Source organism: Halomonas sp. A020, from assembly GCF_027943625.1.
Taxonomy (GTDB): domain Bacteria; phylum Pseudomonadota; class Gammaproteobacteria; order Pseudomonadales; family Halomonadaceae; genus Vreelandella; species Vreelandella piezotolerans.
In genome coordinates this window covers 1,545,041-1,602,711 of record NZ_AP022850.1, presented here as the reverse complement: position 1 = coordinate 1,602,711, position 57,671 = coordinate 1,545,041, and the positions used below count along the sequence as shown (strand labels likewise).

50 protein-coding genes, 1 tRNA gene and 1 pseudogene (2 of these 52 running past the window's edge) are annotated in these 57,671 nt (G+C 59.2%); 17 read left to right on the top strand and 35 right to left on the bottom strand.

All coding sequences use genetic code 11. The annotated features are described in order from the left end of the window. Nucleotides 1–337 carry the 3' end of a hypothetical protein gene (locus FRH_RS07465; protein ID WP_281998021.1) on the top strand. It extends 650 nt beyond the left edge of the window, so 337 of the gene's 987 nt are visible here — the last part of the coding sequence; the start codon falls outside the window, past its left edge; the stop codon is at nt 335–337. A gap of 900 nt (nt 338–1,237) precedes the next feature. Here FRH_RS07465 and FRH_RS07460 read toward each other — a convergent pair. Continuing rightward, a complete protein-coding gene (locus tag FRH_RS07460) occupies nt 1,238–2,179 on the bottom strand; it encodes a sodium-dependent bicarbonate transport family permease (RefSeq protein WP_153843168.1) in 942 nt (313 codons plus the stop codon). A gap of 316 nt (nt 2,180–2,495) precedes the next feature. Here FRH_RS07460 and FRH_RS07455 point away from each other — a divergent pair, with 316 nt between their 5' ends. Further along, a complete protein-coding gene (locus FRH_RS07455) occupies nt 2,496–3,452 on the top strand; it encodes a calcium/sodium antiporter (protein WP_219862504.1) in 957 nt (318 codons plus the stop codon). On the opposite strand, the gene FRH_RS07450 is transcribed toward FRH_RS07455, so the two are convergent. After that, nucleotides 3,449–4,426 (bottom strand): TAXI family TRAP transporter solute-binding subunit, encoded by a 978-nt coding sequence (locus tag FRH_RS07450; protein ID WP_219862501.1) that lies wholly within the window; start codon nt 4,424–4,426, stop codon nt 3,449–3,451. The genes FRH_RS07455 and FRH_RS07450 overlap by 4 nt on opposite strands. A 303-nt stretch (nt 4,427–4,729) precedes the next feature. On the opposite strand from FRH_RS07450, the gene FRH_RS07445 reads away from it, so the two are divergent. The 6 genes from FRH_RS07445 (at nt 4,730) to nhaD (ending at nt 12,390) form a co-directional block, all read left to right on the top strand. Continuing rightward, nucleotides 4,730–5,515 (top strand): HAD family phosphatase, encoded by a 786-nt coding sequence (locus FRH_RS07445; protein ID WP_281998020.1) that lies wholly within the window; start codon nt 4,730–4,732, stop codon nt 5,513–5,515. Nucleotides 5,516–5,536: 21 nt separating this feature from the next. Further along, on the top strand, nt 5,537–7,165 hold the full coding sequence (locus FRH_RS07440; RefSeq protein ID WP_231125598.1) for an ABC transporter substrate-binding protein: 1,629 nt from the start codon (nt 5,537–5,539) through the stop codon (nt 7,163–7,165). Between the two features lie 13 nt (nt 7,166–7,178). After that, the gene (locus FRH_RS07435) at nt 7,179–8,138 is read left to right on the top strand and encodes an ABC transporter permease (RefSeq protein WP_139527944.1); all 960 of its coding nucleotides are present in this window, start codon (nt 7,179–7,181) and stop codon (nt 8,136–8,138) included. Between the two features lie 37 nt (nt 8,139–8,175). Further along, nucleotides 8,176–9,015 carry an ABC transporter permease gene (locus FRH_RS07430; RefSeq protein WP_153843172.1) on the top strand — a complete coding sequence of 280 codons (840 nt, stop codon included), beginning with the start codon at nt 8,176–8,178 and terminating at the stop codon, nt 9,013–9,015. Continuing rightward, nucleotides 9,008–10,627 carry an ABC transporter ATP-binding protein gene (locus FRH_RS07425; RefSeq protein WP_281998019.1) on the top strand — a complete coding sequence of 540 codons (1,620 nt, stop codon included), beginning with the start codon at nt 9,008–9,010 and terminating at the stop codon, nt 10,625–10,627. The genes FRH_RS07430 and FRH_RS07425 overlap by 8 nt, the downstream gene beginning before the upstream one ends. A gap of 284 nt (nt 10,628–10,911) precedes the next feature. Beyond that, nucleotides 10,912–12,390 (top strand): sodium:proton antiporter NhaD, encoded by a 1,479-nt coding sequence (gene nhaD, locus FRH_RS07420; RefSeq protein ID WP_139527941.1) that lies wholly within the window; start codon nt 10,912–10,914, stop codon nt 12,388–12,390. A 90-nt stretch (nt 12,391–12,480) separates the two neighbouring features. Here nhaD and FRH_RS07415 read toward each other — a convergent pair. The 5 genes and pseudogenes from FRH_RS07415 to FRH_RS07395 all read right to left on the bottom strand — a co-directional run bounded on the left by FRH_RS07415 (nt 12,481) and on the right by FRH_RS07395 (nt 17,318). Beyond that, a pseudogene (locus FRH_RS07415) lies at nt 12,481–15,000 on the bottom strand (EAL domain-containing protein). A 92-nt stretch (nt 15,001–15,092) separates the two neighbouring features. Further along, the gene (locus tag FRH_RS07410) at nt 15,093–15,764 is read right to left on the bottom strand and encodes a glutathione S-transferase (protein ID WP_153843174.1); all 672 of its coding nucleotides are present in this window, start codon (nt 15,762–15,764) and stop codon (nt 15,093–15,095) included. Nucleotides 15,765–16,004: 240 nt separating this feature from the next. Continuing rightward, complete coding sequence (locus tag FRH_RS07405; protein ID WP_281998018.1) at nt 16,005–16,583, bottom strand: antibiotic biosynthesis monooxygenase; 579 nt, start codon at nt 16,581–16,583, stop codon at nt 16,005–16,007. Nucleotides 16,584–16,697: 114 nt separating this feature from the next. Further along, nucleotides 16,698–17,081 carry a hypothetical protein gene (locus FRH_RS07400; protein WP_239286477.1) on the bottom strand — a complete coding sequence of 128 codons (384 nt, stop codon included), beginning with the start codon at nt 17,079–17,081 and terminating at the stop codon, nt 16,698–16,700. A 9-nt stretch (nt 17,082–17,090) separates the two neighbouring features. Beyond that, a complete protein-coding gene (locus tag FRH_RS07395) occupies nt 17,091–17,318 on the bottom strand; it encodes a DUF2835 family protein (protein ID WP_139527937.1) in 228 nt (75 codons plus the stop codon). A 73-nt stretch (nt 17,319–17,391) separates the two neighbouring features. Between FRH_RS07395 and FRH_RS07390 the strand changes: the two genes are divergently transcribed. Continuing rightward, nucleotides 17,392–18,027 carry a putative metalloprotease CJM1_0395 family protein gene (locus FRH_RS07390; RefSeq protein ID WP_239296779.1) on the top strand — a complete coding sequence of 212 codons (636 nt, stop codon included), beginning with the start codon at nt 17,392–17,394 and terminating at the stop codon, nt 18,025–18,027. Nucleotides 18,028–18,039: 12 nt separating this feature from the next. On the opposite strand, the gene FRH_RS07385 is transcribed toward FRH_RS07390, so the two are convergent. From FRH_RS07385 to FRH_RS07325, 13 genes are all read right to left on the bottom strand, one after another. Further along, nucleotides 18,040–19,842: a GGDEF domain-containing phosphodiesterase gene (locus FRH_RS07385; RefSeq protein WP_281998017.1), complete on the bottom strand. Its 1,803-nt coding sequence runs from the start codon at nt 19,840–19,842 to the stop codon at nt 18,040–18,042. 191 nt (nt 19,843–20,033) lie between these two features. After that, the gene (locus FRH_RS07380; RefSeq protein WP_239286480.1) at nt 20,034–20,486 is read right to left on the bottom strand and encodes a methyl-accepting chemotaxis protein; all 453 of its coding nucleotides are present in this window, start codon (nt 20,484–20,486) and stop codon (nt 20,034–20,036) included. 111 nt (nt 20,487–20,597) lie between these two features. Beyond that, complete coding sequence (locus FRH_RS07375; RefSeq protein ID WP_139527934.1) at nt 20,598–21,077, bottom strand: C40 family peptidase; 480 nt, start codon at nt 21,075–21,077, stop codon at nt 20,598–20,600. Nucleotides 21,078–21,150: 73 nt separating this feature from the next. Beyond that, nucleotides 21,151–21,780 carry a histidine phosphatase family protein gene (locus tag FRH_RS07370; protein WP_281998016.1) on the bottom strand — a complete coding sequence of 210 codons (630 nt, stop codon included), beginning with the start codon at nt 21,778–21,780 and terminating at the stop codon, nt 21,151–21,153. 24 nt (nt 21,781–21,804) lie between these two features. Beyond that, entirely contained in the window at nt 21,805–22,620 is an 816-nt protein-coding gene (gene phnE, locus FRH_RS07365; RefSeq protein ID WP_281998015.1) for a phosphonate ABC transporter, permease protein PhnE, read from the bottom strand. 60 nt (nt 22,621–22,680) lie between these two features. Then, on the bottom strand, nt 22,681–23,508 hold the full coding sequence (gene phnE / locus FRH_RS07360; RefSeq protein WP_139527931.1) for a phosphonate ABC transporter, permease protein PhnE: 828 nt from the start codon (nt 23,506–23,508) through the stop codon (nt 22,681–22,683). Continuing rightward, nucleotides 23,505–24,380, bottom strand: a complete 876-nt coding sequence (gene phnC, locus FRH_RS07355) for a phosphonate ABC transporter ATP-binding protein (RefSeq protein WP_239286481.1) — start codon at nt 24,378–24,380, stop codon at nt 23,505–23,507. The genes phnE (FRH_RS07360) and phnC overlap by 4 nt, the downstream gene beginning before the upstream one ends. 125 nt (nt 24,381–24,505) lie before the next feature. Further along, entirely contained in the window at nt 24,506–25,471 is a 966-nt protein-coding gene (phnD, locus tag FRH_RS07350; RefSeq protein WP_239286502.1) for a phosphate/phosphite/phosphonate ABC transporter substrate-binding protein, read from the bottom strand. Between the two features lie 109 nt (nt 25,472–25,580). After that, nucleotides 25,581–27,335, bottom strand: coding sequence for a bifunctional diguanylate cyclase/phosphodiesterase (locus tag FRH_RS07345; protein ID WP_239286482.1), 1,755 nt, complete (start codon nt 27,333–27,335; stop codon nt 25,581–25,583). A 119-nt stretch (nt 27,336–27,454) separates the two neighbouring features. Then, complete coding sequence (locus FRH_RS07340) at nt 27,455–29,377, bottom strand: alkaline phosphatase D family protein (protein ID WP_239286483.1); 1,923 nt, start codon at nt 29,375–29,377, stop codon at nt 27,455–27,457. 47 nt (nt 29,378–29,424) lie between these two features. Further along, entirely contained in the window at nt 29,425–30,789 is a 1,365-nt protein-coding gene (locus tag FRH_RS07335) for a HAMP domain-containing sensor histidine kinase (protein ID WP_239286484.1), read from the bottom strand. Then, on the bottom strand, nt 30,786–31,460 hold the full coding sequence (locus tag FRH_RS07330) for a response regulator transcription factor (protein WP_239286485.1): 675 nt from the start codon (nt 31,458–31,460) through the stop codon (nt 30,786–30,788). Before FRH_RS07330 ends, FRH_RS07335 begins: the two co-directional genes overlap by 4 nt. Before the next feature lie 26 nt (nt 31,461–31,486). Further along, nucleotides 31,487–31,813: a hypothetical protein gene (locus FRH_RS07325; RefSeq protein ID WP_231125601.1), complete on the bottom strand. Its 327-nt coding sequence runs from the start codon at nt 31,811–31,813 to the stop codon at nt 31,487–31,489. A gap of 195 nt (nt 31,814–32,008) precedes the next feature. Between FRH_RS07325 and FRH_RS07320 the strand changes: the two genes are divergently transcribed. Then, a complete protein-coding gene (locus FRH_RS07320; protein WP_239286486.1) occupies nt 32,009–32,485 on the top strand; it encodes a PepSY domain-containing protein in 477 nt (158 codons plus the stop codon). Nucleotides 32,486–32,588: 103 nt separating this feature from the next. Here FRH_RS07320 and FRH_RS07315 read toward each other — a convergent pair whose 3' ends face one another. Next, nucleotides 32,589–33,938: a Glu/Leu/Phe/Val dehydrogenase gene (locus FRH_RS07315; RefSeq protein ID WP_239286487.1), complete on the bottom strand. Its 1,350-nt coding sequence runs from the start codon at nt 33,936–33,938 to the stop codon at nt 32,589–32,591. Nucleotides 33,939–34,051: 113 nt separating this feature from the next. Between FRH_RS07315 and FRH_RS07310 the strand changes: the two genes are divergently transcribed. After that, nucleotides 34,052–35,047: a DUF1853 family protein gene (locus FRH_RS07310; protein ID WP_343218338.1), complete on the top strand. Its 996-nt coding sequence runs from the start codon at nt 34,052–34,054 to the stop codon at nt 35,045–35,047. A gap of 7 nt (nt 35,048–35,054) precedes the next feature. Here FRH_RS07310 and proB read toward each other — a convergent pair whose 3' ends face one another. The 4 genes from proB to rplU all read right to left on the bottom strand — a co-directional run bounded on the left by proB (nt 35,055) and on the right by rplU (nt 38,219). After that, nucleotides 35,055–36,215 carry a glutamate 5-kinase gene (gene proB, locus FRH_RS07305; RefSeq protein WP_231125607.1) on the bottom strand — a complete coding sequence of 387 codons (1,161 nt, stop codon included), beginning with the start codon at nt 36,213–36,215 and terminating at the stop codon, nt 35,055–35,057. 39 nt (nt 36,216–36,254) lie between these two features. After that, nucleotides 36,255–37,445 carry an Obg family GTPase CgtA gene (gene cgtA / locus FRH_RS07300; RefSeq protein ID WP_239286488.1) on the bottom strand — a complete coding sequence of 397 codons (1,191 nt, stop codon included), beginning with the start codon at nt 37,443–37,445 and terminating at the stop codon, nt 36,255–36,257. Between the two features lie 174 nt (nt 37,446–37,619). Continuing rightward, nucleotides 37,620–37,877, bottom strand: a complete 258-nt coding sequence (gene rpmA / locus FRH_RS07295; protein ID WP_139527922.1) for a 50S ribosomal protein L27 — start codon at nt 37,875–37,877, stop codon at nt 37,620–37,622. Nucleotides 37,878–37,907: 30 nt separating this feature from the next. Further along, nucleotides 37,908–38,219, bottom strand: coding sequence for a 50S ribosomal protein L21 (gene rplU, locus FRH_RS07290; RefSeq protein WP_139527921.1), 312 nt, complete (start codon nt 38,217–38,219; stop codon nt 37,908–37,910). 284 nt (nt 38,220–38,503) lie between these two features. On the opposite strand from rplU, the gene ispB reads away from it, so the two are divergent. Both ispB and FRH_RS07280 read left to right on the top strand, forming a co-directional pair. Then, the gene (gene ispB / locus FRH_RS07285; RefSeq protein WP_239286489.1) at nt 38,504–39,508 is read left to right on the top strand and encodes an octaprenyl diphosphate synthase; all 1,005 of its coding nucleotides are present in this window, start codon (nt 38,504–38,506) and stop codon (nt 39,506–39,508) included. Nucleotides 39,509–39,612: 104 nt separating this feature from the next. After that, a tRNA-Pro gene (locus FRH_RS07280) sits at nt 39,613–39,689 on the top strand. Nucleotides 39,690–39,788: 99 nt separating this feature from the next. Here FRH_RS07280 and FRH_RS07275 read toward each other — a convergent pair. From FRH_RS07275 to FRH_RS07235, 9 genes are all read right to left on the bottom strand, one after another. Then, nucleotides 39,789–41,462 carry a methyl-accepting chemotaxis protein gene (locus tag FRH_RS07275; RefSeq protein ID WP_281998014.1) on the bottom strand — a complete coding sequence of 558 codons (1,674 nt, stop codon included), beginning with the start codon at nt 41,460–41,462 and terminating at the stop codon, nt 39,789–39,791. A gap of 298 nt (nt 41,463–41,760) precedes the next feature. Beyond that, the gene (locus FRH_RS07270) at nt 41,761–44,022 is read right to left on the bottom strand and encodes an ATP-dependent DNA helicase (RefSeq protein ID WP_281998013.1); all 2,262 of its coding nucleotides are present in this window, start codon (nt 44,020–44,022) and stop codon (nt 41,761–41,763) included. Next, nucleotides 44,019–45,698 (bottom strand): VRR-NUC domain-containing protein, encoded by a 1,680-nt coding sequence (locus FRH_RS07265; RefSeq protein WP_281998012.1) that lies wholly within the window; start codon nt 45,696–45,698, stop codon nt 44,019–44,021. Before FRH_RS07265 ends, FRH_RS07270 begins: the two co-directional genes overlap by 4 nt. 32 nt (nt 45,699–45,730) lie before the next feature. Continuing rightward, on the bottom strand, nt 45,731–46,087 hold the full coding sequence (locus FRH_RS07260) for a hypothetical protein (protein ID WP_153843210.1): 357 nt from the start codon (nt 46,085–46,087) through the stop codon (nt 45,731–45,733). Nucleotides 46,088–46,197: 110 nt separating this feature from the next. Continuing rightward, nucleotides 46,198–47,241: a histone deacetylase family protein gene (locus FRH_RS07255; RefSeq protein WP_239286492.1), complete on the bottom strand. Its 1,044-nt coding sequence runs from the start codon at nt 47,239–47,241 to the stop codon at nt 46,198–46,200. A 9-nt stretch (nt 47,242–47,250) separates the two neighbouring features. After that, entirely contained in the window at nt 47,251–47,529 is a 279-nt protein-coding gene (locus FRH_RS07250; RefSeq protein WP_139527915.1) for a GIY-YIG nuclease family protein, read from the bottom strand. Between the two features lie 6 nt (nt 47,530–47,535). Next, the gene (locus FRH_RS07245) at nt 47,536–51,027 is read right to left on the bottom strand and encodes an EAL domain-containing protein (protein WP_281998011.1); all 3,492 of its coding nucleotides are present in this window, start codon (nt 51,025–51,027) and stop codon (nt 47,536–47,538) included. A 33-nt stretch (nt 51,028–51,060) separates the two neighbouring features. Beyond that, the gene (locus FRH_RS07240) at nt 51,061–52,044 is read right to left on the bottom strand and encodes a tripartite tricarboxylate transporter substrate binding protein (RefSeq protein ID WP_139527913.1); all 984 of its coding nucleotides are present in this window, start codon (nt 52,042–52,044) and stop codon (nt 51,061–51,063) included. Between the two features lie 85 nt (nt 52,045–52,129). Further along, entirely contained in the window at nt 52,130–52,591 is a 462-nt protein-coding gene (locus tag FRH_RS07235) for a YchJ family protein (RefSeq protein ID WP_139527912.1), read from the bottom strand. A 156-nt stretch (nt 52,592–52,747) separates the two neighbouring features. On the opposite strand from FRH_RS07235, the gene FRH_RS07230 reads away from it, so the two are divergent. Next, the gene (locus FRH_RS07230) at nt 52,748–53,059 is read left to right on the top strand and encodes a hypothetical protein (protein WP_139527911.1); all 312 of its coding nucleotides are present in this window, start codon (nt 52,748–52,750) and stop codon (nt 53,057–53,059) included. Nucleotides 53,060–53,141: 82 nt separating this feature from the next. Here the strand turns inward: FRH_RS07230 and argE are convergent, their stop codons facing one another. Further along, complete coding sequence (gene argE, locus FRH_RS07225) at nt 53,142–54,311, bottom strand: acetylornithine deacetylase (protein WP_281998010.1); 1,170 nt, start codon at nt 54,309–54,311, stop codon at nt 53,142–53,144. 202 nt (nt 54,312–54,513) lie between these two features. Between argE and ugpB the strand changes: the two genes are divergently transcribed. The 3 genes from ugpB to ugpE all read left to right on the top strand — a co-directional run. Beyond that, the gene (gene ugpB / locus FRH_RS07220; protein ID WP_139527909.1) at nt 54,514–55,839 is read left to right on the top strand and encodes a sn-glycerol-3-phosphate ABC transporter substrate-binding protein UgpB; all 1,326 of its coding nucleotides are present in this window, start codon (nt 54,514–54,516) and stop codon (nt 55,837–55,839) included. 84 nt (nt 55,840–55,923) lie between these two features. Further along, the gene (gene ugpA / locus FRH_RS07215) at nt 55,924–56,808 is read left to right on the top strand and encodes a sn-glycerol-3-phosphate ABC transporter permease UgpA (protein WP_139527908.1); all 885 of its coding nucleotides are present in this window, start codon (nt 55,924–55,926) and stop codon (nt 56,806–56,808) included. Between the two features lie 27 nt (nt 56,809–56,835). Further along, nucleotides 56,836–57,671 carry the 5' portion of a sn-glycerol-3-phosphate ABC transporter permease UgpE gene (gene ugpE / locus FRH_RS07210; RefSeq protein WP_139527907.1) on the top strand. 7 nt of this gene lie beyond the right edge of the window, so the window shows 836 of its 843 coding nt (coding positions 1–836); its start codon is at nt 56,836–56,838; the stop codon falls past the right edge of the window.

Below are 57,671 nucleotides of genomic sequence, written 5' to 3'. Positions count from 1 at the left end.
TGCCGAGAAAGCAGCCGAACAGGCAGATAAGCAAGCCGCCGCCCGCCGTGGGTTGAATAAAATGCGTGACGATCTTCAAGCCGATCTGAGCAAGCTGGAAAGCCTGCACCGTGGCGTAGGTTATGAAGTTGGCAAGGCCGCTATGGCTAAAGCAGAACGTGACCTGTTGGACGCTATCGAGGCAGCAGGCTTGCAAGATCGTCTGACCGCTCTAAACGCCGCCCGCGATCAAGCAAGCTTCTACGCACCGGAGGGCACCGGGTACAGCAGCGCTCATATTGAGATGAAGTTGTCTCATTTTTACATGGTGGCCGCACCTGAGCGCCTGGAATACTAACCCTTAAGTTAATGACCGAAGCCGTGAGGGGCTAACCCTTCACGGCTTTTTCATGCCCCGCGCTGGCGCTCGCACTCGCCAGAAAATTAAAAGGTACTCCCCCACCCACCCCCGCCAGTACGGGGGCAAACAGTCGCGGAATTTGCCTATGCACGGCAAATTTTCAGGGGTTGGTTGTTGTTTCTTTATCACACCATCATGCCGCCTATGGCTCTATGCTCTGCATACCGTGGCCGCCGTTTCATAAATGCCACATTAAAAGCACTATCACGCTGATTTAACGGGTCTTTAGGCGAGCTGGCGCGAAGCCGAAAAGGTGCCCGCTTTCCGTTATGCTAGCCGTCAAACTCCCCCCACCGTAGGCACGCGATACAACAACCCAAAGCAACCCGGCGGCATGGCCTGGGGCGCTCCGGGCTGGCGCTTGGTATTCGTGTGATTTTGTCACGATATGGGTTAGGCAAAGGCAGCTAGCTAGGCACCCGGCCAATGGGGTATGGGGCGAAGCCCCATGCAGCGTAGCGGTAACGACAAGGCAGGATAAGCGAGGCGGCTTATTGGTCAACCGTCCACCACCCAGCCGCAAGCACCACCGCGCCTTTCATTGCCAAACAAGGGGTTAAAATGCACCTAAAGAGGTGGCATCCTATAAAATTATTTTGCCCCTAACAGCAGTACGCGGGTTCAAAGCACGGGTTAAGAGGTTTAGCACGTCACAAGCGGGGGCATAATTGGGGGCATATTTAAAAACACACCCAGTTAATATAAAATAAAAACAATAGCTTAAATTAATTTTAAGCGGGACGCCGCCTCCACCAGACACCCCACAAAAAAAGCACCTTCGGGTGCTTTTTTTGTGGCTCATCGTCAAGTGACGACGAACACTTAGCATGCGCTGGCTTACACCAGCAGCCAGTCGATCAGCTGGTGGTACAGTGGGATGCCGATCATGACGTTCAGCGGGAACGTCACCCCCAGGGATGCCAGCATCGCTAGGCCGATGTTGGCTTCCGGTATGGCCGCGCGCATGGCCGCAGGCGCGGCAATGTAGGAGGCACTGGCCGCGAGCGCTGCGAGAATCACCACCGAGCCCAGGGGCAGGCCCACCAGCGCGCCGACCAGTATCCCCAGCAGCGATAGGCAAAGCGGTGTCACGAGAGCGAAGGTGACGAGCCGCCAATGATGCCAAGGCATGGGGCGCAGCGTTTGCGCGGCGGTCAACCCCATTTCTAGTAGGAAGAGCGCCAGCACGCCTTTGAACGCCCCGGTAAAGAGCGCGGTGACTTCCGCCCCTTGAACCGGCCCGTACAGCGCGCCAATGGCCACGCCACCGGCGAGGAGAATCACCCCCCGGTTGGTCAGCGTTTCATGCCACAGCTTGCTCGTGCTCTCTTTGACCGCCGCGCCCTGATGACGCCGAAACAGCGCGATGGCGATCATGATGGCCGGTAGCTCCATCGCCACCAAGTAGAGCGTGACTTCACTGCCCACCGCTAGCTGGCGCGCTTCGACGTAGGCAAGCGCCACGGCAAAGGTCCCCGCACTGACCGAGCCGTAGTGAGCGGCGATACTGGCACTATCGGCGGCGGAGAGGCGCACGAAACGGCGCAACAGAGGCATCAGCATCAAAGGAATCAGCGCAGAGAGCAGCGCGACGCCCAGCAGCTCGGGCACTAGCCCCCAGTGCAAATTGCCGTAGAGCGCCATCCCGCCTTTCAAGCCAATCGTCAGCATCAACAACAGGCTTAGCGTATCGTAAGTGGCCTTGGGCACTTGCAGGTCCGATTTCACCGCCCCCGCCAGCAGTCCCAGTAAGAAAAACATCACCACGATATCTGGCATTTTTCATGCTCCGTCATAGGTAAAAGAGTCAGCTCACTGAGCTTCGGGCGAGGCGCGCTCTGGCGACTGTACCGCGCGCATCATACGCTGCTCACGCATAATTCCCACCCTCGCATGGTTTGCTCGGCGCTCACTGCGGTGTCACTCCCCGTCACGCACTATGCTATCGAGTTGATTGGCAACCGCCTACCGTGCCTGCTGCGTTTAATTCTTTTATGATGCGTTGCCCACGGGGGCTTGCAGGCCTAACGAACTGAGCTAATGTCATAAGCCTAAGCTTGGCAAACGACCAAGCGTATCAAAAGGAAGATGACACATGCTGTATGGGTTGAGCTTACTGGCCGGTATCGTGCTGCTGTTCGGTGGAGGGGAAGCATTGATACGCGGCGCCGTCGCCGGTGCCAAGCGTATGGTGGTATCGCCGTTGCTGACGGGGCTGGTGGTCGTGGGGTTCGGTACTTCGGCCCCGGAACTGGTGGTCTCGATCGATGCCGCGATACGCGAGCAGCCCGATATCGCCGTGGGCAATATCGTCGGCAGCAATATCGGCAATATTTTACTGATTTTAGGGCTATGTGCCGCCATTTGCCCCATGACGGTTCAACCTCTGGCGCTAAGGCGAGATGGCGTCGTGGTCGTCGGCGCCAGCGTGCTATTCATCGTACTTGCCTGGAGCGGTGAACTGGCCCGCTGGGAGGCTGCACTGCTGCTGCTGGCCCTCGCCGCCTATTTGGTATGGGCTTACCGCACCGAGCGACAACAGCCGCTGCCCGAAGGCGAGATGCACGCCGCCGAAGCGGAGGAAGTCACGGCCATTCCTACGTCGACCGTCATGATCAGCGTCGCGCTGGTCGTGGGCCTTGGCATGTTGATTGGCGGTTCGCAGCTACTGCTCTATGGTGCGATTGGTCTCGCCCAGGCCATGGGCATTTCCGAGGCGGTCATCGGCTTGACCATCGTTGCGGTCGGCACGTCGCTGCCGGAGATGGCCGTCTCGGTGATTGCGGCCCTCCGCCGTCATGCCGATGTCGCCGTCGGGAATATCCTGGGCAGCAATATCTTCAACGTCCTGGGGATATTGGGGATCTCTGCCTGTTTGCAGCCACTGCCCATTGCCGAGCGAGTCAGCCAGTTCGATCAATGGGTCATGCTCGGCTCGGCCGCTCTTCTCCTGCTGTTTCTTTATACCGGCATGCGCCTGTCACGCTGGGAAGGCGCAGCGCTGCTGGGCGGCTATGCAGCCTATATTGCGCTGAGCTTTACGATTTTTTAACGCACATGGGCAGGCAGCTCCATACCCGCTTCTTCGTAGTAGCGTCGCGCGCCTGGGTGAAGCGGGGTCGTCAGGTGGGTGAGCAGATCCGGTGTGACGCTTCCCCACCAAGCGGACTGCTCTGCAAGCCAAGGCTGCTGCTCCCAGAAGAGCTTCGTGAGGCGGTAGGCCGTCTCTACATCCATCTGCTCGGTGGTGTAGGCAACTACCGGCATCGACGTCGTGTGCGTGGGCTGAGCGATGCCGGGGTAGGTGCCGCCGGGAATCACCTGAGGCACGGCGCCCGTCTGAGCGATTTGTTCAGCGGTAAAGCTCACCAGGGTAATGGGCACGAGCGAGGCCGTTTCGATGACATTCGGCGTGGGGTAGGAGCTGGCCGTGACGAACGCATCGATTCGGCCTTCCCGAAGCGCTTCAGGGCCATTGGTGATCGACGCATCCGCTAGGCGCACGCTGTCTTCCAAACCGAACAACCGGAAGTAGCGTGCGGCTTCACCTGCGCTGAAGGTGCCCCGCCCGATCAGCACGTGTTTGCCGCTCAGCGCATCGATCGAGGTCGTACCGTCATCGCCTGCCATCACGAAATGCATGGTCAACGATGGCACGGGAAACAGTCCGCGAATGGCACCGAACCGTTCGCTATCATGACTGGCAAAGACACCTTCGCCCGCCTGTGCTTGAGCGACGAGCGCAGGGGGCGCGGTAAACACATAGCGCTCCTGCCGATTCATCACTTCTTGAATGTTTTGTACCGAGCCCTGGCTCTCTTCATTGGTCAGCAAGAGCGTCTCGTTGCTTCCCTGTCGAATGGCCTGGGCAAGCTCGCTCCCCATTTGATGGTAGGCCGTCCCTGCGAGCGCCGACTTGTAAGTCATCCGTGTTTGCGCCTGGGCCACGGGCCCCAGGCTCGCCATCGTCAGCGCGAGCGCCAGTACACTACCAAGGCGAAAAAAAGAGCATATACGGGCACGCATTCAACGTCCTTTGCAATCATGGCCTTCTCGGCCTGATGGATCGACTCGTCACCCTTCGCGTGACACACAACACCGTTAGCATAGCGGCATATTCTCCCTTGCGTTAGTCGCCCTTAGCGCTAGATGGCGCTCGCCCAAATGGGCGTCTTTTGTGCGCTGTGCATCGGCTGTCATCAACTTGACATCAACGGTGGGATTACCCAGGCTAAATCACTTTTTCGATTGAACGTTCAAAAAAAATCTTGGCGATGGCTCAGTGCGCCCGCCACTAAAAGAGAAGGCGTTTCAACGTCATCAAACCACATGCCCCAACTCAACGTACAAGGTGTTACCTACCCCATCGATGCCATTTTATTCGATAAGGATGGCACGCTACTCAATTTTGGTGACCTCTGGATTGGCTGGTTCGATCAGCTCATCACCACGGTCAACCGCCGCCTCGCCACGTTTTCGTCACCGCCCCCGCCCCCGCCCCTCGCTTTTGCCGAGCTTTATCGTCGCGTGGGGATCTACCCCGACTCCCGGTTGTGGGATCCGACCGGGCCGCTCACCATTGGCTCGCTGGACGACATTGTCACCATCGTGGCGCTCAGCCTGTTCGAGGGCGGCTTGGCGTGGAACGACGCAACGGAAATCACTCACGACGCGCTCCAGTCGCTCGATGCATCGCTCGATTGGTCGCGCTGCGTCACCCCCGTGGCGGGACTTCTCGGCTTCGTCGCTCGCGCTCGCCATGCAGGCGTTCAATTGGCGGTGGTGACATCAGATGATCATCGCAACGCCCTGCGTCATCTCTCCCTTCTTTCGCTTGCGGACCACTTTTCCGTGGTGCTGGGGCACGACCAAGTGCCACGTGGCAAGCCCTTCCCCGACATGGCGCTCGCTGCCTGTCAGCAGCTTGGCGTCACACCCGAGCGTACGCTCATCATTGGCGACTCCAATGGCGATATGGCGATGGGAAAAGCCGCAGGCCTTCGGGCCGGTATCGGCATCTGTGCGGCGCCCCATTTGAGCGGCGAGCACCTGACACTCGCCGCTCACGTGATTCGCGATTACGACACACTGGCCTTTGGCACCTCGCTTCGTTAAACCAACCTAGGGAATCAACGCATGAAAAAAGAACACAACGCACCCACCCACATGCACCCATCGATGGCCGCTTTAGCTCGACAGGCCACCCAAGGCCAGCTGTCGCGACGTGACTTCATGCGCCGCGCCATGGCCCTTGGCATGGCCGCCCCCTTTGCCGCCTCGCTGCTGTCAGGCCAGGCGTTTGCCAACACCGGTACGCCTCAGCGCGGCGGCATTTTGAAGGCCGGTATGCAGGGCGGCGAATCGACCGATAGCCTCGACCCGGCGAGCTGGACCAGCCAAGTGCAGCACTCGTTTGGCCAATCGTGGGGCGAGGCCCTGACCAACGTTTCACCAGAGGGCGAGCTAACGCCCCGCCTTGCGGAAAGCGTCGAGTCCTCGCCGGATGCGCGTACCTGGGTCTTCAAACTGCGTCGCGGCGTGCAGTTCCACAACGGCCAGGAGATGACCTCTGCAGACGTCGTCGCCACGCTGCAGCGCCACTCGAACGAGGACTCGCAATCGGGTGCGCTCGGCATCATGCGGGGCATCGAATCGATCCAGGCCACCGACACCTATGAAGTCACGATCGTGACGCTCGAACCCAACGCCGACCTGCCGTTTCTGCTGTCTGACTACCACCTGATGATCCAGCCCGGTGGCGGCATCGACGACCCGGCAGCGGGTATCGGCACCGGCCCTTACAAGGTCGTGGAGTTCCAACCCGGCGTGCGCCAGATCGCCGAGCGCTTCGAGGGCTACTGGAACCCCGACGAGTACGGCTTTGCCGATCAGATCGAGATCACCGTCATCAACGACCCCACCGCGCGCATTTCTGCCCTGCAGAGTGGCCAGGTTCACATGATCAACCGCGTCGAGCCCCGCGTCGTGGAGATGGTGCAGCGCCTGCCCAACATCGTCATCAACAATACGTCGGGACGCGCGCAGTACGTGTTTCCGATGCACTGCGATACGGCACCGTTCGATAACAACGATCTCCGCCTGGCACTCAAGTATGCGATCAACCGTGACGACATGGTCGAGCGCATTCTGCGCGGCTATGGCAGCGTGGGGAACGACTTTCCGATCAATGCCGCCTACCCGCTCTTCCCCGATAGCATTCCTCAGCGCGAATTCGACCCCGAACGCGCCAACTATCACTACAAAAAATCGGGCCACAGTAGCCCCATCGTCCTGCGCACCTCGGACGTTGCCTTCCCTGGCGCCGTCGATGCGGCACAGCTGTTCCAGCAAAGCTGCGCCCAGGCAGGCATCAATATGGAGATTCGCCGCGAGCCCGGCGACGGTTACTGGTCAGAGGTGTGGAATAAACAGCCTTTCTGCGCCTCTTACTGGAGCGGCCGCCCCACCCAAGACCAGATGTACTCGACGGCGTATATCTCCAGCGCCGACTGGAACGATACGCGCTTCTTCCGCGATGACTTCGATGCCCTGGCGCGTGAAGCCCGCGGCGAGCTGGACACCACCCGCCGTGCCGAGCTTTACCACGACATGGCGATGATGGTGCGCGATGAAGGTGGCTTGATATTGCCGATGTTCAACGACTACATCGAAGCGACATTAAATAGCGTCGGGGGCTGGTCAGCGCACCCCATGGGCGAGATGATGGCGGGCTTTGCACTCTCGAAGTGCTGGTTGGCTTCCTAAACCGGACCTTGCTATGAACACCTTTGTCATCAAACTGATTGCCCAGCGCTTGGCGCTGGGCCTGTTACTGCTGCTGGCCGTATCGGTGCTAATCTTCGTCGGCACGCAGCTGCTGCCAGGCGACGTGGCACAGTCCATTCTCGGCCAGAGCGCCACACCCGAAGCCGTGGACAACCTGCGCCGCGAGCTGGGTCTCGACCAGCCCGCTTGGCTACGTTACCTCGACTGGCTCGGCGGCATACTGCAAGGCGACTTGGGCACGGCGCTCTCCAATCGTCAGGATATTGGCGAGTCGCTTTGGGGCCGTGCGGGCAATACGCTATTTCTGGCCTTTTGGACGGCGGTGGTCGCCGTGCCGCTGGCGATTTTGTTAGGGCTCGTGGCGGTGCGCTACCAAAACCGCTGGCCAGATCGGGTGATTTCAGGCACCACGCTGACGGCCATTTCGCTGCCGGAGTTTTTCATCGGTTACCTGCTGATCTACCTATTTGCCGTGAAGTTCAACTGGTTCCCCAGCGTCTCCACCGTATATAGCGGCATGAGCCTGGGCGAGCGCCTACATGCCATCGCCCTACCTGCTGCGACGTTAACGCTGGTGATTCTCGCCCATATGATGCGGATGACGCGGGCGGCCATTTTAAGCGTGATGCAGTCACCTTACATCGAAACGGCGGAGCTCAAAGGCCTGGGGCTGTTTCGCATCATCGCGCGACACGCTTTTCCCAACGCCATTGCCCCGGTGGTCAACGTGGTCATGCTGAACCTCGCCTTCTTGATCGTGGGCGTCGTCGTGGTCGAGGTCATCTTCGTTTACCCGGGCATGGGGCAGTATTTGATCGACCATGTGTCCAAACGCGATGTGCCGGTGGTGCAGGCGGTCGGGCTCCTCTTCGCGGCGGTTTACATCGGGCTCAACATGCTGGCGGACATCATTGCCATCGTCACCAACCCGCGACTGCGCCACCCCAAATAAACCGCTGAACACCGTCACCAGACAGGAACGCAACACCATGTCGATATGTTTAACGCTGCTGAAACGGATGCCAGTGACCGCGCTGATCGGCCTGCTGCTCACGTTCGGCTTTTTAGTGATGGCGCTTTTTGCCCCTTGGCTCGCGCCTTACCCCATGTCCGAAAGCGTGGGCGATATGTGGATGGGGCCATCGGCCGAGTTCTGGCTAGGCACCGATAATCTGGGCCGCGACCTGCTCTCACGCCTCATACATGGCGCGCGCACCACCATGACCATTGCGGCCCTCGCCACGGCACTGGCGTTCTCCATTGGCTCGGTGCTGGGCATCCTGGCGGCGGTCTACGGGGGCTGGGTGGACCAGCTCATTTCGCGCGGCGTCGATATCGTCATGTCGATACCGACGCTCATTTTTGCCCTGGTCATTTTGTCGGTGATGCCTAGCACCGTGCTCATGCTGATCGTGATCATGGGCGTGCTGGATTCGACCCGCGTGTTCCGTATTTCCCGGGCGGTGGCCGTGAACATCAACGTGATGGACTTCGTAGAAGCCGCGCGCCTGCGCGGTGAGGGTAAAGGCTGGATCATCTTCCGCGAAATACTGCCCAACGCCCTCACACCGCTGGTGGCCGAGCTGGGACTGCGGTTCATTTTTGCGGTGCTGTTCCTCTCCTCGCTATCGTTTCTGGGTCTGGGCGTTCAGCCACCGGAAGCCGATTGGGGCAGTATGGTGCGCGAAAACCGCCAGGGCATCGTGTTCGGCGTACCCGCCGCGCTGATTCCTGCGGCGGCCATCGCGCTGCTGGCCATCTCCGTGAATTTGGTCGCGGACTGGGTGCTACGCCACACCACCGATCTAAAAGGAGGCCGCCGTGGCTGATACGCTGTTAGACATTCGCCATTTGACCATCGACGCCACGGCCTACCCACCCGGTGAGGCGCCGCAGGAGATCACCATCGTCGACGACGTCAGTTTCACCCTGGAGCGCGGCAAGGTGCTGGGCCTGATCGGCGAGTCGGGTGCGGGTAAATCGACCATTGGCCTGTCACCCGCGGGCTACGGGCGTGGCGGCATTCGCTTGAGCGGCGAAGTGTGGGTCAACGGCCGGGATATTCTGCAAGACACCCCCAAAGCGCTGCGCAAGCTGCGCGGCAAAACGGTGTGCTATGTGGCGCAGTCAGCGGCGGCGGCGTTCAACCCCGCCCAAACGCTGATGGAGCAGGTCATCGAAACCACGCTGCTGCATGGCCTGGCGACACGCCAAGAGGCCGAAGCGCGCGCCGTAGAGCTGTTCGGCCAACTCGGCTTACCCGACCCGGAACACTTTGGCAGCCGCTACCCCCACCAGGTATCGGGCGGGCAGCTACAGCGCGCCATGACCGCCATGGCGCTCTGCCCAAAACCCGACCTGATCATTTTTGACGAACCCACGACGGCACTCGACGTCACCACGCAAATCGACGTGCTGGCGGCCATCAAGCGGGCCATCCACACCACGGGGGTTGGCGCGCTCTACATTACTCACGATCTCGCCGTGGTCGCACAAGTCGCGGACGACATTCTCGTGCTGCGCCGGGGCGAGAAAGTCGAAATGGGCAGCACGGCACAGATCATCGAGTCGCCCCAGGAAGCCTATACACAAGCGCTGGTCGCGGTACGTTCCATCGCGCATACACCAAAACCGCCTTCACCTACGCCGCTGCTAGCGGTCGAGGATGTCAGCGCGGCCTATCATCAGAGCGGCCTCAATGTGTTGGAGACGATCTCTCTGTCGGTGAGCGCCGGCCAGACGCTGGCCATCGTGGGCGAGTCCGGGTCGGGTAAATCGACCTTGGCGCGGGTCATCACCGGGCTGCTGCCCCCCAATCGGGGCCAGCTGCACTTTGCAGAGACGCCGCTGCCCCACACCCTCGCCGAGCGCAGCAAAGAGACACTGCGCGAGCTGCAGATGATCTACCAAATGGCGGACGTAGCCATGAACCCGCGCCACACGGTGGAAACCATCATTGGCCGCCCGCTCACGTTCTATTTTGGATTGAAAGGCAAAGCACGCCGTGAACGCGTCATCGAGTTGCTCGACGCCATCGAGTTAGGAGAAGCGTTCATCGACCGCTATCCGGCCGAGCTCTCGGGCGGGCAGAAGCAGCGTGTGTGCATTGCCCGTGCGCTGGCCGCCAAACCCAAGCTGATCATTTGCGATGAGGTCACCAGCGCGCTCGACCCGCTGGTGGCCGATGGCATTCTCAAGCTGCTGCTACGGCTGCAGGCTCAGGAGAACGTGGCCTATCTGTTCATCACTCACGACCTAGCGACCGTCAAGGCGATTGCCGATAGCATTGCAGTCATGCATCAAGGCCAGGTGGTGCGTTACGGCAAGCGTGACACCGTGTTGAGCCCACCTTTCGATGCGTACACGCAAAAGCTGTTGGCGTCGGTGCCCCAAATGAAGCAAGGGTGGCTTGAAGAGGCACTCACGACCCACCACGATTAACCAATCATCGAACCACTCATTGAACCACGCATCGACCCAGGCAGCGCGCTTTCGTCTACTCGGTCGATGCACTATCTTCGTCTTTGGTTTAATCCGCTAAATTTCTTACACTACTGAGCATAATTTACTATTAGCAGAACGGTTAATTTCCTAAAAAAAGACGTCATCACTAAGCGATACGCCGTATTCATTCGGTTTAATTCCGTATTGCGGCGCAATATAGCTTGTTAAACTGGCGACGCTTATTCCCCCTTCTTTTAACCCATTATAAGGATAAACACGCCATGTTGACGCTACATCATGACCCAGGCCAGCCTCGATACTCTCGTTGCTGGCCTTTTTTGTTAGCGACCTTACTATTACTGTTCACTCCAGCGGCCTTTGCGGTCACCGGTGATGTGGATTTGACCACATCAGCCGTCGGCTATATTGCCGTGGTGGTCTTCGTACTGGCCTATGCGCTCGTGATGGCCGAAGAGAAGATTCACATGCGCAAATCCAAGCCGGTGTTGGTGGCCGCGGGCATCATCTGGGGACTCATTGGCTGGGTATACGTTCAGAACGGGATGTCGGAGACGTCCGAGTACGCGTTTCGCGTGACGCTTCTGGAGTTTACCGAGCTAATGCTGTTCCTGTTGGTGGCGATGACCTATATCAACGCCATGGAAGAGCGACGTGTCTTCGATGCGTTGCGCTCTTGGATGCTACGCAAAGGGTTCAACTATCGTACGCTGTTTTGGCTGACCGGGGGATTGGCGTTCATTCTTTCGCCCATCGCCGATAACTTGACCACGGCTCTTTTGATGTGCGCGGTCATTACCAAAGTGGCCGAAGGTGATAAACGCTTTATCAACTTGGCGTGCATTAACATCGTCGTCGCGGCGAATGCGGGTGGCGCCTTTAGTCCCTTTGGCGATATCACCACACTGATGGTCTGGCAGGCCGGTATCATCCAGTTCCAGGAGTTCTTTATCCTGTTCATCCCCTCGCTAGTGAACTTCCTGATTCCTGCGGCGGTAATGAGTCTGTTCATCAAGGATCAAAAGCCCAGCAGCGTGTATGAGGACGTTCAACTGAAGCGCGGCGCGCGGCGTATCATCGCGCTCTTTTTGCTCACCATCGTCACGGCCGTTCTCTGCCATACGCTGCTCCACCTGCCGCCGGTTTTGGGCATGATGACAGGGCTGGGCTATTTGCAGTTCTTTGGCTACTACCTGCGCCAAAGTCTGCCCCGCTCGTTGGAACGCAAACGTGAACGCTACAGCCGCCTGGGCGACAACAAGAAGTTGGAGCAGCTTGGCGGCGTAGTGCCTTTCGATGTATTCAGCCGTGTGGCACGTGCCGAGTGGGACACGCTGCTGTTCTTCTACGGAGTGGTGATGTGCGTCGGTGGCCTGGGGTTCATGGGCTACCTGGGTCTGCTCTCGGAAGCACTCTATACCGGCTGGAACGCTACTTGGGCCAACATTGCCCTAGGGGTGGTCTCGGCCGTGGTCGATAACATCCCAGTGATGTTTGCGGTGCTCACCATGGAGCCGGACATGTCCCACGGTCACTGGCTATTGATCACCCTTACGGCAGGGGTCGGCGGTAGCCTGCTGTCGATTGGTTCCGCCGCCGGGGTGGCGGTCATGGGGCAAGCGCGCGGCTCCTATACCTTTTTGGGCCACCTGCGCTGGTCGCCGGTGATCTTGCTTGGCTACATCGCCAGTATCGCGGTACACATGTGGCTCAACGCGGGAAGCTTCGGCGTTTTTGGCTAGCGTCCTTCTGAGTGTTCGCGTAGTGCCCACCCAGGTCACCTGGGTGGGCATTTTGTTATAGGGGCATCATGATTCGACAAGCGGTGTGTCTCAATAACTCTCGAACAGGTACTCGATGGGCGTAGGGCGACCAAACAGGTAGCCCTGATAGCGATAGCAGCCGTGGCCTTTTAGCCAGTCTAACTGCTCTTTTTTCTCGACGCCTTCTGCGACCACCGTCAGTCCAAGGCTGACCGCCAATAGGATGGTAGTGTCCACGATGGCGGCATCGGTCTTGTCGGTGAGTAGTTCGCGAATGAAGGATTGGTCGATCTTCAGCTCGTCCAAGGGCAGGCGCTTTAGATAACTCAACGAAGAATAGCCAGTGCCAAAATCGTCCAATGCAAAACGAATGCCCTGCGCGCGCAGTTTGAGCATGGTATTGCGCACGCGCGTGGGCTCCCGCATCAATAGGCTTTCGGTCACTTCTAATACCAGCCGACCCGGCGGTGCTTGGGTTTGTGCCAGCAACCCTTCGAGGTTACGCACGAATTCAGGTTGCTGGAACTGTACCGAGCTGACGTTCACCGAAATGGTCAGTCCTGCATAGGCAGGCTGATGCGACCACTTGGCCAGTTGCTCGCAGGCGCACTGCAGCACCCAATAGCCGATGGGCACGATCAAACCGTTCTCTTCCGCCAACGGAATAAACGTGCCTGGCGATACCCAACCGCGCTGCGGATGGTACCAGCGCAATAGCGCCTCTACACCGATAGTGGCGCCTTGATGGTCGACCTGCACTTGATAATGCAGCGCCAGCTCGTTACGCGACAGGGCTTGGTGCAAATCACCTTCGAGACTTGCCCGCTCCAGCACGCTGGTCTGCATGTCGACATTGAAGAAGCGTAGCGTATTCCCCCCTGCGGCCTTGGCCTGCTACAGTGCCATGTCGGCCTGCTGCAACACGCTATTGACGCCCTGTCCTGCGCCGTCGAAAAGCGTAATACCAATACTGGCGCTAATCGGCAGGGCACGGTCGTTGCGCAACTGCGACACCGTTTCCAGCAGCTGGCGGGCCAGTCGCTCGGCGTGGGCAGCGGCCTCACTTTGCCGCTCCCCCAGCCCGTTGACCTGCACGACGAACTCATCGCTACTAAAACGTGCCAGCGTCGCATCGTCACTCAAGCGCTGTTTGAGATGCTGCGCCACATTGACCAGCAGCTGATCGCCACTTTCGTGGCCTTGGATGTCATTGACCAGACGGAAGTTATCCAGGTCTACGATCAGCACGGCGCTGTAACCGCCACCCTCCTCTTCCGGGTCGGTGGCCTTTGCCAGCGACTCGATCAACAAACGCCGATTGGGGAGTCCCGTCAGCGCATCGTAAAACGCTAGGTGATGGGTGCGCGACTGCATCTCCAAGTACTCGGTCAGCTCGGTGGAGATCCCGCACAGGCACGGCGCTTCGCCGGGAGACATCTCCAAAGGCATCTTGATCGATAAGAAGGTGCGCACCCGCTCTTCACCTTGCAGGACGTTATGCTCTTCGACCGTTATTTTTTTGCCCGACGACAGCACTTGTCGATCGTTTTCGGCCATTTCGGCCGCGCTGCCAGAATCGAAAAAAGCATCATCACGCTTACCGAGTATCTCTTGGGGAGAACGTTGGAACAGCTCACTGATTTGCCGGTTGACGTAACGATATTCGAGCGACGGCGTTTTGATATAGATGTAGGCATCGACGCTGTCGAGTATCGTCGCCAATAGGTGTTCGTTGGTGGAAAGCTTGGCGCGATTGATCGTCACACGTCGTTTGAGCGTTAACGTCGCCACCACCGCGGCCACTAGTACGATGAGTAACCCACCCAAGACCCACCAAAGCCACGTTGGGACCAGCGTATCGACTCGACTGCCCGAGCGCCAAGCACTCAGGATGTCGTAATACACCGAGTTCATATCGTCTTTCCAGGCGAGCAACGTGGCATCGATGCGCTCTAACCTATCAACGGCAAAGGAGGGCGAGGCGGCATAAAATAGCCGAGAAGGCTGGAAAATGATCGGCGTTTCGCGCAGACCATAATCTCTCGCCCGCCAGTCGCCAAAAAGGTGGTTGGAAGCCACCAAGTCCGCCTCGCCGTTGGCCACGGCTTGAAATCCCGCAGCGAAGCTATCCACCGGCATCCAGATGACGTTAATACCGAAGCGCTCGGTCACAGCAGCCAGGTAGCTCTGCTGGATCGATCCATCCACCACGGCGACGCGCTGCTGCTCTAAATCGAGGATGGCTTCCACACGAGGATTATTGGCTTGATAGAGCTGGGACCAACTATGCATGACGGGCTCATGGTGAAACGCAAAACGCCCTGCTCGCTCTTCGCTCCAGGCCACGTCGGGCAATAGATCGATCTCGCCCTGCTCCAGCAGCGTCAAACATTGCTGAAAATCACACAGGTGGCTCTCGAGCTGCCACTGCTCCTGCTGGGCCATAGCGTCCAACAGCTCACCCAACACGCCACGCAGTTGGCCCTGCTCACCCACAAACAGTTTAGGCGGATTATGGTAAACCCCGACTCGCAACGGAATATCTGCCTGCGCCGCAACGCTCCACCCTAGACACACAAGCAGTGCCATAGACCCGAAGGTAGCGCCCATCAAGCGCTTGGCAGAACGGTTGCTTGGCATCCGGTTCACCGCGAACACTCCCTTGTGCCGCATAGTAGGCGTTACTCACCCGGCATGGTTAACGGTCCCGCACGCTCCACCACGCGCTTCCATGCAGGATCGCTCTCTACTCGATCCACGAACGCCGCGATAGAGGGATAAGCGGACAGCGACTGCGTCGCTTTTAACGCCTGCAGCGGAAAACTCATTTGAATATCGGCCCCACTGGGCCACTCGCCTGCAAAATGGCCTCGGGTCTTAAGATGCTGCTCGATCATGTCCATATGCTGCGTTAGCTGAGGCTGAATGAAACGCTTACGCACCGTATCGCTAATACCTTTGGCCAGTGGCTTGACGAACCAAGGCGACTGTTTAGGCACTTGACTGAACACCAGCCCCATGACCAATAACGGCATTAACGAGCCTTCCGCGTAGTGTAGCCAATAACGATAGTTGACCCACTCCTCGCCCGCATCGGCGGTCGGCTGACGCTGGCCGTCATCGTAACGGTTCACCACGTAATCGATGATGGCTCCCGACTCCGCAATCGTTAACTCGCCATCGGTAAGGACCGGCGACTTTCCCAGAGGATGCACTTTTTTTAACGCCTCCGGCGCCTGCTGCGTCTTACTATCCCGCTGATACACTTCTAACTCATAATCGAGATTTAATGACTCCAAAAGCCATAAAATTCGATGCGAGCGAGACTTTTCAAGATGGTGAACGCGGATCATAACGGCTCCATAAGGCGACTTGATACACTCACTATGAGTGAATGTCAGTTATCCATTGACTGCAAGCCATCTCAGCTTAGCACTATTACGGCGTTGAACCTCATGGAGAAAGCGGAAGCCACTGTGCAAATGCAACAAGAGGCGAAAATCTCTTTTCGCCTCTTGTAGGCATAACGTGATAAGCCCTTGTTTTATTGATATTTTAATATTAAAAGAGCGTCTCAGTGCGATGATCACGCCCTATGCCCTATATTGCTGTTTCAAACGGGTCAAAAGATCCAGTGGTGACCATTTACCCTGTAACCAAGGGGCCAATAAACGCGTCGAGAGTGGAATGAATACGAACACCATGACTGGCGTTAGCATTAAGGTGCTGACGAGAACGCGGGGCACTAACGCCCAATCGGCGAGTACGCCGCCGAAGAGCCACTGAAACAGCAGTGAAATCGGGAAAAAAGCCAGCCATACGGCCACGGCTTGCTTCCAGCGGGGCGGTGTAACACCCGGCCCTACGTTGAACCACGTGTCCAGTCCCGTCGCGCGGTGCTCGTGGGGTGCATCGTATAGCCCTTTGCCACGCACCAGCCACGCATGACGCGATGCCGAGTGCTCCCAAGCGGCCAGCGAGGCTTGGTTTTCGAAACGAAAGATAATCTGAAACTCATCGTCTTCTTGAGGAGGGGCTAGGACGCCTGAGCCAAGGTAGCCAGGAAAGTCCGCCGCCAACTCACGCCCTTCGTTGAGCCAACGATTGAAATCTTGGTAGCGGCCCTTCGCGACACGGCGAGCCACCATAAGTGTGACCGGCAAGGTAGACATGGGTGATCTCCTAGTGGGTGAGCAGCCATCGCCGGGTAGGCAAGCTGCAGACGATCAGGCGGGTAATCCTGATACGCGTCCCCATTATACAGGCAATATTAATGCCAGGTAGATCTATCGACGCGGCACCGGGTGACGACGCTCTCCACGTTGAAACGCACGTACATGTTGATAAATATCGATCGCGCTTTGAATGGCATCGGCCTCTAAGGCATCTGGCTGAATCCGTGGTCCTTTAACACCTCCTTGCGTACGTAACACTTCGTCCACATCGTTGCGATAACGCGAGAGGAGATGCTCGATATTCATACGAACGCGGTGAACTTCTAAATTAAACGCTTGACGCTGCTCGGTACGTTTAACGATATCGAGCGGGTTCTCTGACGCGTTAATCAAACTATCTAGGGTGTTGCACACTAAACGCTCAGCAGTGTTTAAGTTGGGGATCACCGCGTACATCAATTCGTAAAGCGTCATCGTGGCGTCATGCTGGTGCATAAAGCAGGCTCAACTGCGGTTGATTGGAACAATATGGTGAAAGCGGCCTTGATCGGTAAACAGTATCCGAAACACACCATGCACCCCCTCTTGTCCTACTACCCGCTGTAAGGCATGAGCCGGAAACACCACCCAACGGCCATCCACACTGCGCGCCCGAACGTTGTCGTAGCGGCCTTCATAGTAAGCCAAACAGTCGGTGACACTTAGATGAAGAATGACATCGATCGAGTGCATAACGTTGCGCAATTCGGCTGGCTCACAGATACTCTATACTAACTGAATTGGCCGCAAATATCGGTAATCGCTCATGGATCTTTCCTCGATCAACGCCTATCACGCCTCATCTGCAGGCTTGACGTCCTCGACGCTGCCTGCGGCACGTGTCACGCGCAGTGGTATCGAGCGTGACGCTGGTGCCGAACGTTCGCAGAGCGCTCAATCCTCGGACGATGTGAGCCAACGTGAAGAGAGCCGTGCAAGCGATGCCCCTACCGGCCCCACCCGGCCCGATGGCACGCCGCTGGCACCGGAGGAGATTCAGCAGCTCGAACAGCTCAAGCAAACCGATCGCGAAGTACGCCAGCACGAAATGGCCCACCAAACCGTCGGCGCTCCCTACACCGGCGGCGCGACCTATGAGTACGAAGTGGGTCCGGACGGTAAACGCTACGCCGTCGCCGGTGAGGTATCGATCGATTATGGCCCCGTACCGGGCGACCCCCAAGCCACGGTAGAGAAGATGCAAACCGTGATTGCAGCAGCGCTCGCCCCTGCTGACCCTTCACCGAAAGATCTGCAAGTGGCGGCTCAAGCCCGGCAATATCTACTAGAAGCCAAGTTAGAAGCCGCGCGTGAGCAGAGCGAAATGAACCAAGCCCGCTCCGAGGAGCCAGACGACGTCGCCGTCAATGACGAACCCCAGCCACCCGAGCAGGCCGCCTAGCGGCTTGATGCCTCATTGTAAGGTTGCCAGCCCTCTCCAATCTTGCCGTGTGGGCCAGTGGGACAGCCACTCAGCCATCGCCTCCGGTGGCATGGGGCGCGCAATGCCATAGCCTTGAGCTAGCTCGCAACCCAGCGACATGAGCGCCCTGGCATGGTCTAACGTTTCAACGCCTTCTGCCAGCATGGGCCGCTGAAACCGGTTGGCCATGTAAATCACGCTTTCCACGATCGCCATATCATCTTGATCGATGAGCATGTCACGCACGAAACTCTGGTCGATCTTGATCAGATTGACGGGGAGCTGGCGTAAATGTGTCAGCGACGAGAACCCCGTGCCAAAGTCATCGATGGCAAACCCGACGCCCAATGCCTGACAGCGCGCCATGTTTTTCAGTGCCGCCTTCACGTCGTGCATCGCCGCACTTTCGAGCACTTCGAGCTTGAGCAGCGACGGTGACACGTTGGGGTAACGTGCCAACAGCTCTGCTAGACGCTGGCTAAACGTATTCACCAACAGATGTGAAGGACTAATGTTGACGTTAACCGGCAGCGCCATCCCTTCGCTCTGCCACAGCGTGAGCTGACGCAGCGCGCGCTCCAGCACCCACTCCCCCAAGTCCACCTCTAAAGGCGTACCATCGATGATCGGTAAAAAGTCACCGGGGGAGAGAAGCCCGAGCTCGGGATGCTGCCAGCGGATAAGCGCCTCGACACCTACCACGCGGCCGCTGCGCATATCGACCTGCGGTTGATAGAACAGGCGAAGTTCGTCATGGTGAATCGCATCCATGAAACGCTGACGCTGCTCGTGACGCACCTGCAATCGACGGTCCTGCTGAGAGTCGAAAAAGTGGTAGGTATCCCGCCCGCGCTGCTTGGCTCGGTACATCGCCTGATTGGCGTGGCGCAGCAACACGTCGCCCTGGACGTGATCGTCAGGGTAGCGAGTAATGCCCAGGCTGGCGGTGAGATAAATCGTCTGCCCTTCGATCAGCAGCGGCTGACGCAATGAGGCGAGTAGCTTCTCGAAAAAGGCTTCCTCGACACCGTGATGCAGTAGCAAAACGAACTCGTCCCCACCAATTCGGGCCAGCACGTCATCCCCAAAAAGCAGGTGGCTGATACGCTGTGCAAATGCTGCCAGCAGCGCATCTCCTATGTGAGGGCCCAAACGATCGTTGATGCGCTGAAAATGGTCGATGTCCAGCGCGCACACGGCCAGCGATAGCTGACGCTGCTCGGCATGCTGAATCGACTCCTGAATCAGTTGGGTCAATAGCTGTAAGTTGGGCAGGCCGGTCAAGGCGTCAAAATAGACTTCACGATTCAGATGGCGCGCGTGTGAGGGAATGGCGGATAAGTCCGCCAGTACGATCACGTGATGATTCACCTGCCCCCGCTCATCGCGTACACGGTTGATCGACATCATGCCCGGATAATACTGACCGTCATGGCTACGATAGCGAATCTGCCCTTTGCTACGATCGCGAAGCTGCAGCTCTTCACGCATCAAACGCGTCGTACGGCTGTCATCCAAGGGCAGAATGCTAAACGCCTCGGGGGTTTTTCCTTCTACCTCGCTCAACGCCAACCCCGTCAGCTCACTAAAAGCAGGGTTGACATCGACGACGGCGTTGTCGGCATTGGTAATGATGATGGCTTCGTTGGCGTAACGAAAGGCCGACTCGGCGGGTGTCAGAGATGTATGGGAATCGAAGATCGAGATCGCCACAGCGTCGGCAGATATGGACGCCGGGCGAGGGTTTGGCTGAGGCAAAGACTGCTCCTTTATGTCATTCAAGGGCGGGCTCATGCGTCTCTGCTCTCCTCTTATAAGCGTTGTTGATTTAATGTCTTTTGGTCATATTAACACCGTCTTTTGCCCCGTGTTTTAGATTCAACAGCGCTGAATCAACGCGCTTTTATTGCCCTCGTCTCGCGTCTGCATCCATTGCCTAGCGCGTACCAGGAAGTAGGAGGCTCTCTGGTACGCGCATCGTCGCGCTATCGATTATAAGCAAGCTGGCGATGATCGCTCATAACGGGCTCTGTCACTTGAAACCGGCTCACAAGTGCCGACATCTCGTCGGCCTGCTCATCCAGCGAACGACTGGCCGTGGCCACCTGCTCTACCAATGACGCATTCTGTTGCGTGACGTCCTCTAGCTGAGCCATCGCATGGCTAATTTGCTCGACCCCGGAAGACTGCTCTTGGCTCGCCGTGGCAATCTCATCGACCAACGTAGCCACTTGCTGCACACGGTTAGCAATATTGGCAAGCGTAGTGCTCGTCGTGGACACGAGTGATTCACCTTTGCAGATGCGTGCCACGTCGTTGTCGATAGCAGCCACGATCGATGTGACCTGTTCGTTGGCCTGATGAATCTGCTGCATGGCTTGGCGTGCCTGCATCGCGACCTCGCCGGTCACCCGTTGGGCTTGATGAGCATTATTCATCAAGCTTGCCGCGTTTTGCGGCAGAGGGACAAGGGGTCGGCCAGCAAAATACGGCGAGTGTATCGTGTGCTCACGAAAGGTTATTGACCTAAGTCAGGCTTGTCTCACGTCTTAGGGCGCCACCGATGCCGCGCCTAAAAAGCGTTGCTGCCAATAGTCGATATCCAGCGGTACGCTTACCACAGCGCGGCCGCTACCGGGAGCGTGAATCATCTGGCGGTTACCGCCGTAGATGCCCACGTGGGTGGCTTTATTGCCATCGCCGAAAAAGAGCAGGTCGCCAGGGCGGGGAGCGTCGACTTGGGGAAGCGCACGAAACTGGCCGTCGGCGGTGCGTGGCACGCGAATACCTGCGGCGCGGTAGGTCATCTCGACGAGGCCGGAGCAGTCCAAACCGTCGGGAGAGTTGCCACCCAAGCGATAAGGCGTGCCGATCGCCTGCTGGGCATGGGAGAGTATCAGCGCGCGCTCCATCGACATACCCGCTGGCGAGCTGGGCGCGGGGGCCATGGCCACGTCGTTACTGGCACACCCTGCCAAGAGCAGCAGCATGAGCAGCGCAAAAAGAGATGAACAGCGAGTCAACGGCATGGCAACGCTCCAAAAAACGTGTTGCTCTTATCATGGCCTAAGCGCCGTTGACCCGCTACTGCTTCACGCGCGCTTACCGGCCGACCCACTCGATAAACGTGCTCTCGCCCATAGCATGGCGTTCGTGGCGTAGGCGGCTCATGGCGGCATAGGGCAGATCCATCACTAGACCGTTGCTGAGCGGCTGCTCTAACACTTGACGGAACAGGGCATTGCAGACGAACAGATGGGCCACCACGAGCACATGTCGACCAGGAGGATTCGCCAACAGCCGCCGCCACGCTTCGCTGACCCGAGCATCCAGCTCGGCATAGGTTTCTCCGCCAGGCGGTGCGGCGCGGGCGGGGTCGAACCAGAAAGCGTTCATCTGCTCCGTGCCCTCTTGGGCGTACACCTCGGCGTACGTTTTACCTTCCCACTCGCCCAGGTACAGCTCGGCCAAGTCCTCATCCACCTGTACCGGTAGGTCGAACTCCTCCCCTAACCAGAGCGCAAATTCGCGGCAACGGGCCAACGGCGAGCTCACAATGGCATCATAGGGCGGCCGACCCTCCATCGTGTGACGCATGACGGCATCGGTCACCTGCTGCCAGCCTGTTTCGCTGAGAGGGTGGTCGGTACTGCCCCGTAGCATTCGCCCACCTTGGGGTTCACCGTGGCGCATCAGATCGATCGTCGTGATCTCAGCATGGGGAAAGCGCATGGCGATTCTCCTAACGGGTACGGATTAAATGATGGCGTGACGTACGCGAGCCGAGACCCATTCCGATACCAACACCGTGGTAAAGATGAGCACGAAAATCACGCTCACCTGATTCCACGCTAAACTGTTGATCGACGCATTGAGCTGTAAGCCAATGCCGCCCGCACCGACGAGCCCGAGCACTGTGGACTCGCGGATATTGATGTCCCAGCGATACACGCTGATGCCTGCAAAGGCGGGCATGATTTGCGGCAGTACACCATAACTCATGACCTGCAAGCGACTTGCGCCGGTGGCACTGATGGCTTCCACCGGCGTGGGATGAATCTCCTCGATGGCCTCATAGAGCAGCTTGCCCACAAAGCCAATCGACCGCAGGGCAATCGCGATGATGCCCGCCAGTACGCCGGGGCCTAGAATGGTGACCAGCAGCATGGCCCAAATCAGCGAGTTGATCGAGCGCGAAGAGACGATGATCGTCAGCGCCACGCTGCGCACGAGAGGATGCGGCGTGGTATTGCGGGCGGCCAAAAACGCGACGGGAAATGCCATCATGATCCCCAGCGCAGTGCCCAAGGTAGCGATGTTGATCGTGTCCCACATGGGCTGCCAGAGCTGGCTAGCATACTCCCAGCGCGGCGGCACCATACGACTGATCAAGTCGCTGCCCTGGCGGCCCGCGTCCTCTACGAACACCCACATGGTGTTGTCGGAGATCACTTTCCAGCAGAGTAAGAACAGGCTAATGCCCGCCAGCCAAGCGACGTACTGCAGCCACTGGGCGCGGCTGGTGCGCCGCTGCCACTGCGGCACGCCTTGAGAAGAAGTGGTTACCGGCATGGAGGATTCCTCTTGCCTTTCAGATTGGATAAAGGGATAGCCCACACGCCTAACGCCATGCTACTGCGTCCAACGACGCACATGGCTAGAGGCATATTCGCTCATGAGTACGATGGCGATGATGATCAGCAGGATGGCGGCCGAGGTGCCGTACTCGTAGCGGCTAAGCGACGTATTGAGTGTCGCGCCAATCCCCCCGGCTCCGACGATGCCAATCACCGACGACTCGCGGAAGTTGATATCCAGCCGGTACATCGAGAGCCCGATCAAGCGCGGCATCACCTGCGGCTGTACGGCGTGGTTCATGGTTTGCCACCAGCTGGCACCGGTGGCGCGCACGGCTTCTACCTGTTTCCAGTCGAGGTCTTCGATATCTTCCGCCAGCAGCTTGGCCATGAAGCCGATGGTGGCAAAGGCCAAGGTGAGCATGCCTGCAAAAGGACCAAAGCCGAACATCACCACGAACAGGATGGCAATGATGACCTCCTGAAAGGTGCGCGAAATCGCGATAATTGCCCGACACACCGCATACACCGGTAACGGCGCAATATTTTTGGCCGCGCCTAAGCCGACGGGAATGGCGAGTAGAACGCCGATCACCGTCGAGGTCAGCGTCATGGTGAGGCTTTCCAGCAGGCCTGCCAGAATGTCGCTTTGACGGCTGACGAAATCGGGCTGCAAAAACGCGCCGAGGAAGTTCAACGCGCGCCCGGCCCCTTCCGCCACCCGCGCCCAATTCACTTCCACCGAAGCGAGCGCCAGTACAAGGTAGACCACTCCCCCCAGCACCAACGCCCAACGCAGGCGGCGGCTCTCGATCAGCGGCAGCCGCCGCCATTGGCCCTGCCGGGCCGCCTGCTGGCGGGCTCGCGTGTCTATCGTGCTCATTGAGCGCCTCCACTCGCCAAGCGGCCCTGTTGCGGTGTTTGAGGCGCGCTGGCCGAGGGTGACGGTGCGGTACGCGGTGTCACCTCCTGGTGCTCTTCTTCGTCGTCATCGGCAGGCTCTGGTGTGGTGTCCCACTCCTCTTCACCGTAAATGGTGGTCAGCATCTCGCTGGTCAGCTCGCTCGGCTTGCCGTCGAAGACGATCTGCCCGGCACGCAGCCCAACGATACGGTCGGCAAACTGCTGGGCCAACGCTACGTCATGAATGTTGATGATAGCGGCCAGCTCGCGCTCGGCGCACAATTCACGAATCAAACGCATGATTTGGCGGGAAGTTTTCGGGTCTAGACTGGCTGTGGGCTCATCCACCAACAGCAGTTTGGGGCTTTGCAACAGCGCCCGGGCGATGCCCACCCGCTGACGCTGGCCGCCGGAAAGGGCATCGGCGCGTTTATCGATCGCGTGGGGCAAGCCAACGCGCTCCAGCAGTCGAAACGCTTCTGCCACGGCCTCCTGAGGATAGCGGCGCAAGAAACTACGCCAGAACCCCACATACCCCAATTGGCCCGACAGGACGTTTTCCATCACGCTCAGGCGGTCCACCAGCGCATACTCCTGGAAGATCATCCCCATGGCGCGGCGAGCGTGGCGCAGACGGCTACCCGAGAGTGTCGTCAGCTCCACATCGTCTAATCGAATGCTGCCTTGCGAGGGTTCTACTAGTCGGTTCACGCAGCGAATCAGAGTGCTCTTTCCCGCGCCAGATGGGCCAATCAGCGCCATGACCTGCCCTTTGGGAAGCGACAGCTGAATATCGGTCAGCGCGCGATCGCCGGTTGGGTAGCGTTTGCCAACGCCGGTGAGTGTCAACATGGGAAGTGCCTCAGTGTCTGATACTCAAGTGCTTATATGAATAAGGGCTTATGTCATTAGCTACATAGCGGCTCGGCCAGAAGGTCGCCCTCCTGGCCGAGAAAACGCACGGAATGACGGATCGTTCAATCGCAGTCGTACGTCACGCCGTTGGCATCGGCGATGGTACGGATCACGGACCAGTTCTCTTGGTAGGTGATCGGAATGAACTGTGCTTCACCGGAGTTGGCAAACTCGGCTTCCAGCGGTGTGCCTTCCCAGTCGTAGCTAAAGAATGCATCCTGAATCTGCTCGGCAAGTTCAGGGTTCAGGTTGTGCGCCAGACCATAGGCCGTCGTGGGGAAGGTTTCAGAGGTATAGATGACGTTGTAATCATCTTCGCTCACCACGTCGCGGGACAGCATGCGTTTGGCGACGGAGTTGGCAATGGCGGCCGCGTCGTAATCTTTGTTCACGACGCCTAGGATGGAGTTGTCGTGAGAGCCCGAAAAGGCGGTTTCGAAGTCTTCACCCGCTTCCAGGCCGTACTCGGAGCGCAGCAGCGCGGAGGGAGCGCGAAAACCGGAGTTGGACGTTTCGGAGGTAAACGCCAGCTGACGACCGGCCAAGTCTTCCACCGACTCGATGCCGCTATCGGGGTAGGTGATGATTTCCATCTCGTAGCCGAAGCTACCGTCTTCTGCCGCCATCATGGCAAAGGGACGGAAGCCACCACAGTTGACCGCCACCGGCACACCGCCAGTGTTGAAGCCCGCCACGTGCAAGCGTCCTGCGCGCAGGGCTTCCTGCTGGGCAGCGTTGGACTGCACGGGGAAGAACTGGACATTTTTACCGGTAGCGTCGCTCAGATGGTCCAGAAAATCGGCCCAAACATCGGCATAAACGGCGGGATCTTCCACCGGCGTATAAGCAAAGACCAGCGTATCGGGATCGACCCACTGCGACTCGTCGCTGGGCACGTCGGCGATCATGTCGCCGTCGCTGTCCGTGTAGCGTGAAGAGAGGTCAGCCGAGGCAGACACCGCTGCCAGTGAAAAAGCGCCTACGACAGCGGCGCTCAACAGCGTACGAGAGAAAGAGACAGAGTGCATGTGCATGGCATCACCTAAGCGAGTTATGAAGTGTTCATGCCATAGTGGCGGGCCAATATGACAGCAGTGGGACACTCCCGTGACGCTTGGGTGACGACGACATGACGACCTACTGGGCTTCTCCGGTGCAGCAGCCCCGCCGCTCGACGAACAGACTGTTGCCCGCGATTTTTTTGGCCTGATGCTTTAGCTCTGATAGCTGCGCGGCGATATCCAGCGCCTTGCAGGGCGCTGGGTCAGTAATTGGCTTGACCGCAATCGAGACGCTGACAAAGGGGAAGAACGTCACGCCCCCTTGTCGGCTTTCAATGGAAATTCCCCCCTGCAGCCGATCACTCTCCTCATAAAACCCCGGCGCCAGCACTTCGAAAGAGTGGAGAATTTGCTCGCAGACGTTTTGCCAGTGCTCTAACGGCAGCAGCATCATGAAATCGTCGCCACCGATATGCCCAATAAAGCCCCCCGCGCTCTCCACTTGAGCCTGGAGCAGCCGTGAGAGCGAAATGATCACGTGGTCACCGCGAGCATAGCCATAGGCATCGTTGAACGCTTTGAAGTTGTCCAGATCGACGTATGCCGCCGCGAACCCACGCTCTTCGGATAAATACGCCGCCAGGGTTTCGTTGATCAAAATATTGCCGGGCAGCCCGGTAAGAGGGTTGGCATGGCGCGCTTGACGCACTTGAATCGCGGTAATCTCCCGCAGCAGATCGACGATATTGCCCATGCCCAGGTAGTGACCGTCACCGCCGACGATGACGAAATCTTCCTGTTCGATATCGCGGCTGTCGGTGAGCTGTTGACTCAGGGCCTCTAAAGAGAGCTCTGCGTCCGCAACGATCATTTTAGGATCGGCGATATCTAACACGCGACGTTTGGCATACAGCGCGTGGCCGTACTGATTGGCAAACAGCGTCAAAAAAGCGTTGCGGCGGACCACTGCCACAGGGACCCTCTCTTCCACCACCGCCACGCAGCGCAGCTTAGGGTCTTCGCGAAAGCGTTCAGCCAGCGCGGGCACTAAACAACTTGCCGGGACGCTCTCGATGGGACGCAAGATGGAGTGCGCCGTGCGTCCCGCCGGGCCTTTGAGCTGGGTGGTGGCGGGCAATAGCGTATTAAGCTGCATGGGTGGCTGAGGGCTCGGTCGAGCAAAATAGAACCCTTGCAGCAGTGCCAGCCCGCGATCGAGTTCCCATAGGCAGAGATGCTCGGCCGCCGTTTCGACCCCCTCGGCAATGAGCTGGCAATCGAGGCTGCGGGCGACATCCAAAATCGAGCGCAGAAACTCGCGCTTGGCGGGTTCCTGATCGATCCCAGAAATAAAATGACGGTCAAGCTTGACGAAATCGGGCCGTAGCTCCGACCAGTGGCGAAGACTCGAGTGACCAGCCCCCAAATCGTCCAATGCCACCTGAAACCCCATGTCGCGGTAGTGATCTACCGCTTGGCGCATCAGCTCGTAGTCGTGAATCGGCACATGCTCGGTCAGCTCGATGACCACCCGCTCGGGTGGCAAGCCGCTCTCTTGGATAAAACTGAGCGTCAGCCCTTCACGAAAATCCCGCTCCACAATGGTCAGCGGCATGACATTGAGAAACAGCAGTCCCGGCAGGTCGAGCTCGGCAAAGCGGCGTATGGCAAGACGCCGGCAAAGCAGGTCCAGCTCGACCAGCAATCCCGCCTGGGTCGCCACATCGAATAACCGCAGCGGAGAGTGAAGCGGAGACGTTTTTGGCCCGCGAATCAGCGCTTCATAGCCGTAAATAGCCTGCTGATTGGCGTCCACGATCGGTTGGAACAGCACGTGCAGCTCTTCTGCCGCAATAATGTGATTTAGCCACTGCGCTTCTTGTGCGGTCATATGCCTGCTGCCCTATCAAACGTCGACTATCCCTATGATTCGTAACGCTCCATGAGGAAGGTACTAGGGCAGCAAGGGTGCGTCATTGTGATGACATTTGTATGACAACCAGCGGTTCTTTACGTGTCGGTAGGGATCGCCGGCGGTGGAAACACTGCCTCGCCACCGCTGGCATCGAGCTGGCGAATGTCCGTTGGCTTGCCCTGCTCATCCAGGCTCACCAAACCAATGCCACTGGCGTTCCACAGTCGCTCTCCGGCGCTGGCTTGGTCAGGGTCGCGGGGGTAGATGCTAAGCTTACGCCGCTTGGTGAACCAGTTCAGCGGCGACAGCGGTGCGTAGAGCCAGCGGTTCAAGCGGTCAAAGGTATTCAGCAGCTGCTTGGGAAAGGTATTTTTCACTCCGCTGGAGGTGATCTGCCATAGCTGGGGAGCGCGCCTCTGACGGCGCACGACGATGTCGTAGGCAAAGGAGTAGTGCACATCTCCCGAGAGAATCACGTAGTTACCGGGCGTTTTGGAGTGCCGCCAGATATGCAGCAGCACGTTAGCCGCGCCGCGGTGCGCCATCCAGTTCTCGGCATCGACCACCAACGGCTTGCCCGCCAGGGTAAAGAGCTTTTGAATGCCTTCGATCAGTTTGACGCCAAACATCGGCGCAGGCGAAACGATGACCGCGCTTTGGGTGCCCAGCAGCGCCTGCTGCATCTCCATCAGCGCTTCCCAATCCATCAAGCCAGACGGGCGGTTGGGGCTGCGCTCGCTGCGCCAGCGCCGGGTGCGGGTATCCAGTACGATGAGCGTGGGCGTGCCCGGCACCTGAAACTCCCAGCCCTGAAAGCGCAGCAGCCGCTCGATAAACGCGTCCTGGTGGTCAGGCTTCAGCGGGCCGACATCGTCGAACAGCGTGATCGCTTGGTGAAGCAACGGATTAAGTTTATCGGGCGCATTCCCCCACCCCTGGCAAAGCAAATACGCCACCAGCGCGTTACCAATAATGCGCTTGGAGAACGGATGCCCATAGGCGCAGCGCTCCCAGTCGGCGGTCAGGTTCCAGTCATCGGTGACATCATGATCATCGAAAATCATCAGGCTGGGCACGTGGGCCATTAACCGAGCGCACTGGGGTAGCCCCTCTACGAACGCTTCGATGATTGCCTGCTCTTCGCGATAAGCCTCGGCCTCTTTTTCGCCTAGCGCCGGTGCCTCATAGGCGATCACTTGCCACGGTGTCGGCGACCATACCAGGCAGTACATGGCGAGCATCTCGGCCAGGGTCATGAGATGATTCTGGGCGTTGGCCGATGTAAAGACGGGTTTTTTCACGCCCCCAAAAAAGCGCTCACGCAGCGCCGCATTACTGGTGACATCCGGCAGCAGTGCTTCTCGATGGTAGTAGCTCTCCGGGGCATTGTAGAGTGCTTGGCTACCCTCGACGGTAGCACCTTCCAGCCACTCATCGACCAACCCCAATCGGGCAATCAACGCATGTACGGCGCGCAGCATAGGGCCCGCCACGTCGTCGACGTATACCTGATCACCGGTCATCAGCAGCCATGCGGGCCACTCGGAGGGCGTCTCCTGACGCTCGGCCAGCCAGCTATCGGCCCTTACTAAGCCGTCGGCGCTGTCGTGGTGGGGTTTACGGCAAGAGCCGTGCATCAAGCGGTGGTGGCGAGAGGCCAACACAAAGCCCGGAGAGTCGTAGCCATCGTGGCATAGCCACGGCGCCCATTCAGGCAGAGGCCGCCACTGCCCTTCCTGGCTTTTCACCTGGAGATCGTAGGCGATACGGGTATCAGTGGGTAGCGCGACGGGCAGCCTTAGGTCAATCGCATGAATATAGGCATGCCGCCCAATCGCTACGCATTGATGGGCATTATCGAGTGCGTAGGTCTGCTGGGCGTCTTGCCCGGAATTCAATACGAGCTGCATGGTGAGCGGCCGGGTCGCTACCAGCCATAAAACGAGCCGGGACGGCGACAGCCGCCTCAGCAAAGGCCCAACCAGAACGTCGGGTAACGTCGTAGCGATTCGCGTCATTTCACACCCTCTGTGCTGTGTGTTGCATCGCTGCTTGACGGGTCGATTCAAACAGCGACCACAGGCAGTTCAATGACCACCTCTAAACCGCCAGACGCTGCGCGCTGTAGGCGCATCTGGCCATGATAAAGCGTGACGAGGTCCGTCACGATGGCCAAGCCCAACCCGCTGCCCGAGCGCTGCTCGTCCAGCCGCTTGCCGCGCCGCACCGCCGCTTGGCACTCCTGGGCCGTCATGCCAGGACCATCGTCGCTCACCACCAACCGTAGCGTCTTGTGGTCGGCCTGCAGACGAATGTGCACATCGCTATTAGCCCAGCGCAGCGCATTGTCGAGCACGTTACCCGCCATCTCTTGTAAATCTTGACTATCCATATGCACCTCCACGCCGCTATCGACGGTTTGGCGCAACGTAATATGGCGGCGCTGCGCTAGCCGGGCGAGCCCAGTGATGAGCGGCGAGAGCGTCTCGTGTAGCGCCACCGGGGCAAAGCGTACGCCCTCACCGGCGGCAGAGGCCCGCGCCAGATGGTGACGCACGGCGCTATCGATACGCGCCAGCTCGGCCTCCCAGGCACTGCGGCTCTCGCTAGGGAGCTGTTTGGCCAGTAGCCGCATGACGCTGATCGGCGTTTTGAGGGCATGGGCCAAATTGCCCGCCGTGTGGCGGCCGCGCTCGATGAGCCGCTGATCGCGGGCCAGCACCGCGTTCATGGAAGCAGCGAGGGTCGCTAACTCCTCGGGCAGCCGGGTATCCAGTTGCTCTGCTCGCCCCTGCTCTACGTCGCGCAGGTTGGCATTCATACGCCGCAGCGGCGCGAGCCCCCACCGCACCTGCAGCGCCAACACGCCCAACAGCATCACCCCAAGGCCCAACAGTCCTAGCCATAACACCTGCTGGAAGGCCTTGATGTCCTCGCGCAAGTCATCGTCTCGCGCGGCAACGCTCACGTGTAGCGGCGCTTCCAGCGCGCCCAGGTAGATATCTCGCTCTACCACGCGCAGTTGCTGACCACGTGGGCCCGACAGAGTGCGGGCAGTCAATCGCTCGCTTTCCAGCACCGGTAAGCGCTGATCCCATAACGACCGCGACGTGACCGTGTGGTTCGCCTCATCGGTAATTTGCCAGTACCAGCCGGAGTACACGTGGTCGAAGCGAGGGTCCCCTAGCGCACGCTCGTAGCTGAGCTGCTCGCTCAAAGGATCGTAGGTCACCCCGGCGATCACCACGTTGAGCGTCGCTTCCAGCCGCTCGTCGAAGGCGCCGACGGCCGCGGTGCGGTAGTGATGCGCCAGTAGCCATCCAGCGATGGGCAGCGCCAGTAGCACCATCAATAGCACCGCCAGCAGCAGGCGTAAGTTGATCGACCGCCCGGCCCAGCGCTGACTCCAAGAAACGACACCAGCGCTCATGTGTCGCTCGGTTCGTCAGACAGTAAGCGATAGCCTTGGCCACGCAGCGTCGCAATGCGCCATGCGCCCAGCTTGCGACGCAGACGACTCACCTGCACGTCGATCACGTTGGAATCGGGCTCGTGATCGCGGTCGTAGACATGCTCTGAGAGCTCACTACGGCTAACGACTCGGGGAGCGGCGTGCATCAAATAACTCAATAGGCGGGTTTCCTGGGCGGTCAAGCTCACCGGTCTGCCCACCAACGTGACGTGCTGGGTATGCGTATCCAAGCAGAGCTCGCCGACCTTGAGGACCGGGTGCGCGTGACCGTGAGTGCGGCGCACCAGCGCCCGCAGGCGAAAGAGCACTTCAGCAGGCTCGAAAGGCTTGGTGACATAATCGTCGGCACCGGCGGTGAAGCCAGCAGCTTTATCGGCCCAGCGTTCTCGTGCAGTCAAAATCAGTACGGGAAGATCGATACCGTCTTCACGCCAGGAAGAGAGCCAGCGGGTACCGTCGCCATCGGGCAAGCCAATATCCAAAATGACCGTATCGTACGCCTCTGTTCGCACCAAAAAGTCCGCTTCCTGGCCGTTCTCAGCCCGCTCGACGATCCAATCGCCATCCTGCAGCGCTTGGCTCAGCTCACGGGCAAGCGCCTGGTCATCCTCTACCAGTAAACACTTCATCAACACACCCTTAATGGAAAAACGACTTAACGCTGCATCTCGCGAATGCGCACACCCTCGATTTGCATGAGCTGGCCACTTTGGCCATCGAACTCGAACTCCACGACTTGGCCTTGGGGTCCTAGCAGCTTGATTTCATACTCGACCAGCCCATCATCGCGCTCGACCTCGATCTCCAACACGTCACCCATGTAATGGGCGTCGAGCCAGTCGAGAATGGTCTCCAGCGGCACCACGTCGCCTCGCTGCACTTCGCTATGCAGGTCTTTCCAGTGCTGGTCCCCGGTCGCGCTACTCATCAACAAGAGTACCAGCACCAGCGCCGCACTCCCCTTCAACGGGAGCCGCCGCATAGGGGACTGCTTAAGCGAAAAAAGAGAGGTCATTTTCATGTCGCTAGAATGCCAAAGGCAACATGAACGCCAGATGAACGGCTTTGTCAGGTTTAGGAAAGAACCCAGATGATATAACTACCCTGTCGCATTCGCTGACTGACCTCGTTAGGCATCATCCAGCAATGCATTCACCAAGCAAAGAAGGAATTTGACATGAACGCGATGAAAAAAATGCTGCTGATCCCGACTTCTGCTCTTCTACTTACCGCCGCAGCGGGTAGCGCCCAAGCAGACACGCAGCCGATGGACCGGATCGATGACATTCTAACCTACGCTGCCGACTACGGGTTCACCCATATCGAGGAGATCAACGCCGACGACCGCGGCCGTGTCGAAGTGGAGGGCTGGCTGGATGACGAGTGGTACGCCGAGGTGGATTTCTCCATCGATAACGGCGACACCCTGCAGGAAGAACGTAAGCGCTTGATTACCGGTGCTTGGGGCATGAGCGAAGAGGACGTTCGCCAAGCACTCAATGCCGCGAGCCAAGAAGGCATGACCGAATTCGAAAGCATCGATATCGATAAAAGCGGCATCATCGACGTCGAAGGCCGAGAGCAGAACGGTCGCGAACTAGAGCTGAGCCTCCGCCAGGGCTCCTTTGAAGTGACCCAGATAGATCGCGACTGATCGCTCGATTAATACACGTTCTCGTTAGCACCCCGGGGCTAACACTCCATCAGCGGCGGGCCTTTGGGCCCGCCGCTGACGTTGCGCTATGTCGCTTCGCTGACTAGCGGCAGTCCTGGCAGTTACCTCGCGCCATGATGGCTTCCGCAATCCGCTCGATGCCCTGGCGATAGGCGGCTTGTCGATACGTCACCTGCTCTTTTTCCGCCCTGAGCAGCACTCGCTTGGCTTCATCGCCAAGTCGGTCATCCAAGCGCTGATTGACCTCGCTCTCGTGCCACTTTTCACCAGCGCGGTTTTGCAGCCACTCGAAGTAGCTCACGATGACGCCGCCGGTATTCGCCAGCACGTCAGGCAGCACCGGAATGTCCCGTTTTTCCAGTGCGGTATCCGCTTCGCTAGTGAGCGGCCCGTTGGCAATTTCGAGCACCGCGCCAGCCTTCACCTCGTCGACATTGTCGCGGTGCAGCTGATTTTCCAGCGCGGCGAGCACCAGCACATCGACCTCCAGCCCCAGTAACTCATCCCCCGACATGGCTTTGCCCTGCTGGCTTTTGGACAGCTTGCCGTGCTGTTGCTTATCCTCTTTCGCCGCGTCGATATCCAGCCCGTCGGCATGGTAGATCGCGCCACTCGAATCGGAGACCGCGACCACCTTATAGCCACGCTGGCTTGCCAGACGCGCAAAATGGAAAGCCGCATTACCAAATCCTTGCACGGCGAGGGTGGTCTCTTCGGGCGTGCGCTCCTCGCGCTCAGCCCATAGGTCCAGTACGGTGAGCGCTCCGCGCCCCGTGGCTTCGACGCGCCCCGGCGAGCCACCCAGTGAGAGCGGTTTTCCGGTGATCGCTGCGGGCGCCTGGGCACGTCGAATCTGCTCGTACTCATCGATCATCCAGCCCATGACGGTGGCATCGGTGTTTACGTCCGGAGCGGGAATGTCACGGTCGGGCCCCATGATATCGGCAATAGCGCGGATATAGCCGCGCGCCAAGCGCTCACGCTCCAATGACGATAGCGCCTTGGCATCCACCTGCACGCCACCTTTACCCCCGCCATAGGGCAGCCCCACTACGGCGCACTTGACGGCCATCCAAAAGCTCAGCGTAGTCACCTCATGCTGATTCACATCCGGGTGGAAGCGCACGCCGCCCTTGGCCGGGCCGAGGCTGGTGTCGTACTGCACCCGCCAAGCGGGAAACGCCTTCAAGCTACCGTCGTCCATACGGACCGGCACGCTCACTTGCAGCGAGAGGCTAGGCTGCATCAGCCGGGCCTGGGCATCGGGATGAATTTCCAGCGCTTTGAACACCGTTTCAAGCCGCGAGCGAGCATCCTCGAATAGCGCGGCGCCCGTCTCAGGGGTTAGCTGCTGTGGCGCATGATTGGCGGACGTTATCGCCGAGGACTTGTGCGTTTTAGACGTTTTCTTTTTCGACTTGCGACTGCCCATGCAACACTCCTTGGCTCGGTAGGGATTTTATTGGCATCACGAGGTATTGTGTTTAGCGTAGCAGCAAGCGGCTGACTCAGTCGCCTCTCGAGCCCCCTTGATAGGAGAGACGTTTGACGACCTCTGCCGAAGGTGTCAGCGATAGGATTCACCACGCCGTACTGCGCGATATGGCGTGGCTGCTGGCAACACCGGACCTCGTGGCGCTGGGCAACTACCCCGGCCGCCCCAGCAATGCCACATTGGGTCTCGATGGCGGGCAGCAGGCGTGGTTGCAAACACTAGCGCCCAATGTCGCCGCGCTCGATGGCCAGCTCGCCACCCGCATGGGGCACTACCATGAGCGGCTTTGGCATTTGCTGCTGGATAACGCGCCCAACACTCGCCTGCTGGCCCACAATCTGCGCATTACCCATCGACGAAACACCCTGGGTGAGCTGGACATGCTCTACCGTACTCGGGAAAACCCGGCTCCGGTTCATTTGGAAGTGGCGATCAAGTTCTATCTCGGCCTGCCTGAAGGGCCAGGAGACGCCGCGTGCCAAAGTCGTTGGATTGGCCCCGGGGGCTTGGACAGCTTAGCGCTGAAGTACAGCCATCTTTTACATCATCAGCTACCGCTCTCCCGTACGCCTCAGGCAAAGACTGCCATGGCGCACTGGCTAGCGCCCCGTGACATCGCAGAGCCGACAGCGCTCAGCGCACGGCTCACTCAACGGCTAGCCCTTCCTGGCGTGCTGTTTTACCCCTGGCACGCAACGCTGCCGCCCCCCGCGGGCGCCACGGCCGAGCATCGGCGTGGATGGTGGTGCCATCAGCATGCTTGGCCCAGTGTCGCCGAGCATTACAGCACGGCGCTGCAGCTCGCCAGACTTACCAAGCCCCACTGGTTAGCCCCTCCACCGCTCGACGCCTTTGGCGCTGCCAAACAGCGGATGCCAGACGTGATGGCACAGGTCGACCGCTACGGACCGCAGCAAGTGATGCTGTACGATCCGCAGAAAGAGCAGGAGGGAGCACATTACGAAGAGAGGCCGCTAACGCGGCTGATGGTGGTGCCCGACGACTGGCCGCACCAAATACCGCTGCCACCCAAACGGCGCGGTTAACCTATGTTTAAATCACCACGAGATTGTCGCGATGGATGAGCTCGTGGGCTTCCACGTAGCCGAGAATGGCTTCGATCTGATGGCTGGGTTGGCCTGCTAGCTGGCGCGCCTCATCGGCACCGTAGTTGATCAAGCCCTTGGCCACGCGGGCACCTTGTTCATCCACACAGAGCACCATGTCGCCACGCTTGAAACTGCCCTGAACGTCCCGTACACCCACGGCTAGCAGACTGGAGCCTTTGTCGCGCAGCACGTTGACCGCGCCCGCATCCAGCACCAGAGTACCGCGCACCTGTAGCTGCCCTGCTAGCCAGCGCTTACGCGCGGCCATCGGCGCCTGATCCGGGCGCAGCAGCGTACCCAACGCTTCGCCGCCCATCAGGCGAGTAATGACGTCCGGCTGGCGACCGCTGGCAATCACGGTCACCGCGCCGGAGCGCGCCGCGAGCTGCGCTGCACGCACCTTGGTGCTCATGCCTCCACGACCCAGCGCGCCACCGCTGCCCGCGACGGCGGCCAAACGCGGGTCGTCGGCTCGCCCTTCGGCAATCAGCGTGGCCGACGGATCATGGCGCGGGTCGGCATCGAACAGGCCTTCCTGGTCGGTGAGTAGCAGCAGCGCATCGGCCTCCAGGAGGTTGGCCACTAGCGCGCCCAGTGTGTCGTTATCGCCGAAGCGGATCTCGTCGGTGACGACGGTATCGTTTTCGTTGATCACCGGCACCACGCGCATCTCCACCAGGGTACGCAGCGCCGAGAGCGCATTGAGATAGCGCTTACGGTTAGAGAGATCGTCGTGGGTAAGCAGAATTTGCGCAGTGAGCATGCCGTGGCGAGCAAAGTGCTGCTCGTAGCACTGGGTGAGCCCGTTCTGCCCTACGGCTGCCGCCGCCTGAAGCTCGTGCACGGCGCTGGGGCGCGCCTGCCAGCCTAGGCGCACCATGCCTGCCGCCACGGCTCCCGAAGAGACCAACACCACATCGATACCCTGCTGATGCAAGGCAGCAATTTGATCCACCCACCCGCCGATGGCCGCTTCGTCCAGCCCGCGGCCATCGTTGGTGAGCAGCGCGCTGCCAATCTTGACCACTATCCGGCGGGCGCTACTCAGCGCCTCACGGCCCGGCAACTGCTCGTTGTGTTCCACGTCGCGACTCTCCCACGCCATTGCGCTCACGCGATTCATCCTGGTCGGCATGCCTGCCGTTTACGGGGCGTACTCTACGTCGACATCGTAATCATCGTCGTCGAAATCGTCATCGTCTTCGTCGTCATCGCGCTTGCGGCGACGACCAAGGCGAGCCTCGGTGCGGGCCACCGACTCCTCTTCCATGCGGCGACGCATCTCCTGCTCGCGGGCATGGGCCTCTTCGTCTTCGTTTTCCAGACGCTGCTGCTCGGTGAGCCAGCGGTACGCCGCCTGCACCAGCTTGTCAGTGCCTTCGCTGCTGATCGCCGAAATACGGAACACCGGACCGTCCCAGTTCAACGCCTCGATGATCGCCTGGGCCCGCGCTTCGCGCTCCTCTTCCGGCAGCAGGTCGAACTTGTTCAACACCAGCCAGCGCGGCCGCTCGGAGAGCGCCGGGGAGAACTGGCCCAGCTCGTGCACGATGGCCTGAGCAGCCTCGACCGGATCGGACTCGTCGAACGGCGCCACATCCACCACGTGGAACAGCAGCCGCGTACGGGTCAGGTGCTTCAAGAAGCGCAGCCCCAGACCCGCGCCATCGGAAGCTCCTTCGATCAGTCCCGGAACGTCGGCCATCACGAAGTGCTCGTGCATCCCCAGCTTGACCACGCCCAGGTTCGGCACCAGCGTGGTGAACGGGTAGTTGGCCACCTTCGGCTTGGCCGCCGACACCGACCGAATCAGCGTCGACTTACCGGCGTTGGGCATGCCGAGCAGGCCCACGTCCGCCATTACCTTCATTTCCAGGCGCAAATTGCGGCGATCACCTTCGGTGCCTGGCGTGGTACGACGCGGTGCGCGATTGGTAGAAGACTTGAAGTGAATGTTACCCAACCCACGGCGACCACCTTCGGCCACCAGCACGACCTGACCGATTTCCGTCACGTCGGCAATCACCTCTAGGGTATCTTCATCGATCACCGTGGTGCCCACCGGCACTTTGACGTGCAGATCTTCCCCGGCTTTACCGCTCATCTGGCGACCCATACCGCCCTGACCGTTTTCAGCTTTGTAGAAACGCTGAAACTTGAAATCAATCAAGGTGTTGAGCGCATCATCACCAATCAGATAGACGCTGCCTCCGTGGCCGCCATCGCCACCATCAGGGCCCCCTTTGGGCACATATTTCTCGCGGCGAAAGCTCAGACAGCCATTGCCGCCTTTACCTGCCTCAACAATGATCGAGGCTTCATCGACGAACTGCATTGGATTCTCCCGGCCGCTTCCGCCGCCCTGACTACCACTACACTATCCCTCCCGCTTCATGCGGGCCAAAGGGATCGAAAAGACAAAAAAGCCCCGCCATGGCGGGGCTTTTTTTCGTCATCTTCACACTGCGTAAATTACCCAAGATAACTTACACACCGCGATCGTGGCTGCTTAGGCAGACACGATGCTGACGAATTTACGGTTCTTCGGACCTTTGGTCTCGAACTTCACGACGCCATCGTTCAGCGCGAACAGCGTGTAGTCGCGACCAACGCCAACGCCCGTGCCAGCATGGAAACGCGTGCCGCGCTGACGAACGATGATGTTACCGGCGGTTGCCGCTTGGCCACCGTACAGTTTCACACCCAGGCGTTTGGATTCGGAATCGCGACCGTTACGCGTGGAGCCGGCTGCCTTTTTATGTGCCATTGCAAAATCCTCCTAAAGGGAAGTGACTGCTTACGCAGAAATTCCGGTAATTTTGACTTCAGTGAACCACTGACGGTGGCCCTGACGCTTCATGTGGTGCTTCCGGCGGCGGAACTTGATGATGGTGACTTTGTCACCACGGCCGTGGGAAACGACTTCGGCGGACACCTTGGCACCGCTTACCAGCGGAGCGCCAACGTTGACGTCGTCGCCGTCTGCAACCAGCAGCACTTCATCAAACTCTATCGTTTCGCCGGTCGCGACTTCGATTTTCTCGAGTTTGAGGGTCTGACCTTCTTGAACGCGGTACTGTTTGCCACCGCTTTTGATAACTGCGTACATGTCGCTCTCCGGACTTGTCGTTAATGCCGGTTACGCCCCGCGTAACCAACGCTCATCGCCTTCCGCTCTTATCGACCTGCTGCGAGTGGCGCCCCTTTTGGCAACCATCTGACAGGGAGCATGATGAGTGGGTCGCGGATTATAACGACTATCGCTGCATACCACAAGGCCACTGGGGTTTGTCAATCGCTCATGCGCCCTCCCCGCCGCGCTACGCCTTGACGCCTTACAGGCAGCCCCATAGCATGGCTTCAACCTTTTACCCGCCGCAATGAACGGAACCCATGACAGCCAACGTCTCCCCCACCTCGCCTGCCAGCCCTTCGCCTTCACCGCTGCACGCCGTGGTGGCGGATGACTTTGATGCCGTCAACCGCACCATCGTGGCGCAGCTCAACTCTAAAGTGCCGCTGGTCGAAACCATCGGCCAGTACATCATCGACAGCGGCGGCAAGCGCCTGCGTCCGCTGTTGGTCCTGCTGGCGGCACGTGCGTTAGACTATGAGGGTGACAAACACATTACCCTCGCCACCCTCATCGAGTTCATGCATACCTCGACGCTACTGCATGACGACGTGGTGGATGAGTCGCACATGCGTCGAGGCAAAAAAACCGCCAACGACGCCTGGGGTAATGCGCCCTCGGTCCTGGTAGGCGACTTTCTCTACTCCCGCTCGTTTCAAATGATGGTCGACGTCGGTTCCATGCGCATCATGGCGATTCTATCGGGCGCGACCTGCGTCATCGCGGAAGGCGAGGTGCTGCAGCTGACCAACATCGGCAATCCCAGCATTTCCGAGACGGACTACTTCGAGACGATACAAGGCAAAACCGCGATGCTGTTCGAAGCCGCTTCTCATAGCGGCGCCGTGCTCGCCGACGCCACGTCCGAGCAAGAGCGCGCCCTGCAGCACTACGGCCGCTATCTGGGTCTCGCTTTCCAATTGATCGACGACCTGCTGGATTACCAGGGCGACGCTGATGCCATGGGTAAGAACGTGGGAGACGACCTCGCCGAAGGTAAACCTACCTTGCCCCTCATTCATGCCATGGAGCGTGGCACCCCTGAGCAAGCCAAGCTGATTCGCCAGGTGATCCGTAAAGGCGGCCTGGAGCAACTGGACGAGGTGCTGGCGATCATTCACGCCACCGGCGCCCTCGAATATACTCGCGCCCGGGCAGAAGAGATGGCGGACAAAGCGCTGGCCGAGCTCGACGCCTTACCCCCCAGCGCCTACCGCGATAGTATGGCGCAGCTTGCCCGCTTGGCCGTCGACCGCCAAGCCTAACCGTCGAGATCGGCCTCGCGGCACAAACCACGCAAAAGGGGCTTGAAAAAAGCCCCTTCCCTGCGTATGATTCGTCCCGTTGTTGAGCATGTCTTAGCAACCTTCGGAATATAGCTCAGCTTGGTAGAGCGCTGCCTTCGGGAGGCAGAGGTCGTAGGTTCGAATCCTGCTATTCCGACCAAAGAATTCAATGAAAACGGCCACTTCGCTCTCTAAGCAAGTGGCCGTTTTTGTTGGCATCCCCCCAGCCACGCGGATAGGGGGGACGGCAGGCGCGTGCTTAAAACGCCTCCCACTCCGGTTCGGCCACATCGGCACGGTTTTTCTTGGCCGATGAAACGGTGGGCTTTGCCGGAGCCTGCGCTGGCGCGCGCGCGATGGGAAGCGGGTGACGAGCTTCGTGGGCCGATAGTTTGAACGTAGCGACTGCGCGCTCCAAATGGGCAGCTTGCTCTTCTAAAGACGCTGCCGCTGAGGCGGACTCTTGAACCAACGCCGCGTTTTGCTGGGTGACTTCATCCATTTGTGCGATGGCTTGGTTCACCTGCTCGATGCCGTCACTTTGTTCGGTCGAGGCCGCGGAAATTTCGTCCATGATATCGGCGACGCGCTTCACGGACGCCATAATGGCCTCCATGGTCTGCCCGGCGCCCTCTACCAGCTGCGACCCTTGCTCCACCTGCCCTACCGATGTTTCGATCAGTGCTCTGATCTCTTTGGCAGCATCGGCACTGCGGCTGGCAAGATTACGCACTTCGGTCGCGACCACCGCGAACCCCCTGCCTTGCTCCCCTGCGCGCGCCGCTTCCACCGACGCATTGAGCGCCAAAATATTGGTTTGGAACGCAATAGAGTCAATGACGCCAATGATATCGCTGATTTTTCGGGAGCTGTCGGCAATGCCGTGCATGGTCACGACCACTTGCTCGACGGCCTCGCCACCCTGGGCAGCCGTCGCCGACGCTTCGCTTGCCAACGTACTGCCTTGACGCGCATTGTCGGAGTTTTGCTTCACCGTCGCCGTTAGCTGCTCCATGCTGGCAGCGGTCTCCTCGAGGGAAGCGGCCTGCTGCTCAGTGCGGGAAGACAGATCAGCGTTACCCCCGGCAATTTCGCGTGCGCCAATGTGGATCGAGCCACTGCTATCACGTACGGAAGAGACCGTTTGCGACAGTCCCGTTTGCATGTGTCGCATCGCCGAAAAGAGTTGGCCAATTTCGTTACGGCCACGGTCGGCAATGCTGTGCGATAGATCGCCTTGCGCAATGCGCTCGAAATGCTGCCCCGCCTCTTTGAGCGGACGCAGGACGACACGCATCATGCCCATGAGCACCAGCGCGATACACAGCGCCACAAACAGCAGCACAGCGATCTCCACATACGTATTGATGGTTCTGCTCTGTTGATAATCATCCATGAGGTTCTGGCCGCGCTGACGAGCATAGGCGATAAAGGCTTCATTTGCGGCCATGTACGCTAGGTTGAGCTGATCGCCGGTCGTTTTAGCGGCACGAAACGCAGCTTCATTACGATTGTCGAGTCCGGTATATTGCGGCTCCAAACCATTGGCAACGAGCTGTGTAAACGCTGCCTCGATAGCATCGGCATAGGGTTGGCCCTGTGCTGATTTCGGCACGGCCAAGAAATCTTCGAAATACTGTTTAGCCATCTGAAGCGTTTGATTGGCTTTTTCTAGGTGGGCGCTGGCAAGCGCGGTCTCTCCTTCGCTCAAGGCATCGAGATGATTCAAGAAAAACAGCTGGGTGTCGGCCACGTTGACCTGCGCTCGATTAAGCGCGTTCAGCTGTTTAACGTTGATTCTATTGAGCTCTTCGAGTGCGTCGGATGCTTTAGAACTACTGAGGTAGCCCAGCCCGGCCACCAGCAGTATAAAAGCCGCGAAGAGTCCTAAGATGGTGATCAGACTTGCCTTGATCGATATGTTTTTCAGCACGTTAGCGTCTTCCACGTGAGTACGGAACAACAGGCCACAAGCGCGACCTAGATAGATGTCTTGCTATCAGTAGAAGGGCGTTCTGACGATAGGGTGACTAACGTGTTTATCGGCATTCCCGCTTGGACGTTTAGAGATTGCTAGAGCAAGTGTCGAAACATTGATATAGATCAATATTTATTGCCGGGCGCACACGACGCCCCAATACACGTTTATTATAAATAACAATATTCTATCGATTTAATGATAGGTTAGCTCATTAGCGTATCAGGCAACCTGATGGTGCTTTAGGTAACGATCAGCTTAACTGCCACCAACGCGGCAGTAAGGCGCGCACTTTGTTCTGAGCGAAGCGATCATCCATTAACACCACAACCCCCTCATCTTCAGGGCTGCGGATCACGCGCCCGGCGGCTTGCACCACTTTGATCATACCGGGGATATGATAGGTATAGTCATCACCTTGACCGAACCGCGCCTGCAGCCGTGCCTTGAGCGCTTCGTTGAAGTCGTTGAAGGGGGGTAAGCCGAGCGTCGCCACAAAGGCACCAATCAATCGGTCACCGGGCAAATCGATTCCCTCCGCAAAGGCGCCGCCCAATACGGCAAAGCCAATCCCTTTCCCACCCGATGCAAAGCGAGCTAGAAACGCATCACGCTCGGGTTCCTGCATACTGCGTGTTTGCGCCCAAGCCGGAATCTCAGGGTGCGCCAACTCGAACGCACGCATCACCTGTTCTAGGTATGCAAAACTGCTAAAAAAAGCCAAATAGTGGCCCGGCGTGCGCCGGTACTGCGCTGCCAGGGTAGCCACGATCGGCGTTACCGACGCCACACGATGGTGATAGCGCGTGGAAATGTCGGTGCGTAACTGCACCTCTAGTTGGCACGCCACGAACGGCGAGTCTACCTCACGCCAAACACTCTGTTCGGGAAGACCCAGCAGGTTCCGGTAGTAGTGAAAAGGCGTCAGCGTGGCCGAAAACAGCACCGCACAGTGGGCACGCTCAAAACGGGGGGCAAGAAAATCCGCCGGTATCACATTGCGCAGCCCAAGCACCGCACGTCCCTTACCTTGAATCTCCAAATCGCACAGCGAGTGGTCGCCGAACGATTCCGCTAAGCGACAGAACGCCAGTGCTTCGAACAGCAGTTCCTGAAGCGCCTGATTCACTTCGTCGGGATGCTCCACGAGATAGTCCGTGATGGCCCCGGCCAGGGCATGCAGCGCCCCCACCAGCTTGGTGGGCAGTGCCTCCAACACATGGTAGCGGCGCTCTGGTGCGTGCTCGGCCGTCTCTTTGTTGAGCGCCTGCCACTGCCTGCCCACTCGGGCCAACGGCTTGGCTAAGGCGGGTGAGGATTGGCGGCGCAGATAGCTCAAGCGCTGCTGGGTGAGGGCGGCGCTGTACATGCCACGAGCGCGCTCTACCAGGTTATGCGCCTCATCCACCAGTAGGCCCACCCGCCAGTCGTTGGCCTGGGCAAGCCCGTGCAGAAGCGCATGGCTATCGAACCAGTGATTGACATCCCCCACGACCACATCGGCCCAGCGGGCCAGCTCCTGGCCCAAATAGTAGGGGCAGACGTGATGTGCCAGCGCTACCTCGCGCAGTGCTTCGCGGTCTAGCCAGCTTTTCTCTACCGCGACTTGGCGAGCGGCAGACAAGCGATCGTAAAACCCCCTGGCCAACGGGCAGGTATCGCCCTGGCAGGCGGTACCCGGGTACTCACACGCTTTTTCACGGGCTACCAGTTCCAGCACACGCAGCGCCTGCGTGGGAGCATCCAAGCTCGCCAAAGCATCCAACGCCAAGCGGCGGCCTGGGGTTTTCATGGTGAGAAAGGCGATGCGGTCGAGCCGCTGACGGGGCATCGCGGAGAGCATAGGGAACAGCGTGCCCAGGGTTTTGCCGATACCAGTGGGCGCCTGGGCCAGCAGGCAGCGCCCGGTGCTGGCGGCTTTGAAGACATCCTCGGCCAGTGCCCGCTGGCCGGGGCGAAAATCCGCGTGAGGAAAGGTCAGCGTGGTGAGCCACCCATCGCGACGCTCGCGGTGGGCGGCCTCCTGCTCGGCCCAGGTTAAAAAGCGTTGGCACTGGTCGACAAAAAACGCTGTTAATTCCTCGTTGCTAGCCTCGAGCGTCAGCCGCGTTTCCTGGCCACTGTCGATATTCAGGTATACCAGCGCCAACGTAATGTGCGGCAAATCCCGCTCCGCGCAAAGCAGCGCCCCGTACATCTTTACCTGCGCCCAGTGGAGCGACCGCTGGTTATCGGCCATGCGCGTTAGGCTACCGCGATGGGTCTTGACCTCTTCGACACAGTTGGCCGCCACATCGAAACCATCGGCGCGGCCAGACACGTGTAGCCCCTGATACTCACCGGAGAGAGGAAGTTCGGCCTCGTAACCCGCTATGTTTTCCCGCCGTTTGGCCACCAGAGCGTGCCCCTCGATACCCGCTTGGGCGCTGGGCGAGGGAGTGAAGCGGTGGTCGAGATCACCTTCGCGCGCGGTGAAGTCGCACAGCGTGCGCACCGCCACCCGATAGCGGCTCATGGCACGGGCTGCCAGCGCACGTGGCACACTTCGACGGGTATGTCGTGGCGGCAGAAGAAGTCGATCCAGCGGCGCTGGTTATCCTGCAGCCGGTCGCCGGGGCCTTTCACTTCGATCATGCGATAGCGAAGCTCCCCATCGGGCGCATCGGGTATCAGTTGAATGAGATCGGGCAGGCCCGCTCGGTTGTGCTTTAGGTCACTCAACAAGCGGATAAAGCAGGCCCGCAGGTGCTCAGCGGGCAGACAGTCAAGTGCCGCCGTTAGCAGCGGCTCGTTCAGGAGTCCCCAGTGCACGAAGGGCGAGGTAATGCCCTGTTTGGCGTGCCAGGTGGCCCGAATCGTCTCGCGGTAACGCCCGTCGTCTAACTGCGCCAAGCAGGCGTCGATCTCGGCTTGGCGCTGGACGACGAAATCCTCGCGGTATAAATCCGCAGGGCCGCTGTGGAACGGATGAAAAAACGCGCCCGGTAGCGGTTTGAACATCACAGGCCAGAGCAGCAGACCAAACAGCCCGGTGATTAGTCCATTTTCCACATAGAACACCGGGGCAGTGGCGGTGGATAAGTGCTCGGCAACGGCGCGTTCTACTGGTTGCGGACCAGCAAGCTCCAACACATAGGTCGGCGCCTCGGCCGCCTTGACGGCCTGTGGGGAGGGCAACGCCAGCTTGCGTGCCAAGCGCGGTAGCAAGCGACTCAGCGCTTGGGCCTCACCCTCCCCTGCCTGCTCCAGCGCGACCTGGGCGAGTTCATAAGCTTCCGAGTAACGGCCAATGCGCTCCAGTACGCGCAGCCTACGTATACGCGCCTCGCTGTTATTCGCTTCGGCGTAAAGCGACAACGCCTGCTCAACGTTGCCACTGCGCTCTGCCGTGCGGCCCAGGGTCAACAGCAGCCGCGAACGGCGGGCGTCTAGCCAGCGGTTACCAAAGGCGGCGGGCACCTCTGCAGGCAGCTGCTCGGGAGATTCGCCGTTTTCCAGACGCTCGCGCAGGCGGTGCAGCGTGAGGTAGGTGTCCACCTCTTCCCGGCGCTGAAACGCGCGAGACTCTGCGGTCAGCGGAACCTGTTCAAAACGCTGTAGGCCCAGCTCAGTGAGCACGAACTCAGCCCAATCTTGGCGCACGTTGCCAAAGAACATCAGCCGCAGGCGGTCGCATAGCGCCATGACGTTGAGTCGCACGATACGCGTCGACGCTTCTGGCCACCACTGGCGCAGCGGCAGTGCATCGGTGAGTACCGGCGTTAACGCCGTCTGAAGTGCGGTTTTAGTGGCATTAGACGCCAGACCGGCGGAACGAACAGAGGCTCTCAAGGCGTCGCGTAGCTCGCTCAAGCGCAGCAGCCGAAACAACTCATCAATGGTTAACAGCGGTGCGTCACTCACCCAGCCAAGGGCTAACAGTGGCAACAACGCCTGATGCGTATCGCCAATTTCAGTATAGCTGAGCTTATCCAAGCGAAACAGCTCGCCTTTACGCATCACCATGCGTACCAGCAGCGCTTGAGAAGCGCGTGGCAACTGCAACCACTGCTCGAGCGCGTGGTGCTCATCGGCGCTGAGTAGATCACCGTGGCGCGCCTGCACCCACGCGACCACGAAGCGAAAATTCGCTAAGTAGTAAAAGGGATCATCGAGAGAGGCGGTCGCCGGGGCGGCAGAAGCACTGTTCATTCATCCATTGTAACAGTGCGAGCGGTCGTGGGTTAACCCACGCGATGCTGGTAAAGCACTGCTAATGCCTCGTCAGCGGCTTGTTCATCGATGGATGCCGTCTCATTGGGCGGCACTGGCGGCCTGCGCCCGCCGACCAACACGTACCACTCCGCTTCCGTGAGATAGTGCTGGCACCAGCGGCTGAGGCCATCGGCCACGGCTTCCCGGGGACACTCGCCGCCGCGAAACACGGTCGCAAGGTGCAGTAAATCCTGACGCGCAGTCCGTGCACGGGCATTACCGCCGTGCACCTTGGAGAGCGGGCAGCGTCGGTCGTAGGCCGCGTTGGTGAGGGCATTGAGCCAACGCTCCACTTCATGTGCCTGAATACCGCCGTAAACTGCCACGTGCCGCTCCCACTTTGAACGATCAAGTTAACAAAATAGATGTCGACCTATAGCATAGGCCAAAAAGGCATAAGACTGCCCGAATTTCGTGCAACTGTCACTTTACTGCCTCATTTCACTCTCTGGGCGACCTCTTCAAAACCATGCAATACGTTCACCACGTTAATCCCGATATCTTCGACGGCATACCCCCCTTCCATTAGAAATACGCAGGGTAGCCCAGCGGCCGCGAGACGTTGACCGAGGGCGATGAAGTCGGCGTGCTGAAAGGTAAAGGCACTGATCGGGTCACCTTCGAAAATGTCCACGCCCAGCGACACCACCAGCAGCTCGCACTCCGCTTGATGGATGCGCGCCAACGCTTCATCCAACGCGGCCATCCAGGTGGCAACGGAAGTGCCCGGCGGCAACGGGTAATTGATCGTGAAGCCGTCGCCTGCTCCCTCACCGGTTTCATCGGCGTAGCCAGAGAAGTAGGGGAAGGTCACGTCAGGATCGCCGTGCAGGGAAGCGAACAGCACATCGTCACGGCGATAGAAGATCTGTTGGGTGCCGTTACCGTGGTGAAAGTCCACATCCAGAATTGCCACGCGGCGCTTGCCAGCGTCCAGCGCACGTTGGGCGGCGATGCCGGCATTGTTGAAAAAGCAGTAGCCGCCAAACTGATCTATCGCCGCGTGGTGGCCTGGCGGGCGGCACAGTCCAAAGGTCGGATCGCCCGACGCCAGGGTGTGATCGACCGCTGCCAGGGCCGTATCCTTACTCGCCAGAGCCGCGGCAAAGGTGCCTGCCGTAATCGATGTTTCGGCGGCCAGAGCGTAGTAGCCCAACTGGCCGCTCACCGACTGGGGAATACGGTCGCCGCGCATCGTTCGGGCGGGCCAAATGTTGGGAATCGCCTCGCCAGCGTGGCCCGCCGCTTGCCACGTCGGCCAGCAGCGTTCCAAGAACGCGACGTAGTCGGCATCGTGCACCGCCAGCACGGGCGCCAAGCCGTAATTGCTAGGCGCGCGGACATCGAACGCGGCTTGGCGCAGGGCGGCCAGCACCAAGTCGATGCGTTCCGGGCACTCAAAGGGGGTGACCAAGGCACCATCGTGCAGCTCGCTTTGCGCTTGGCGCAGGCGGCTACCTTCGGAGAAAAACGTCAGCATCAGGGCTCCTTACTCTTCATACGTCACTGGCCACTTCGCCGCCCAGCGGCGTTTTTGGTCCGGCGACTGCTGCTTCAACCGGTACTCTGCCTGGCTTGCCGCTGCCCGATCGGCAAACGGCTGCGCGCCAAGCAGCGCCAGCGGCGGATTCGCTCGGGTATAGCGCGCTCCCTTACCCGTGGCATGGGCGCGGTAGCGCTTGGCGAGGTCGTTAGTGATGCCTACGTAGGTACCACGCTGACACTCTAGCAAGTAGAGATACCATTGCGGCGATGAACTCTTATCCATGGCGACTCATTGGTTGACGGGCGTGGTGGCCCTTTCCTGGGCAGCCAGCAAGCGTTCGAGCTCGGCAAGTGGCATGGGCCTGGCCAACCCAAAGCCTTGGAAACCATCGCAGTGATAGCTTAACAGCCGCTGGTGCTGCTCGTGGGTCTCGACGCCCTCGGCCACGACGCTTAGCCCCAGGTGGTGGGCCATGGAGATGATCCCTTGCACGATGGCGGCATCGTCACTGCTGTTGGTCAGTTCGTGAATGAAACTGCGGTCGATTTTTACCGTACTGATAGGTAGATGTTTAAGGTAACTCAAGCTCGAGTAGCCAGTGCCAAAGTCATCGATGGAGACACTGACCCGCATGTTGCGCAGGGCATGTAATATCTCGATGGCGGACGCTGTGTTATCCATCAAAATGCCCTCGGTCAGCTCCAGTGACAACTGCTCGGCGGGTAGACCAGTCTCGGCGAGTGTTTGGCGAAGCGTGGCCAAAAAGTTGTCTCGGTGGAACTGTAGCGGCGAGAGGTTGACCGCCACACGCAGCGTACCAAAGCCGCCGCGCTGTAGCGCCAGCATGTCTTGGCAAGCACGCTGCAGCACCCATTCGCTGATCGGCATGATTTGCCCAGTGGCTTCCGCCAGGGGAATGAAACGTGCTGGCGAAATATAACCTTTGCTGGGGTGCGGCCAGCGTAGCAGCGCCTCCACACTGGCAATCTTGCCATGCCGGTCCATCAGCGGCTGGTAGTGAAGCTCGAAGCCTTGGTGGTCAATCGCTTCTTGCAGATCGTTACGCAGGCTTACCCTTTCGCTGGCTAGGTCATTGATGTCGCTACTGAACCAAGCGTAGGCATTGCGCCCCTGCTGCTTGGCCTTGTACATGGCCATATCGGCCTGCTGAATCAGCGTTTGCGGCAGCAGCGTATCGGGTTGGCTCATGGCAATGCCCACACTGGCGGTCAAGTACAGCTCGTGCCCTTCTAGACAGTACGGCTTTGCCAGTGCAGGGAGCAGCCGCTCGACCACGTCGATGACCTGTTGGCCCTGCTCGATATCGGTAATCAACAGCACGAACTCATCGCCTCCTAGACGGGCGACCGTATCTTCCTGGCGCAGCCCGGCGCGCAGCCGCGACGCCACTTCGATCAGTACCTGATCGCCTATGGCGTGCCCTAACGTATCATTGATGGGCTTGAAGTCGTCCAAGTCGACGAACAGTACACAGATTCGTTCACCGCTGCCCTGGGCCGCTGCAAACTGCTTGTGCAGCGTCTCTTCGAACATCATGCGATTGGGCAGGCGGGTGAGGTCGTCGTGGGTCGCGTGATAGGCGAGCCGCGCTTCATAGGCTTTATGCTGCGAGATATCGTGCTGAACCCCCACGAAATGCGTCACGAGTCCTTTGCTATCGCGCACGGGGGCGATATGGAGATCGTTCCAGAACGGCGTACCATCTTTACGGTAATTGCACAGCGTAACGTGGGTTTCGCGCTGCGCCTGAATACCGCGCCGTAGTTTGGCAATCATGGCAGGATCGCTCTCGGGCCCTTGTAGGAAACGGCAGTTCTGCCCAATCACGTCGCTCTGCGTATAGCCCGTCATCGTGCTGAACGCCTGGTTGGCATAGATGATGGGTAGGTCAGGCTGGCGCGCGTCTGCAATTAGCACGCCGTTGACGCTCGCCTCTACGCTGCGCTCTAGAGTGCGCAGCCGCGTCTGCTGACGCCGCTTGTCGGTGACGTCTTGCGCAATGCAGTAGACCCCTTCGATACTATCGTTGACCGAGACGGGCAGGCTAATCAAGTCGAGAATACGGTGTTGTGCCTCTCGGTCGGTCATGGTCACTTCGTAACGACTGATGCCCCCCTGCAGCACATGCTTGAAGTGCGCTTTGATACGCTCTCGCTCAGGCGGCGCAATAAAATCGCTGAAGTGTCGCCCCACGACCTCGTCTAGCGGATAGCCAGTGACATCGGCACAGGTCGTATTGGCCGTTTGAAAATAGCCGTGTTGGTCCAGAGAAAAAACGGCGTCTGGGTGATGCACGAATAGCGAGCGGTAGCGCTGCTCGTTCTCTTCCAGCGAATGGCGGGCCGCCGCCAGTTCTCGCGTGCGCGCAATGGTGGCGCCTACGACACCCACACTAAAGGCCAGCAGCCAACTCATGACCAACCCGCCCATCGCGACACTGATAGGCATGAGCCCTAGCAGATACCAGTTGTAGTGCTGCCCTGGGTAAGCACGCAGCATTAAATTCACACCACCCGGTAGCCCGGTAAGCCGTGCTGCCAGGGCGTTGCTGGGTGACTCTACGTTCTCCGCAGCGAACCCTGATGGGTGCAGCATCATCAGCCGTTGCTCACCCCGGCTCACCCCTACCTGAAAAGGCCCCAGCGCTAAGCTTAGTTCATGATTGAGCAGCGTCCCCAAATCGACGGCTGCCAAGAGCTGCTGAGTACGATTGGGAACGGGCAGCGCCATCACCATCATGCTGCGCTGATCGCTGTCGGGCAGCAGCAGCCGCGGGCGACCAAAGGGCACCGCTAGCCATGCCCGAACACTGGGTTTATCCAACTGCTCTTCTAGCCAGCTATCCCGCCCCAACTGACGCCCCTGGCTCCATACCACGCCCTCTTGAGCATCGACGAGGGCGATGGCATTCAAGCTCAAGGTATCGCGGAAATAGCTCAGCGTATCTTGTTGCAGTAGCGCCGGGCGCTGGTCGTCGGGCAAGGTACCGAGGCGCTCTGCCATGCGTTGCATGAGCTGCAGGCGTGCCGCCATGGCCTGCTCTGCGTTGAGTTGCACGTTATCCAACAGATAACTGGCCTGCTGTTCGATGGTGGCGCGCTGATTCATGCTTAGTAACAACCAAGCGAGACTGCTCACCAGCACCCCTGCCAGCCCTACTGCGACCGTCAGCTTACCCGGGCTCAAGCGCTCGGCACGATGCCGCCAGCCCGCAACCAGCAGCGCGATCCCAAGTAGCACGATAAAAGCCAGCACGGCAATGGGCGACGAGCTGAAGAGCGCTCGACCACCGACATCGCTCGACCATAAACGGGCCACCACCAATCCACCAAACAGTAGCAGGCCAACGCCAGCGACGCGCCAGAACAAGCGGCGCCACCTGCTACCGACGCCCATCCACAGGCAGAGAGTCATCCAGACGAGCATCCACGACGCCACACTCGTCATGCGCTCTTCGTGTGTTACCCAAGATGGCGCCACGCCGCCATCCACTGCGTTATGCACCAGCGTGTAGAGCAGCAGCGCACCCAGCCCGGCGGCACTCAGCCGCCGCAGCCAGTGCACCTGGCAGAGCGTGGCCAGCAAGCTGATGCCAATCAACAGTGTCGCTAGCGATGCATCAGGCACCAGCATGGGACCAAACAGTGTTTCGGGCAGCCAAAGACCTACCAGCAGGCCAGCGCCTCCCATCAGCAGCAGCGTGGCCGAGGCAATTAATAGCAGCGTTTCGGCTGCAAGATCACGAGTATTTAACGGCACACGCTCTCTCCTTTGCGTCCTATGCCCCCTGGCCTACCGCTCAAACCCCATGGTGTCAGCCAGCCGCTGTAGCTGGTCGTACCGATCATCGAGATAGCGGCCATACGCTTCGCGGGGCATGAAATCGACGTAGGAACCATGGGCATGCTGCAGCGTCTCCACCAGCGCAGGCTGCTGGAGCGCCTGCTCGAATGCCTGGGCCAATCGCTCCAGCCGCTCGGGAGGTGTGTCTCGCGGCGCAAAGAGGCCTCGATCCGTCGTATTGATGAGCGCGATACCCTGCTCGCGGAGTGTCGGCACTTCCGGCAACGCCGATAGCCGCGTATCGTTGGCGACGCCAAGGGGCACCAGTGCTCCACGCTCGAACAGCGTCCCAGCAGAGGGTAAATTCAGCATCGCAAGATCCAATTCGCCGCCCAGGAGTGCAACGACTTGGGCGCCGGTATCGGGGTAGCGCACGAACTGTATGTTGGCAGGCGCAATACCCGCCTGTTCAAAAAAGTGCAGCCAGAAAAAGTGATCCGTCGAGCTGGGGATAATGCCCACCAGCAATTCACCGGGATGCTGCTCGACGTACGCCGCGATGTCACTGGCCTGGGTCAGCGTATGGCCAGGCGTGGTGGCCGGAATGTTGACGGTACGGGTCAACAGAGCGATGGGCGCGAATGCATCGTGTGAGTAATCGGACAGCCCGGCGATATAGGCAAGATCAATGGTTTGATGACTGCCCAGCAGCGTATAGCCATCGGGGTCGGCCTGCTTCACGAACTGCGAACCTAGGGTGGCACCGTTACCTGCCATATTCATCGTTATGATGGACGTGTTCAAATGGCGTTGCGCTTGCTCGGCAATCACACGAAATAGCGTATCGGTGGCGCCGCCCCGCCCAAAAGGCACCACCAAAGCGATGTCCGATGACGGAAAGGCATGGGCGTGTGGCGCATCCTCGGCACTGGCCTGGGTGGACGCACCAATGGCAGCCAACAAGAACGCACTCAAGATGGCTAACGACCTCATCGTCTGCCACTGCTCGCTTCTCAAAGCGTTGTTCACCCAAACGACCATGGCGCTTCATGCCTCACGCGACTTAGCAATGATGTGCTTACGCTTTGCAACATACCTTTAATTTACGTTTGCTACCACAAGGGCAAAGCTCATTACGCCTCGGTTTTAAACGCTTCACGCTAGGCGTGCCATCGACGTACCACCAGCGGCCCTCTTCCCAAACAAAGCGCGAGACTTCCTCTAACACATGCCAACCGCCCGGCTCGCGAAACGTGGCACGAAAGTGCACCGTTCCCTGCTCGTTTTGCGCGACGGGCGCGTCGACAATGACCAGGGACATCCACTGCGTCTCTGGGTCGAGCGGTAGCTGTGGCGGCCGGGTCGTCGCGTGCCATGTCGCCAGCAGGTAATCACGCTGACTCAACGCGAATGCCGAGTAGCGTGAGCGCATTAGCGCTTCGGGCGAGGGTGGGCGTTCCCCTTGATGGTAGGGCCGGCAGCAGGCGTCGAACGACAACCCACTGCCGCATGGGCAACGTTTAGGTACTAGGTGCGTCATAGAAGGGTCGCTCTGGCTTATGCATGTCGCGGGCGCTGTAGATGGTTTGTTTCGGTATCCATCCGAGTTGGGTATAGTAGCAGAGCAAGATCCCTAGACAGACGGAGTACGACAACACGATCGATCATTCTTTCCAAACGCAGTGGAGGTTCTCCTATGAAGGTTTACAAACCGGAATGGCAGTGCACGTTTAGCGTAAACGAAGGCGCGGAAGAATCAGCAAACTGGAAAGAGCGAATCGCGTGGCGGCTTAGAGAACTTGCCGACCGGCTCGAAGGCGGCGGCCGTACGTTAAAAATCGACTGCAGCGTCTCGCCAAAGGTGAGCCGTGACGAGGTAGATACCTGCTTGGGCAAAGGGTTTGAGGTCACACAACGACTGCTAACCCAGCTTGCCCAGCAGCAGGCGTGCGAAGATGTGATGCGCCATGCGAAAGCCGAGCTTTACGAAGAGCAGCATCAGCACTAACAGCCAGACCGTAAGCGTCTCAAAAAAACACCCGCTCGATGACACCGGCGGGTGTTTTTTATAGGGCGTAGATCACCCATCGCTAGCCCGTGAAAGGCGCTTCCATGGCGCGGCCCAAGCGCTGCATGAAGCGACTGCACGCATCTAGCTGCGCCGCGTCGATGTACTCATCCGGCTGGTGGGCCTGGGCAATACTGCCCGGCCCTAAAATGATGGTTTGCAGCCCCTGCCCCTGGAACTGACCGGCTTCCGTGGCATAGGCCACCGCGTGCTGGGAGCAGCCGTCCGGCAAATGGTCCTGCGCTAACCGCAGCACCTGCTGATTGTCTCGGTCGGCCAGCCCCGGTACCGTCACGTTCAGCGGCTCGGTGGTGATCTCGACGGTTTTGCCTTGAGCGCCGAGCGATTCACTGAGCGTGGCGCAATAGTCGCTGAACCTTGCGTAAATCTCGTCAAAGGTCTCCGTGGGAAGGTGGCGAACCTCCCACTCGAACTGGCACTCCCGCGCCATGATGTTGATCGCCGTGCCGCCTTTGATCTTGCCGACGTGCAAGCTGGTATGCGGCACGTTGAACGCCTCATCCACGCGTCCCTCGTCCACCAGCGCGGCCATGGTGTCCTCGATGAAGGTCACCAATCTGGCGGCGACGTGAATCGCGGAGGTGCCTTGGTTCACCTGACTGCTGTGCGCTTCACGGCCAATCACGGTAGTACGCAGGTTGGTCGCGCCCTTTTGCGCTACCACCGGCTGCATGCTGGTGGGCTCGCCGACGATCACATGCGCCGAGGTGGAGTAGTGCTCATAAAAGCGCTTGATCAAGCTGGGGGCGCCCACGCAGCCGATCTCTTCGTCATAAGAGAAACCGAAGTAGATCGGCTGCTTCAGCGGTGCCTTCGCCCAGGTGGGCACCCTGGCGAGCGCGCAGGCAATGAAACCTTTCATATCGCAGGTGCCACGCCCATACAAACGCCCGTCGCCACCATCGTGCAGAGTGAACGGGTCGCTGCTCCAGGGCTGGCCGGCCACGGGTACCACATCGGTATGGCCTGACAGCAACACGCCGCCAGGGGCATTAGGTCCTATACGCGCAATCAGGTTGGCTTTGGTGCCGCAGGGGCTCATCACCCGTTCAGCGCTGATACCGTAGTCGGCCAAGTAGCCCTCGACGAATTCGATGAGCGCCAGGTTCGACTCGCTGGAGGTGGTATCGAACGCCACCAGTTGGCCCAGCAGCGCAGTTGCGTTAGTCATGTGAGTCTCATTGATTAAGCTTTTTTACCACCCTAGCACCCCGTTTGCGCTTTGCCTACTGAGCGCTACCAGCGTCTCGCCGAATGTTGTCCGTCACGACAAGTTCACCGTGCATTCATGAAAGCGTCATCTACACTTTCTACTGTTCAGTGCACCCAAAAACCTTAAAAAACGTACTGCGCACGACCTACAAGGAGCCGTTATGTCTCGTTTCACGTTGCACGCGCTTGCCCTCGGTGTGGCGACCGCCACGTTCAGTGTTTCCGCCAATGCCGCTACCGAAGTGACCTGGTGGCACGCCATGGGCGGTCAACTCGGTGAAATTCTGGAAGGCATGACCGAGGAGTTCAACGCCTCTCAAAACGAGTACCGCGTGACGCCCAGCTACCGCGGCAACTACACCGAAACCATGACCGGCGCCATTGCAGCGTTCCGCGCAGGCGAGCAGCCGCACATTCTGCAGGTGTTCGAGGTCGGCACTGGCACCATGATGAACGCCGATGGGGCGATCTATCCGGTGTTCGAACTGATGGAAGACCACGGCCGCGCGTTCGACCGCGAGGCCTTCCTGCCCGCCGTGGTGGGCTACTACACCGACACCAACGGCAACATGCTGTCGTTTCCGTTCAACTCTTCCACGCCCATCATGTACTACAACCGTGATGTGTTCGAGGAAGCGGGGTTAGACCCGGAGCAGCCGCCGCAAACCTGGGAAGAAGTCGCAGAATACGCCACTCAAATTACCGAATCGGGTGCGGCCAACTGTGGCTTTACCACCTCGTGGCCAAGCTGGGTGATGCTGGAGAACTTCTCCGCCATGCACAACTCCCCGCTGGGCACGCTGGAAAACGGCTTTGGCGGCCTGGACACCGAGCTGAACTTCAACAACGAGCTGGTCGCCCGTCACTGGGATAACCTGAAAACCTGGCAAGACGCAGGGGCGTTCAAATGGGGCGGCCCGGGTTCTGGCCCGGATGCCGAACCGCTGTTCTACTCCCAGGAGTGCGCGATCTTCTTTGGCTCCTCTGCTTCCCGTGCCGACGTCGCCGCCAATGCCGACTTCGAAGTGGGCTTTGGCATGCAGCCCTACTACGACGACGTAGAAGGTGCGCCGCAAAACTCCATCATTGGCGGGGCTACCTTGTGGGCGTTGCAAGGCCACACCGATGAGGAGTACGCCGCCGTAGCAGCGTTTTTCGAGTATCTCTCCCAGCCGGAAGTTCAGGCCGAGTGGCACCAGCAGACCGGCTATCTGCCGATCACGCAAGCCGCTTGGGATCTGAGCCAAGAGCAGGGTTACTACGATGAGAACCCCGGTGCGGATATTTCGCTCAAGCAGATGACGCTGAACGAGCCCACCGAGAACTCCAAAGGCCTGCGCTTTGGCAACTTCGTCCAGATCCGCGACATCATCTCCGAAGAGATGGAAGCGGTGATGACCGGTAACAAATCGGGCCAGGAAGCAGCCGATGCCGCCGTAGAGCGCGGAAACCAGCTACTGCGCGACTTCGAATCTGCGAATCAGTAAGTAAGTGCCCGCTTCGCCGCCTGCCCGCGGACAGGCGGCGACGTCATTACGCGTGCCCTTTGTTGATCGCAGGATACACCGCCTATGCAAACCAAACGCATGACCTTCCCAGGGCGCGTTTTGCCCTACGCGCTACTCGCTCCACAGGTCATTGTTACGCTGATTTTCTTTATCTGGCCGGCCGGACAAGCGCTCTATCAGTCGCTACTTCGTGAAGATGCATTTGGGCTACGCACGACCTTCGTGGGGCTGGAGAATTTTGCCCGCCTGTTTCGTGACGGCAACTATCTCAATTCGCTCTCGGTGACGGCCATTTTTGCCATTGGTACCACGCTGCTGTCCATGGCGGCGGCGCTGCTGCTGGCCTGCACGGTGAATCGCATGATTCGTTCGCGCAGCACCTACACCACACTGCTGGTATGGCCCTATGCCATTGCCCCCGCCATTGCCGGGGTACTGTGGTGGTTCATCTTCAATCCCTCCATCGGCATCGTGCCCTACATGCTGGATATGGTGGGCTACCAGTGGAATCACCGCACCTCAGGGGCAGACGCCATGCTGCTGGTAATTTTTGCCGCTGCCTGGAAACAGATCTCCTATAACTTCCTGTTTTTCCTGGCCGGGCTGCAGTCGATTCCCCAATCGCTCATTGAAGCCGCCGCCATCGATGGCGCCAGCCCCATGAAGCGCTTCTGGACCATCGTGTTTCCTCTGCTGTCGCCCACCACCTTCTTCCTGATGGTGGTGAACGTGGTGTACGCGATGTTCGATACTTTCGGGATCATTCATGCCACCACCCAAGGCGGCCCTGCCCAAGCGACGAATACGCTGGTGTACAAGGTGTACGCCGATGGTTTCGTGGGCCTCAACCTGGGGTCATCCGCCGCGCAGTCGGTGATTTTGATGGCGATCGTGGTAGCACTCACGGTAGTGCAGTTCCGCTTTATCGAGCGCCGGGTGAACTACTAGCCGCAGGCTGACTGTTGGAGTCTTGTCATGGTTGAAAATCGTCCCTGGGCGAACTTTTTTGCCCACTTAACGCTGATGCTCGGCGTCGCGGTGGTGGTGTTTCCCGTCTACGTGGCGCTGGTGGCCTCGACCCAAGCGCCGGGCGACCTGCTGCGCGGCACGCTGCCGATGCTGCCCGGTGCCCACGGCATCGAAAACTTTACCCGCATGTGGCAATCCGGCGTGTCGAACGCGGGCGCACCGCCGGCTGGCACCATGCTATGGAACAGCTTCATCATGGCCATGGCGATTACCATGGGTAAGCTGTCGATCTCACTGCTTTCCGCCTTTGCAATCGTGTACTTCCGCTTTCGCTTTCGACTGTTTTTCTTCTGGCTGATCTTTCTGACGCTGATGCTACCGGTGGAGGTACGCATCATTCCTACCTTTCAAGTGGTCGCGGATCTCAACATGCTCAATAGCTTTGCCGGGCTGTCGATTCCGCTCATCGCCTCCGCCACCGCGACGTTTCTGTTTCGGCAGTTCTTTATGACGATCCCCGAGGAGATGTTGGAAGCCGCGCGGGTCGATGGCGCAGGCCCACTGAAATTCTTTAAAGACATTCTGATGCCGCTCTCGATCACCAATATCGCCGCACTGTTCGTGATCATGTTCATTTACGGCTGGAACCAATATCTATGGCCGCTGCTGATTACCACCGATCCGGACTACTACACCATCGTAATGGGTATTCAGCGCATGACATCGGAAGAGAACCCGCAGTGGCATCTCATCATGGCCGCCGTGGTGATGGCGGCTCTGCCACCGGTATTAGTGATTTTGTTCATGCAACGCCTGTTTGTGAAAGGCCTGACCGAGACGGA

Bases quoted from the DNA above. Each gene is read 5' to 3' on its own strand.
- FRH_RS07460 (WP_153843168.1), bottom strand. From the start codon at position 2,179: ATGCCAGATATCGTGGTGATGTTTTTCTTACTGGGACTGCTGGCGGGG.
- FRH_RS07455 (WP_219862504.1), top strand. From the start codon at position 2,496: ATGCTGTATGGGTTGAGCTTACTGGCCGGTATCGTGCTGCTGTTCGGT.
- FRH_RS07450 (WP_219862501.1), bottom strand. From the start codon at position 4,426: ATGCGTGCCCGTATATGCTCTTTTTTTCGCCTTGGTAGTGTACTGGCG.
- FRH_RS07445 (WP_281998020.1), top strand. From the start codon at position 4,730: ATGCCCCAACTCAACGTACAAGGTGTTACCTACCCCATCGATGCCATT.
- FRH_RS07440 (WP_231125598.1), top strand. From the start codon at position 5,537: ATGAAAAAAGAACACAACGCACCCACCCACATGCACCCATCGATGGCC.
- FRH_RS07435 (WP_139527944.1), top strand. From the start codon at position 7,179: ATGAACACCTTTGTCATCAAACTGATTGCCCAGCGCTTGGCGCTGGGC.
- FRH_RS07430 (WP_153843172.1), top strand. From the start codon at position 8,176: ATGTCGATATGTTTAACGCTGCTGAAACGGATGCCAGTGACCGCGCTG.
- nhaD (WP_139527941.1), top strand. From the start codon at position 10,912: ATGTTGACGCTACATCATGACCCAGGCCAGCCTCGATACTCTCGTTGC.
- FRH_RS07410 (WP_153843174.1), bottom strand. From the start codon at position 15,764: ATGATCCGCGTTCACCATCTTGAAAAGTCTCGCTCGCATCGAATTTTA.
- FRH_RS07405 (WP_281998018.1), bottom strand. From the start codon at position 16,583: ATGTCTACCTTGCCGGTCACACTTATGGTGGCTCGCCGTGTCGCGAAG.
- FRH_RS07400 (WP_239286477.1), bottom strand. From the start codon at position 17,081: ATGCACCAGCATGACGCCACGATGACGCTTTACGAATTGATGTACGCG.
- FRH_RS07395 (WP_139527937.1), bottom strand. From the start codon at position 17,318: ATGCACTCGATCGATGTCATTCTTCATCTAAGTGTCACCGACTGTTTG.
- FRH_RS07390 (WP_239296779.1), top strand. From the start codon at position 17,392: ATGGATCTTTCCTCGATCAACGCCTATCACGCCTCATCTGCAGGCTTG.
- FRH_RS07385 (WP_281998017.1), bottom strand. From the start codon at position 19,842: ATGAGCCCGCCCTTGAATGACATAAAGGAGCAGTCTTTGCCTCAGCCA.
- FRH_RS07380 (WP_239286480.1), bottom strand. From the start codon at position 20,486: ATGAATAATGCTCATCAAGCCCAACGGGTGACCGGCGAGGTCGCGATG.
- FRH_RS07375 (WP_139527934.1), bottom strand. From the start codon at position 21,077: ATGCCGTTGACTCGCTGTTCATCTCTTTTTGCGCTGCTCATGCTGCTG.
- FRH_RS07370 (WP_281998016.1), bottom strand. From the start codon at position 21,780: ATGCGCTTTCCCCATGCTGAGATCACGACGATCGATCTGATGCGCCAC.
- phnE (WP_281998015.1), bottom strand. From the start codon at position 22,620: ATGCCGGTAACCACTTCTTCTCAAGGCGTGCCGCAGTGGCAGCGGCGC.
- phnE (WP_139527931.1), bottom strand. From the start codon at position 23,508: ATGAGCACGATAGACACGCGAGCCCGCCAGCAGGCGGCCCGGCAGGGC.
- phnC (WP_239286481.1), bottom strand. From the start codon at position 24,380: ATGTTGACACTCACCGGCGTTGGCAAACGCTACCCAACCGGCGATCGC.
- phnD (WP_239286502.1), bottom strand. From the start codon at position 25,471: ATGCACTCTGTCTCTTTCTCTCGTACGCTGTTGAGCGCCGCTGTCGTA.
- FRH_RS07345 (WP_239286482.1), bottom strand. From the start codon at position 27,335: ATGACCGCACAAGAAGCGCAGTGGCTAAATCACATTATTGCGGCAGAA.
- FRH_RS07340 (WP_239286483.1), bottom strand. From the start codon at position 29,377: ATGACGCGAATCGCTACGACGTTACCCGACGTTCTGGTTGGGCCTTTG.
- FRH_RS07335 (WP_239286484.1), bottom strand. From the start codon at position 30,789: ATGAGCGCTGGTGTCGTTTCTTGGAGTCAGCGCTGGGCCGGGCGGTCG.
- FRH_RS07330 (WP_239286485.1), bottom strand. From the start codon at position 31,460: ATGAAGTGTTTACTGGTAGAGGATGACCAGGCGCTTGCCCGTGAGCTG.
- FRH_RS07325 (WP_231125601.1), bottom strand. From the start codon at position 31,813: ATGCGGCGGCTCCCGTTGAAGGGGAGTGCGGCGCTGGTGCTGGTACTC.
- FRH_RS07320 (WP_239286486.1), top strand. From the start codon at position 32,009: ATGAACGCGATGAAAAAAATGCTGCTGATCCCGACTTCTGCTCTTCTA.
- FRH_RS07315 (WP_239286487.1), bottom strand. From the start codon at position 33,938: ATGGGCAGTCGCAAGTCGAAAAAGAAAACGTCTAAAACGCACAAGTCC.
- proB (WP_231125607.1), bottom strand. From the start codon at position 36,215: ATGGCGTGGGAGAGTCGCGACGTGGAACACAACGAGCAGTTGCCGGGC.
- cgtA (WP_239286488.1), bottom strand. From the start codon at position 37,445: ATGCAGTTCGTCGATGAAGCCTCGATCATTGTTGAGGCAGGTAAAGGC.
- rpmA (WP_139527922.1), bottom strand. From the start codon at position 37,877: ATGGCACATAAAAAGGCAGCCGGCTCCACGCGTAACGGTCGCGATTCC.
- rplU (WP_139527921.1), bottom strand. From the start codon at position 38,219: ATGTACGCAGTTATCAAAAGCGGTGGCAAACAGTACCGCGTTCAAGAA.
- ispB (WP_239286489.1), top strand. From the start codon at position 38,504: ATGACAGCCAACGTCTCCCCCACCTCGCCTGCCAGCCCTTCGCCTTCA.
- FRH_RS07270 (WP_281998013.1), bottom strand. From the start codon at position 44,022: ATGAGCCGCTATCGGGTGGCGGTGCGCACGCTGTGCGACTTCACCGCG.
- FRH_RS07265 (WP_281998012.1), bottom strand. From the start codon at position 45,698: ATGAACAGTGCTTCTGCCGCCCCGGCGACCGCCTCTCTCGATGATCCC.
- FRH_RS07255 (WP_239286492.1), bottom strand. From the start codon at position 47,241: ATGCTGACGTTTTTCTCCGAAGGTAGCCGCCTGCGCCAAGCGCAAAGC.
- FRH_RS07250 (WP_139527915.1), bottom strand. From the start codon at position 47,529: ATGGATAAGAGTTCATCGCCGCAATGGTATCTCTACTTGCTAGAGTGT.
- FRH_RS07240 (WP_139527913.1), bottom strand. From the start codon at position 52,044: ATGAGGTCGTTAGCCATCTTGAGTGCGTTCTTGTTGGCTGCCATTGGT.
- FRH_RS07235 (WP_139527912.1), bottom strand. From the start codon at position 52,591: ATGACGCACCTAGTACCTAAACGTTGCCCATGCGGCAGTGGGTTGTCG.
- FRH_RS07230 (WP_139527911.1), top strand. From the start codon at position 52,748: ATGAAGGTTTACAAACCGGAATGGCAGTGCACGTTTAGCGTAAACGAA.
- argE (WP_281998010.1), bottom strand. From the start codon at position 54,311: ATGACTAACGCAACTGCGCTGCTGGGCCAACTGGTGGCGTTCGATACC.
- ugpB (WP_139527909.1), top strand. From the start codon at position 54,514: ATGTCTCGTTTCACGTTGCACGCGCTTGCCCTCGGTGTGGCGACCGCC.
- ugpA (WP_139527908.1), top strand. From the start codon at position 55,924: ATGCAAACCAAACGCATGACCTTCCCAGGGCGCGTTTTGCCCTACGCG.